The organism is Micromonospora lutea (genome assembly GCF_016863535.1).
In the GTDB taxonomy this organism is placed as follows: domain Bacteria; phylum Actinomycetota; class Actinomycetes; order Mycobacteriales; family Micromonosporaceae; genus Micromonospora; species Micromonospora lutea.
The window spans coordinates 57672-115342 of the sequence record NZ_BOPB01000014.1 but is presented as its reverse complement, the minus strand read 5'-3'; the positions used below and the strand labels follow the sequence as shown (position 1 = coordinate 115342).

Annotated in this window: 45 protein-coding genes, 3 pseudogenes and 1 riboswitch (2 of these 49 cut by a window edge); of the genes and pseudogenes, 24 read left to right on the top strand and 24 right to left on the bottom strand. The window is 70.9% G+C overall.

Annotated elements, in window-relative coordinates:
• Positions 1-1756: the 5' portion of a DUF6077 domain-containing protein gene (locus Vlu01_RS15635; protein WP_203999657.1), read on the bottom strand. It extends 680 nt beyond the left edge of the window; 1756 of the gene's 2436 nt are visible here — the first part of the coding sequence; it begins with the start codon at positions 1754-1756; its stop codon lies off the left edge, out of view.
• A 230-nt stretch (positions 1757-1986) separates the two neighbouring features.
• Positions 1987-2586, bottom strand: coding sequence for a TetR/AcrR family transcriptional regulator (locus Vlu01_RS15630; protein ID WP_204000043.1), 600 nt, complete (start codon positions 2584-2586; stop codon positions 1987-1989).
• Between the two features lie 219 nt (positions 2587-2805).
• Here Vlu01_RS15630 and Vlu01_RS15625 point away from each other — a divergent pair, with 219 nt between their 5' ends.
• From Vlu01_RS15625 to Vlu01_RS15610, 4 genes are all read left to right on the top strand, one after another.
• A complete protein-coding gene (locus Vlu01_RS15625; RefSeq protein WP_203999655.1) occupies positions 2806-3702 on the top strand; it encodes an ABC transporter permease in 897 nt (298 codons plus the stop codon).
• 7 nt (positions 3703-3709) lie between these two features.
• Positions 3710-4510, top strand: a complete 801-nt coding sequence (locus Vlu01_RS15620) for an ABC transporter ATP-binding protein (protein WP_204000040.1) — start codon at positions 3710-3712, stop codon at positions 4508-4510.
• Between the two features lie 148 nt (positions 4511-4658).
• Positions 4659-6164 (top strand): bifunctional cytidylyltransferase/SDR family oxidoreductase, encoded by a 1506-nt coding sequence (locus tag Vlu01_RS15615; RefSeq protein ID WP_203999652.1) that lies wholly within the window; start codon positions 4659-4661, stop codon positions 6162-6164.
• Between the two features lie 38 nt (positions 6165-6202).
• A complete protein-coding gene (locus tag Vlu01_RS15610; protein WP_203999649.1) occupies positions 6203-7900 on the top strand; it encodes a CDP-glycerol glycerophosphotransferase family protein in 1698 nt (565 codons plus the stop codon).
• A gap of 97 nt (positions 7901-7997) precedes the next feature.
• Here Vlu01_RS15610 and Vlu01_RS15605 read toward each other — a convergent pair whose 3' ends face one another.
• From Vlu01_RS15605 to Vlu01_RS15585, 5 genes are all read right to left on the bottom strand, one after another.
• Complete coding sequence (locus Vlu01_RS15605; RefSeq protein ID WP_203999646.1) at positions 7998-8807, bottom strand: class I SAM-dependent methyltransferase; 810 nt, start codon at positions 8805-8807, stop codon at positions 7998-8000.
• 406 nt (positions 8808-9213) lie between these two features.
• The gene (locus Vlu01_RS15600; RefSeq protein WP_203999644.1) at positions 9214-10095 is read right to left on the bottom strand and encodes a C39 family peptidase; all 882 of its coding nucleotides are present in this window, start codon (positions 10093-10095) and stop codon (positions 9214-9216) included.
• Positions 10096-10318: 223 nt separating this feature from the next.
• A riboswitch (cyclic di-AMP (ydaO/yuaA leader) is annotated at positions 10319-10459 on the bottom strand.
• Positions 10460-10736: 277 nt separating this feature from the next.
• Positions 10737-11495: a hypothetical protein gene (locus Vlu01_RS15595; protein WP_203999641.1), complete on the bottom strand. Its 759-nt coding sequence runs from the start codon at positions 11493-11495 to the stop codon at positions 10737-10739.
• Positions 11496-11650: 155 nt separating this feature from the next.
• Entirely contained in the window at positions 11651-12142 is a 492-nt protein-coding gene (locus Vlu01_RS15590; RefSeq protein WP_203999638.1) for a hypothetical protein, read from the bottom strand.
• Positions 12143-12251: 109 nt separating this feature from the next.
• On the bottom strand, positions 12252-13553 hold the full coding sequence (locus Vlu01_RS15585) for an acyltransferase family protein (protein ID WP_203999635.1): 1302 nt from the start codon (positions 13551-13553) through the stop codon (positions 12252-12254).
• A 244-nt stretch (positions 13554-13797) separates the two neighbouring features.
• On the opposite strand from Vlu01_RS15585, the gene Vlu01_RS15580 reads away from it, so the two are divergent.
• Together Vlu01_RS15580 and Vlu01_RS15575 are read left to right on the top strand one after the other, a co-directional pair.
• On the top strand, positions 13798-15120 hold the full coding sequence (locus Vlu01_RS15580; protein WP_203999633.1) for a polysaccharide pyruvyl transferase family protein: 1323 nt from the start codon (positions 13798-13800) through the stop codon (positions 15118-15120).
• Positions 15121-15423: 303 nt separating this feature from the next.
• Complete coding sequence (locus Vlu01_RS15575) at positions 15424-16059, top strand: alpha-ketoglutarate-dependent dioxygenase AlkB (RefSeq protein WP_203999631.1); 636 nt, start codon at positions 15424-15426, stop codon at positions 16057-16059.
• A gap of 49 nt (positions 16060-16108) precedes the next feature.
• Here the strand turns inward: Vlu01_RS15575 and Vlu01_RS15570 are convergent, their stop codons facing one another.
• The 5 genes and pseudogenes from Vlu01_RS15570 to Vlu01_RS27835 all read right to left on the bottom strand — a co-directional run.
• A complete protein-coding gene (locus Vlu01_RS15570) occupies positions 16109-17494 on the bottom strand; it encodes an RICIN domain-containing protein (protein WP_203999629.1) in 1386 nt (461 codons plus the stop codon).
• A gap of 174 nt (positions 17495-17668) precedes the next feature.
• Entirely contained in the window at positions 17669-20152 is a 2484-nt protein-coding gene (locus Vlu01_RS15565; protein ID WP_203999627.1) for a DNA gyrase/topoisomerase IV subunit A, read from the bottom strand.
• A gap of 31 nt (positions 20153-20183) precedes the next feature.
• Positions 20184-20822: pseudogene (locus Vlu01_RS27845) on the bottom strand (toprim domain-containing protein); the annotation flags it as partial.
• 6 nt (positions 20823-20828) lie between these two features.
• Positions 20829-22280, bottom strand: a pseudogene (locus Vlu01_RS27840) (Hint domain-containing protein); the annotation flags it as partial.
• A pseudogene (locus Vlu01_RS27835) lies at positions 22275-23693 on the bottom strand (ATP-binding protein); the annotation flags it as partial. The pseudogenes Vlu01_RS27840 and Vlu01_RS27835, both read right to left, overlap by 6 nt.
• Positions 23694-24042: 349 nt before the next feature.
• Between Vlu01_RS27835 and Vlu01_RS15555 the strand changes: the two are divergent.
• From Vlu01_RS15555 to Vlu01_RS15545, 3 genes are all read left to right on the top strand, one after another.
• Positions 24043-25302, top strand: coding sequence for an SGNH/GDSL hydrolase family protein (locus Vlu01_RS15555; RefSeq protein WP_204000035.1), 1260 nt, complete (start codon positions 24043-24045; stop codon positions 25300-25302).
• A 192-nt stretch (positions 25303-25494) separates the two neighbouring features.
• Positions 25495-26760 (top strand): globin domain-containing protein, encoded by a 1266-nt coding sequence (locus Vlu01_RS15550; RefSeq protein WP_203999625.1) that lies wholly within the window; start codon positions 25495-25497, stop codon positions 26758-26760.
• Between the two features lie 88 nt (positions 26761-26848).
• The gene (locus Vlu01_RS15545) at positions 26849-27694 is read left to right on the top strand and encodes an alpha/beta hydrolase family protein (RefSeq protein ID WP_204000033.1); all 846 of its coding nucleotides are present in this window, start codon (positions 26849-26851) and stop codon (positions 27692-27694) included.
• Between the two features lie 6 nt (positions 27695-27700).
• Here the strand turns inward: Vlu01_RS15545 and Vlu01_RS15540 are convergent, their stop codons facing one another.
• Positions 27701-27958 (bottom strand): hypothetical protein, encoded by a 258-nt coding sequence (locus Vlu01_RS15540; protein WP_203999623.1) that lies wholly within the window; start codon positions 27956-27958, stop codon positions 27701-27703.
• A gap of 197 nt (positions 27959-28155) precedes the next feature.
• Here Vlu01_RS15540 and Vlu01_RS15535 point away from each other — a divergent pair, with 197 nt between their 5' ends.
• The 4 genes from Vlu01_RS15535 (at position 28156) to Vlu01_RS15520 (ending at position 31543) form a co-directional block, all read left to right on the top strand.
• Positions 28156-29355 carry an NAD(P)/FAD-dependent oxidoreductase gene (locus Vlu01_RS15535; RefSeq protein WP_203999621.1) on the top strand — a complete coding sequence of 400 codons (1200 nt, stop codon included), beginning with the start codon at positions 28156-28158 and terminating at the stop codon, positions 29353-29355.
• A gap of 80 nt (positions 29356-29435) precedes the next feature.
• On the top strand, positions 29436-30332 hold the full coding sequence (locus tag Vlu01_RS15530) for an RNA polymerase sigma-70 factor (RefSeq protein WP_203999619.1): 897 nt from the start codon (positions 29436-29438) through the stop codon (positions 30330-30332).
• A gap of 97 nt (positions 30333-30429) precedes the next feature.
• Positions 30430-31068 (top strand): hypothetical protein, encoded by a 639-nt coding sequence (locus Vlu01_RS15525; RefSeq protein ID WP_203999617.1) that lies wholly within the window; start codon positions 30430-30432, stop codon positions 31066-31068.
• A 91-nt stretch (positions 31069-31159) separates the two neighbouring features.
• A complete protein-coding gene (locus Vlu01_RS15520) occupies positions 31160-31543 on the top strand; it encodes a hypothetical protein (protein ID WP_203999615.1) in 384 nt (127 codons plus the stop codon).
• A 16-nt stretch (positions 31544-31559) separates the two neighbouring features.
• Here the strand turns inward: Vlu01_RS15520 and Vlu01_RS15515 are convergent, their stop codons facing one another.
• Positions 31560-32453, bottom strand: a complete 894-nt coding sequence (locus tag Vlu01_RS15515) for a DUF72 domain-containing protein (protein WP_203999613.1) — start codon at positions 32451-32453, stop codon at positions 31560-31562.
• A gap of 64 nt (positions 32454-32517) precedes the next feature.
• Here Vlu01_RS15515 and Vlu01_RS15510 point away from each other — a divergent pair, with 64 nt between their 5' ends.
• Positions 32518-33033 (top strand): 2'-5' RNA ligase family protein, encoded by a 516-nt coding sequence (locus tag Vlu01_RS15510; RefSeq protein WP_203999610.1) that lies wholly within the window; start codon positions 32518-32520, stop codon positions 33031-33033.
• A 46-nt stretch (positions 33034-33079) separates the two neighbouring features.
• On the opposite strand, the gene Vlu01_RS15505 is transcribed toward Vlu01_RS15510, so the two are convergent.
• From Vlu01_RS15505 to Vlu01_RS15490, 4 genes are read right to left on the bottom strand one after another with little or no spacing between them, the layout of a single operon-like run.
• Positions 33080-33997, bottom strand: coding sequence for a siderophore-interacting protein (locus Vlu01_RS15505; RefSeq protein WP_203999607.1), 918 nt, complete (start codon positions 33995-33997; stop codon positions 33080-33082).
• A gap of 27 nt (positions 33998-34024) precedes the next feature.
• Positions 34025-36121, bottom strand: a complete 2097-nt coding sequence (locus Vlu01_RS15500) for an iron ABC transporter permease (protein WP_204000031.1) — start codon at positions 36119-36121, stop codon at positions 34025-34027.
• A 5-nt stretch (positions 36122-36126) separates the two neighbouring features.
• A complete protein-coding gene (locus tag Vlu01_RS15495; RefSeq protein WP_203999604.1) occupies positions 36127-37110 on the bottom strand; it encodes an ABC transporter substrate-binding protein in 984 nt (327 codons plus the stop codon).
• 39 nt (positions 37111-37149) lie between these two features.
• Positions 37150-37983, bottom strand: a complete 834-nt coding sequence (locus tag Vlu01_RS15490) for an ABC transporter ATP-binding protein (protein WP_203999600.1) — start codon at positions 37981-37983, stop codon at positions 37150-37152.
• A gap of 310 nt (positions 37984-38293) precedes the next feature.
• On the opposite strand from Vlu01_RS15490, the gene Vlu01_RS15485 reads away from it, so the two are divergent.
• Positions 38294-40009: a coiled-coil domain-containing protein gene (locus Vlu01_RS15485; protein WP_203999597.1), complete on the top strand. Its 1716-nt coding sequence runs from the start codon at positions 38294-38296 to the stop codon at positions 40007-40009.
• A 162-nt stretch (positions 40010-40171) separates the two neighbouring features.
• Here the strand turns inward: Vlu01_RS15485 and Vlu01_RS27590 are convergent, their stop codons facing one another.
• Positions 40172-40726, bottom strand: a complete 555-nt coding sequence (locus tag Vlu01_RS27590; protein WP_239095917.1) for a hypothetical protein — start codon at positions 40724-40726, stop codon at positions 40172-40174.
• A gap of 434 nt (positions 40727-41160) precedes the next feature.
• Here Vlu01_RS27590 and Vlu01_RS15475 point away from each other — a divergent pair, with 434 nt between their 5' ends.
• The 4 genes from Vlu01_RS15475 to Vlu01_RS15460 all read left to right on the top strand — a co-directional run bounded on the left by Vlu01_RS15475 (position 41161) and on the right by Vlu01_RS15460 (position 46201).
• Positions 41161-42129: an AraC family transcriptional regulator gene (locus Vlu01_RS15475; RefSeq protein ID WP_203999592.1), complete on the top strand. Its 969-nt coding sequence runs from the start codon at positions 41161-41163 to the stop codon at positions 42127-42129.
• An 84-nt stretch (positions 42130-42213) separates the two neighbouring features.
• The gene (locus tag Vlu01_RS15470) at positions 42214-45018 is read left to right on the top strand and encodes an AAA family ATPase (protein ID WP_203999590.1); all 2805 of its coding nucleotides are present in this window, start codon (positions 42214-42216) and stop codon (positions 45016-45018) included.
• A 120-nt stretch (positions 45019-45138) separates the two neighbouring features.
• Positions 45139-45657: a P-loop NTPase family protein gene (locus tag Vlu01_RS15465; protein WP_239095916.1), complete on the top strand. Its 519-nt coding sequence runs from the start codon at positions 45139-45141 to the stop codon at positions 45655-45657.
• Positions 45658-45682: 25 nt separating this feature from the next.
• Positions 45683-46201, top strand: coding sequence for a hypothetical protein (locus Vlu01_RS15460; RefSeq protein ID WP_203999588.1), 519 nt, complete (start codon positions 45683-45685; stop codon positions 46199-46201).
• Positions 46202-46211: 10 nt separating this feature from the next.
• On the opposite strand, the gene Vlu01_RS15455 is transcribed toward Vlu01_RS15460, so the two are convergent.
• A complete protein-coding gene (locus Vlu01_RS15455; protein WP_203999586.1) occupies positions 46212-47399 on the bottom strand; it encodes an FUSC family protein in 1188 nt (395 codons plus the stop codon).
• 322 nt (positions 47400-47721) lie between these two features.
• On the opposite strand from Vlu01_RS15455, the gene Vlu01_RS15450 reads away from it, so the two are divergent.
• From Vlu01_RS15450 to Vlu01_RS15440, 3 genes are all read left to right on the top strand, one after another.
• Positions 47722-49839, top strand: coding sequence for a cellulase family glycosylhydrolase (locus Vlu01_RS15450; RefSeq protein WP_203999584.1), 2118 nt, complete (start codon positions 47722-47724; stop codon positions 49837-49839).
• Positions 49840-49904: 65 nt separating this feature from the next.
• Entirely contained in the window at positions 49905-50285 is a 381-nt protein-coding gene (locus tag Vlu01_RS15445; RefSeq protein ID WP_203999582.1) for a YccF domain-containing protein, read from the top strand.
• A 128-nt stretch (positions 50286-50413) separates the two neighbouring features.
• On the top strand, positions 50414-51241 hold the full coding sequence (locus Vlu01_RS15440; protein ID WP_203999580.1) for an SDR family NAD(P)-dependent oxidoreductase: 828 nt from the start codon (positions 50414-50416) through the stop codon (positions 51239-51241).
• Positions 51242-51244: 3 nt separating this feature from the next.
• Here the strand turns inward: Vlu01_RS15440 and Vlu01_RS15435 are convergent, their stop codons facing one another.
• From Vlu01_RS15435 to Vlu01_RS15420, 4 genes are all read right to left on the bottom strand, one after another.
• Entirely contained in the window at positions 51245-52159 is a 915-nt protein-coding gene (locus tag Vlu01_RS15435) for a cation diffusion facilitator family transporter (protein WP_204000025.1), read from the bottom strand.
• Positions 52160-52374: 215 nt separating this feature from the next.
• Positions 52375-53751: an FAD-dependent oxidoreductase gene (locus tag Vlu01_RS15430; protein WP_203999578.1), complete on the bottom strand. Its 1377-nt coding sequence runs from the start codon at positions 53749-53751 to the stop codon at positions 52375-52377.
• A gap of 181 nt (positions 53752-53932) precedes the next feature.
• Positions 53933-54829, bottom strand: coding sequence for a bile acid:sodium symporter family protein (locus Vlu01_RS15425; RefSeq protein ID WP_203999576.1), 897 nt, complete (start codon positions 54827-54829; stop codon positions 53933-53935).
• 71 nt (positions 54830-54900) lie between these two features.
• On the bottom strand, positions 54901-55968 hold the full coding sequence (locus tag Vlu01_RS15420; protein ID WP_203999573.1) for a DUF2855 family protein: 1068 nt from the start codon (positions 55966-55968) through the stop codon (positions 54901-54903).
• A gap of 145 nt (positions 55969-56113) precedes the next feature.
• Here Vlu01_RS15420 and Vlu01_RS15415 point away from each other — a divergent pair, with 145 nt between their 5' ends.
• Together Vlu01_RS15415 and Vlu01_RS15410 are read left to right on the top strand one after the other, a co-directional pair.
• Positions 56114-56698, top strand: a complete 585-nt coding sequence (locus Vlu01_RS15415) for a SigE family RNA polymerase sigma factor (RefSeq protein WP_239095915.1) — start codon at positions 56114-56116, stop codon at positions 56696-56698.
• Positions 56688-57671, top strand: the 5' portion of a protein-coding gene (locus Vlu01_RS15410; protein ID WP_203999567.1) for a hypothetical protein. It continues 369 nt past the right edge of the window; the window shows 984 of its 1353 coding nt (coding positions 1-984); it begins with the start codon at positions 56688-56690; its stop codon lies beyond the right edge, outside the window. Before Vlu01_RS15415 ends, Vlu01_RS15410 begins: the two co-directional genes overlap by 11 nt.

The following is a 57671-nucleotide window of genomic DNA, read 5'->3' as shown; positions in this document are numbered from 1 at the left end:
GCGTGAAAGCACCGCCGGCCGCGAGCAGGGCCGGGGTGCGGCGGCGGGCCAGCAACGGGCCGCACCACAGGGCCAGGCCACCGATCACGCCCACGATGCCGACCTCGAACGTGCGCCGGTAGGTCTGCTGGGCGTCCCAGACGTTGACATCCGCTGCGGCCTCGCTGGCGGATCCGACGAGCAACTGGGCGACGGCGACCACCCCGACCGGGTACGCGAGGGCGGCGACGCCCGCCACCAGCGCCGACTTCCACCGCCCCACCAGCAGCATCATCAGGGCGGCCCCGCCGACCAGCAGTGGCAGGATGATCGCGGCGGTGGTGGTCAGCCCGATCGCGGTGATCGACAGCGCGACGATCAGCACCAGGGCACGCCGGGAGCGGTCGTCGAACCAGCGGGTCAGGTAGAGCCACATCAGCGGGACGACCGCGGAGACGAACATCCCCTTGCCCTGGTAGAGCCGGGGCAGGTGGAAGGTGCCCAGGGCGGCGTCCGGCCCACAGACCAGGGCGAGGAACGCCACGGCCACGGTGAAGGCGAGCACCGGACGCCGGGGTGCCCAGCGCTGCACCAACCGCCACAGCGCCAGCACGGCGAGCACGGCCATGATCGGCAACAGCACGTACCAGGTCGCCGAGGCCGCCGGCAGGGAGAGGAACCGGGCGAGCGCACCAGCGAACACCTCGATGCTGGCGACCGGGGGCTGCGAGGCCATCGGCGGCAGCACATTCTCGCTGAACAGGAAGTCGTTGAGCGGTACGACGTCCCGTTCCGCCACCCACACCGACCGTCCCACGTAGTAGATGTCGTCGGGGGTGTTGCGGGCGAGGTAGAGCGAGGCCACCGCGGCCACCCCGGCGATCAGCAGCGCGTACGCCGACTGCCAGGCACCCGGCGACGGTGCCGCCGGGGTGCTCGGCGGGGTGACCCGCCACATCCGCCAGGTGAGCAGCACCGCCCCCACGGCCGCCACCGCACCGGCGGAGGCCGGCAGCCACCAGGACAGGCCGGCCCCGGCCGGGGTGCCCGCCACCCCTGCGGTGATCGCCGCACCGGTGCCGATCAGCAGGACCAGCGCGGTCAGCCAGCGCTGCGCCACCGACATTCGTCCGGCGCGGGCCGCCGGTGCGCTGTCGCCGGCTGCCGCCGACGCGTCCGGGTCGCGCTGCGCGGCGTCCGATGTCCGGGCCGCATCGGCGCCGCTCGCCGGAGCATCGCCCCGCTGCGCCGTCGCGACGTCGGCGTCCGGCTGGTCCGCCGCCGCGTCGACAGGTGCCGTGCCGGCGGTGTCGGTCGCCGTGCCGGCGGTGTCCCGGTCCGGTCTGCCGTCGTCAGCCGCGGTGCCGCTGCCGTCGATGTCCCGGCCCGGCGTGCCGTCGTCAGCCGCGGTGTCGTCGACGGTGTCGGTCGCTGGAGAGCTGAGGACGCTCGGCCGGGCGGCGCGACGGTGTCGACGCCAGCGCAGGGCGAGTCGGGCCGCCACGGCCAGCAGGGCCAGTGCCGGGCCGGTCACCAGCCAGATCCGCAGCGTCAGCGACGGAGCGAGATCCAACGGCAACGCGAGGTGGTAGAGCAACGTCCAGAGCGCGAACGCGAGTACCGCACCGTCGGTCAGGACGGCGGGTATCGCGGCGAAGCCGGTCCGGACCCGGCCCGCCACCGCTCGTGCCCGGCTGGGGCGGGCGGGCGCGGGGACGGTCGGCTCGTCGGCCGGCGCCGGCTCGGGGGCGGCGACGGCGACGGTCTGGTCGGTCATCGACACGGGCGTCCTTGTCGTCGTACGGGCTGGATACGGCGGGACTGCGCAGCGGCGACTCTCACTCCGGCACAGCCGTCGAGCCCACGCACTTCTCATGCGCGGCGGCGCCCTGCGGCACGATCCACACCGAGAGTAGTAGTCGTCCCGGGGTCGCCGAGTCGAGCCGACGCGCGGTGCGGCGACCGGCCGGGGCCGGTCCGATCAGCCGTACCCACGGCGACCGGTGTTCAACCAGGGCCCGGCACTGACCGCTGTCGGGGCACCGTGTCCTGGGCACCGAGCGCCAGCGCCACCGACTCGACCAGGGTTTCCAGGTAGCTGTCGGAGATCGAGGTGCGGGCGATCGCGATCCGCCAGTACAGCGGCCCGACGATCAGGTCGACCGCCGCGTCGGGGTCGGTGTCGGCGGGAAGTTCGCCGCGCCGCACCGCCCGAGCGATCAACTCGCCGGCGACCTCCTGCTGCCGAGCCCGCAGCACCCGTTGGAGGGTTTCGTCGATGGTCGGGTTACGGGCCGCCTCGGCCAGCAGATCGGGGATGATCTGCGAGGCCAACGGGTGGCCCAGCGCGTGCGCCACCACCTGGAACAGCAGTGACAGGTCACCACGCAGGCTGCCGGTGTCCAGCGCGGGCAGCCGACCGCCCGCGGCGGCGGCCACCACCTCCAGCACGAGGTCGAGCTTGGAGTTCCACCGACGGTAGACCGCGGTCTTGCTGACCCCGGCCCGGCGGGCCACCGCCTCGATGGAGAGCCGGCCGTAACCGACCGCGGCGAGTTCCTGCATGAGGGCACGACGGATGGCCGTGGTGATCTCACCACGGAGCACCGCCGCCCCGGCTGGTGTGCGCCTCTTCTCGGCCGTCACCTGGGACTCTTCTCGACTGTCACGGGGAACAGCGTAGCGCAACGACGGTACGGTTGCGTCCCGACGTAATTCGGACTACTGTCCAGCCAGCGACCGGGGGCGGCGCTCCCGCACTGGCCACGCTAGATTCTCTCGTCGCGACACATAACGCCGGCACGACAGATCGGAGCGCCCATCCCCATGGCCAACCTGCTGGCCGACCCCGACTCCGGCCTGACCCCAGCCCAGCTGGCTGCCCGACACGGGCTGCGGGTGGCCGGCGAGCGGCCCTCGATCGGCCGCTACAGCGGCCAACTGTGGCGCTACCGGCACTTCATCTCCGCGTACGCCCACGCCAAGCTGACCGCGTCGTTCAGCAACGCCCGGCTCGGGCAGCTGTGGCAGGTGCTCACCCCGCTGACCAACGCGGCGGTCTACTACCTGATCTTCGGCCTGGTGCTCGAACAGAGCCGCGGCATCCCCAACTTCATCGCCTACCTGACCACCGGGCTGTTCATCTTCAACTTCACCCAGGTCAGCGTGCAGCAGGGCACCCAGGCAATCAGCGGCAACCTCGGGCTGATCCGCGCCCTGCACTTCCCCCGGGCCTGCCTGCCGCTGGCCATCACCGCCACCCAGTTCCAGCAACTGGTCGGCTCGCTCGTGGTGCTGCTGGCGATCGTGGTGGTCAGCGGTGAGCCGATCACCCTGATGTGGCTGATGCTGGTGCCGGCGGTGCTGCTCCAGACGGTCTTCAACGCCGGGCTGACCATGGCGGTGGCCCGACTGGGTGCGAAGGCCACCGACCTCAAGCAGGTCATGCCCTTCGTGCTGCGGGCCTGGATGTACGGCTCCGGGGTGCTCTACAGCGTCCACCTCTTCGCCGAGAACCTGCCGAGCTGGGCGACCGCTGTGGTGCAGTACAACCCGATGCTGATCTACATCGAGCTGGCCCGCATGTCGCTGCTGGAGGACACTCACCTGCTCAACGACTCGCTGCCGCTGACCTGGCTGATCGCGCTCGGCTGGGCGGCCCTCGCAGGGGTGGGCGGCTACCTTTACTTCTGGCGCGGCGAACAGGAGTACGGCCGTGGTTGACCTGGAAATGTCCAATGATGTGACGGTGACCCTCCCCCGGATCCAGGAGCGGATCCCCACCGTGGTGGTCGACGACGCACACGTCGTCTACCGGGTGCACAAGGGCGCCGCCGGCAACAGCAGCCCGGTGGCCGCCTTCAAGCGGATGGTCACCCGCACCTCCGCGCCGAACGTGCGGGTGGTGAACGCGGTCCGTGGGGTCACCTTCACCGCGTACCGGGGCGAGGCCATCGGACTGATCGGCACCAACGGCTCCGGTAAGTCGACCCTGCTGCGGGCCATCGCCGGGCTGCTGCCGGTGGAGCGGGGCGCGGTCTACACCCAGGGGCAGCCCTCGCTGCTGGGGGTGAACGCCGCCCTGCTCAACGACCTACCGGGTGAGCGCAACGTCACGCTCGGCTGTCTGGCCATGGGCATGTCACCGGCCGAGGTACGCCGCAAGCTCCCGGAGATCATCGAATTCTCCGGCATCAACCAGCGGGGTGACTTCGCCTCGCTGCCGATGCGCACCTACTCCTCCGGCATGTCGGCCCGACTGCGCTTCTCCATCGCCGCGGCGAAGCAGCACGACGTGCTGCTGATCGACGAGGCCCTCGCCACCGGGGACAAGGCGTTCCGCAAGCGCAGTGAGCAGCGGGTGCGGGAGTTGCGGGAGAGTGCCGGCACGGTGTTCCTGGTCAGCCACCAGCTCTCCTCCGTACGCGACACCTGCGAACGGACCATCTGGCTGGAGTCCGGTGAAATCCGGATGGACGGGCCGACTGCCGAGGTATTGGCGGCTTACGAGGCATTTACGAACGGCAAGTAGAGTTGGGCGAACGTGCGGCGTCCCGGGCCGCGTTGTCCCGTTGGGGCGGCGCGGCCCGCGCAGTATCGTTCACTCCGTCGCCGTGTCGGCGGAACCTTCCCTTCACGTACTCACCACAGTCATGCACCCCCGAGAGCGAGGACCCGCAATGACGCAGGACCAGACCACCGATCCGGGCACTACGCCGGCGGAGCGAGCGCCGTGGCGACCCTCACGGACGGTGGCGGTGGTGCTGGCCGGTGGCACCGGCACCCGGCTGGGCCTGGGCATTCCCAAGCAGCTGCTCAAGATCGCCGGCAAGCCGATCATCGAGCACACGCTGGCCGTCTTCGAGGCCGCGCCCGAGATCGACGAGATCATCGTGCTGATGGCGACCGGGCACGTCGCCGAAGCGCAGAAGATCGTGGACAAGGCCGGCTTCCGCAAGGTCACCAAGGTGATCGAGGGTGGTGACACCCGCAACGCCACCACCCGCGTCGCCCTGGACGCGGTCGGCGAGGGCGACTGCAACATCCTCTTCCACGACGCGGTGCGCCCGCTGCTCAGCGGTCGTATCGTCCGCGAGTGCGTGAACGCCCTGTGGACCTACGCCGCCGTCGACGTGGCCATCCCCTCGGCCGACACGATCGTGCAGGTCGACGAGAACGACTGCATCACCGACATCCCCGTGCGGGCCACGCTGCGCCGGGGTCAGACCCCGCAGGCGTTCCGCTCCGGCACCATCCGCGAGGCGTACCGCCGGGCCGAGGGTGACCCCAACTTCGCCGCCACCGACGACTGTGGGGTGGTGCTGCGCTACCTCCCCGAAACCCCGATCAAGGTGATCGACGGCTCGGACGAGAACATCAAGGTCACCCACCCGGTCGACGTGCACCTGGCCGACAAGCTGTTCCAGTTGGCCGCCGCCAAGGTGCCCCGGCTGACCGACCACCGCGCCTACAGCGAGGAGGTCTCCGGCCGCACGATCGTCGTCTTCGGCGGAAGCTACGGCATCGGTCACGACCTGACGGAACTGGCCCGCAGCTACGGCGCCCAGGTCTTCCCGTTCAGCCGCTCCAGCACCGGCACCCACGTGGAACGCCCGGAGGACGTCGAGGCCGCGTTGCGGACCGCCTTCGAGGCCACCGGCCGCATCGACCACGTCGTGGTCACCGCCGGGATCCTGGAGAAGGGCGCGCTGGCCGAGATGGACCAGGAAACCATCGACCGGGTGTTGCAGGTCAACTTCGTCGGGCCGGTCACCGTCGCCCGGCAGGCCCTGCCCTACCTGCAGCAGACCAAGGGCCAGCTACTGCTCTACACCTCCAGCTCGTACACCCGCGGGCGGGCCGACTACGCGCTCTACTCGGCCACCAAGGCCGCCCTGGTCAATCTCACCCAGGCGCTCGCGGACGAGTGGGCGGAGTCCGGCGTACGCGTCAACATCATCAACCCGGAGCGGACCGCCACCCCGATGCGGACGAAAGCCTTCGGCGCGGAACCCGAGCACACGCTGCTCGCCGCCGAGACTGTCGCCCAGTCGTCGCTGGACGTGCTGATCTCGGACCTCACCGGCCAGGTGATCGACGTCCGGCGGCCACCGGGTGAGGCACCGGTCGCCGTCGCCGTACCCACCCAGACCGACCGATCTGCCAGCGCCGCTCCGGTCGGCTGAGACGTCCCACCGACACGACCCGCGAAAGCGACACCGAGATGCGTGGTGAGCTGGTCCACAAGTTGACCGCCCGGGGCCTGACCACCGGGGGCGCGGTCCTGGCGTTCCTGGTGGTCGCCCTTACCGGCGCGACCACCTGGGGGCTCTGCCTGGCCGTGGCCGCGCTTGCCGCCACCGTCTGGGAACGCCGGGTGCGACCGGGCGCCGACAACATCGCGGAGACCACCCTCATCGCGGCCGGGGTGCTGATCGGCTACGCCCGGCAACTCGACACCGGCTTCGACCCGGCCCTGGCCCTCACCGCCCTGGTGCTGCTGGGCCTGGTCCTGGTCACCGGCCCGCTACGCCAGGCCGGAGACTTGGAGATCCGCGCCGCCAACCTGCCGGTACGCACCTGGGTGCCGCAGGTCACGACGCTTCTCGGCGACGCTGTGGCCGTACTGCTCGCTCTGCTGGCGCTGGCCGCCCTGGCGGGCCTGCCGGCGGCACTGGCCCTGGCGGCGACGCTGGTGGTCGGCGTGGCCGGCGGAACGGCCGCCCTCGACCTGGCCCGGCGGCGGTTCCGGCCCTCCCCCACCGGATCGGCCGTGGCCCGGGCACTGCGCCGACTCCAGCCCGAGTTCGTCCTGCACTTCTCCGCCCCGCCCGGCTCCGAGTACCAGGTCACCATGTGGCTGCCGTACCTGGAACGGATCGGTCGACCCTTCGTGGTGATGGTGCGGGAGCCAGGGTTCCTGGCCCCCGTCGCGGCGGCCACCTCCGCTCCGGTGGTCTACTGCGCCACCACGCGGAGCATGGACGAGGTGCTGGTGCCGAGCCTGCGGGTGGCGTTCTACGTCAACCACGGTGCGAAGAACAGTCACTGCATCAGGTTCACGCAGCTCACCCACGTGCAGTTGCATCACGGCGACAGCGACAAGGCGCCCAGCGCCAACCCCGTCTCGGCGATCTTCGACCGGATCTTCGTCGCCGGTGACGCGGCCATCGAGCGGTACGCCCGGGCCGGGATCCACATCCCCGCCGAGAAGTTCGTGGTGGTCGGCCGCCCCCAGGTCGAGGCGATCGAGGTACGCCCGCGGCCGGCACTGGGCCTGGCCAACCCGACGGTGCTCTACACCCCCACCTGGACCGGGCACAACGCCGACGCCGACTACTGCTCGCTGCCGGTGGCGGAGACGCTGCTGCGGCGGCTGCTGGACCGGGGCGCCACGGTCATCCTGCGAGCCCACCCCTACACCGCGCAGAACCCGGCCTCGGCGCGGCAACTGGCTCGGCTGCACGACCTGCTCGCCGCCGACCGCGCCCGCACCGGCCGGGCGCACCTCTACGGTGCCCCGGCGAGCCGGCTCACCCTGACCGACTCGGTCAACCGTGCCGACGCGTTGGTCTCCGACGTTTCCGGCGTGGTCTCCGACTGGCTCTACTCGGGCAAGCCCTACGCGGTGACCGACATGGGCACCGACGGGGACCGCTTCGTCGAGCGGTTCCCGCTGGCCGCCGCCGGCTACGTGCTGCGTCGGGACATGGCCAACCTGGACGACGTGCTGACCCGGCTGCTCGACACCGATCCGCTCGCCGAGGCCCGTTGGGCCACCCGCCGTCGCTACCTGGGCGACTTCCCCACCGCCTCGTACGCCGAGGGGTTCCTGGCCGCCGCCCGGCGGGAACTGGATCCGGCCTGGAACGCACCGACGCCACGGGCCGCGGCCGACGCACCCCTGACCCGGACCACCTGAGGTCGTCAGGGCACGGCGATCCCGCGGTGATCCGCCTTGACGATGGCGAAGGTGTAGCCGGCCGGGGCATGCCATCGGTGGCTGATGCTCAGAGCCGTCAGTCGAGGCGTACCGCGATCTGAAGGGTGTTCAGGTAGTGCTTGCGTACCGTCGCGGTCGGGCGTGCGGCGATCATCTCCCGGATCCCGTCGAACAGCGTCCGCCGCTGCCAGGGCGCGGCGGCGATGTGATTGGAGTACGTGGAGAGCAGGTTCAGGTACTCCTCGGTCGTGTAGTCGCGGCTCCAGACGTAACGGTGCACGGTCGGGCGGGCGAAAAACCCACAGCCCGCCATCGCCACCACGTCGGGGGCCGCGATCGTCTCGGGCGGCTTCGGCCCGCCCTGCCCGTCGCCCAGGCCGACCTCGTCGTAGATCCGCTCGACCTGCCGGAAGAAGTCGTCGCCGTCGGGTGGCGAGACGTGCTCGGTGGCGACGATCGCCAGGTGCCCGCCGGGGCGCAGCAGTTCGGCGGCCCGGCGGTAGGCGACAGCCGGATCCAGCCAGTGCCACGACGTCGCGGCGAAGACGACGTCGAACGGCGCCAGGTCGCCCGGCTCCCACCGTTCGAAGGGTGACACCACGACGCGGACGTCACCACGGCCGGCGAGTACGCGACGCGCCACAGTGGCCAGTTCCCGTCCCGGCTCCAGGCTGACCACCTGCCAGCCGCGCGCCAGCAGGCCACGGGTGGCCTGGCCGGTGCCGGTGCCGATCTCCAGCACGCTGGCCGGCCCGCTCGTCAGGCCGGTCGTCGCGGCCAGGTCGGCGAACAACCGCTCCGGATAGCCCGGTCGGGCCTGCTCGTACAGCTCCGCGGCCGTGTCGAACGTCGTGGCCAGCCCCGCGTACGGTTCCCGGTCCCCCATGATGTCCCCTCGCACACGTGTCAGACGTCGCGCTCGATGTCACAGGTGATCGTCGCACCACCCGACCCGCCACCCCACTCACCACACCCACCCATACCCACTCGCCGCCCACGCTTGGCCGCTCCCACCATCACGCCAGACCGCCACCCATCGCCCCAGCCCTCACCGATCCCTCCGCATCCGGCCGATTCTCCTAGATCTTGGACAGTTTCCGTTCGGTGCGAACGGAAACTGTCCAAGATCTCGCGTCTCGTCTGCTCATGCCGGGCGGCGGGCGGGACGCTGGTGTGGTGGGGCGGCGCGTCCAGGCTGTGCAGTGGGGTGAAGAGCGCACGCCTGACGTACCCGACACGGAAGCCCTCGGCCTGCTGGCCGAGGGCTTCCGTTCGCCGTGGGACCGGCGTGATCAGGCCGAGTAGCCGCGGGTGGCGGCCCAGTTGGCGAGGTCGATGGTGCTGAGCCAGTACGAGGGGTACGAGGCGTCGGCCGAGTCGGCGATCTTCACCATTCGGCCGGAGTCCTTGTAGCCGACCACGGCGACGTAGTGTCCGCCGGGGAAGGAGTGCCAGCGTCCGTTGGTGTCAGTGGCGCTGCCGGCGACGTTCACCACGACACCTCGGCCGTCGCTGACGGCGGTGACGACATCCGCCTGGAGCTGGTCCATCTGAGCCGGGGTGGCCGCACCGCCACGGATCATCGTGGTCTCGTACGGGTCGCCCTTGACGACGGCGTTGAGGACGCGGGTGGTGTCCTCGGCCGAGTTGGTGCCGGCGAACGTGGTGCCGAGCTGGCTGGCCAGGGCGTCCTGGCTGCGGGCCAGGCCGGCGGCGCTGAGCGCGTTGCGTACCGCGGCGGGACCGCAGTAGTAGCCGTTGATCTGGGCCTGGTGGTCGTACGCGAGAATCTTCGACGCCGGTGGCTTCGGTGCCGCCTTCTTGACGGTCTGGTCCGGGTCCGGGGCGGCCGAGCTGGGCTTCGGTGACGGCGACGGCGACGGGGTGGTGCGGGCCGGTGCGGCACTGCTCGGTGCCGCGCTGCTCGGCGCGGCGGTCGACGGCGCTACCTCGATCCGGTCCTGGCTCGGCGTCACCGTGGGTTCACCGAGCAGCTCCACGGCGGCGGTCGTGGTCTGCGTGGGGGCCGGGGTGTTCCCGGTGCCGGCGAGAGCGACGCCGGTGCCGGTGGCCAGCACGAGCGCGGCGGCGGAGCCGGCGACGATCTGGTACGGACGTTCGGTGGTCAGCCGGCGGAGCCGGCGAGAGAGGGTGTGCTTCACGGATTCCTCCACGGACTGAGGGGAGAACGGCACACCGCTCTGGCGGCCAGGCCGGCGTCAGGACGCCGACGACCGCCCGGGGTGAGCGGGACAGACCGTTCAGGGGTACGCCCGGAAACCCGGGCGGTGGCGGTGACCGGGGTCAGCTCGCAGCGGCAGGACCGGCGAGCACGGGCACCGCGATGCCGTGGAGGCGGGGAGAAGGGGGGATCATGTCGAACCGCACGAGGGTTGGAACTCCTTCCATCACCGCCGACCGGGTTAGCTGACGGATTCGGGCGGGAAGACGCCCTACCGCGGGCCGAGGCTCGCGGATTCACCCCAGTGGTGCAGTGGGTCCCCGGTTCGTGAGTTCACGATTGAGCGGGTCGGTACGGCGTCGCCTCTTGCGATCGGTTACCGCACCGGACGCGCTGACACTACTGGCCGGTCAACTTAAAACCAACCCGACCTGACCTGCGTAAACATGATCCAGTGAAGCAATTTTCGGGTGTCGGGGAACTGGCGTCGCTCAATGGGACCGACGGAATTCCCGTCGCCTTCGGGTCACAACCGGACGGTCGTCCACAATGCCGGCGGGGTTTGCTGCGGCAATCGGCTCAACTACGAAGAGTGACCGAATTTTCGACGGATGTGAGCCAGCTCACGGAATTTCAGCCCAGTCGAGCCGGCCGCCAGCGCACCACCGGCCCGGGTCGCCCGACGGCAACCCGGCCGGGAGCGGGCAGCCGGTCCGGTCGGAGGCGCTCGGCGGCCGCGTACGCCTCGGCAGAGAGGGCGCGGGCCGCCTCGGTGGCCAATTCCGCGGCCCGCCACAGGTCACGCTCCCGGGCGGCGGCCGACCGGTAGGCAGCCAGGCGGTTGTCGCGTACCACCCGGGCGAGGACCACCTCCTGCTCGGCCGGATGGCGGCGGGGATCCCAGCCGGACCGGCCCGCCAGCACGTCGCTGAGCTGCCGGGCGGTCAGGTCACCACGCCAGTGCGCCGCCATCGCGGCACGGCGCAGCCAGCGCTCCCGGGCCGCGTACTCGGCCGGGGTGCGGCCAGTGCGCGGGGTCGGTAGTCCGGCGACGCCGGCCAGCCGACGGGCGGCGGACTCCGCCTCGTCGTACGCGGCCCAGACCCGGTCGAGATCCGTCTGGGCGGTCCGCCACGCGGCCCGCCGTCGCTCGGCGTTCTGCGCCGCGCCGGCTGCTGCGACCGCCACCTCCCCGGCGTACCGGCGCAGGTCGGCCTCCTCGTTCGCGGCGCGGGCCGCATCCTGGTCGGCGGGTTTCTCCACCGGCCCGGTCGGCTCGGGGCGCGCGACCAGCACGGTGAGTACGCCCAGGGCGAGCACCAGCAGGACCGACCAGATGGCGGCGGCGCGCGGCACCTCGATCAGGAACTGGTACAGAACGGTCTTCTCCATGTCGGCACCTCGGGGAGATCGGTACGACGCCGGTGTCGTACCGGCAGCGGATCGTCATGGCGAGCCTCGACGCCGCAGCGAGCGGCGGCGGGTTGGCAGGGTGCTCGGCGCGGATGCGGCGCCAAGCGTGCGGACGCGACGGAAGGTCGCCCGGGTCAGGCGTGCGGTGGGGCGCGGGCGACCCGGACGTCCGAGATCCCGGCGGACGGCCCCGGAGTGACATCTGCGGCGACGCTGCCCAGCGCCGCCAACCCGGACCGGGCGGCGGAGGTGACCGGCTGCGCTGCGGACGCCCCGCCCGGGTCGGCGGCGGGGTCACCGGCGTCGCGCACGGTCGGCGTCGCGGAACCAACCAGGTCGGGGCCGGCCGCGTCGACGGAGGCGGCCAGGTCGAGGCCGGTGCCCTGGCCGAGGAGGGCGGCCAGGTCGGAGGAACCGGCCGGCTTCCAGTCAGCGGTTGCCGGTGGCGAGGCAGCCTGGACCAGCGAGGTCGGTGCCGCAGCGGCGAGCCGATCGGCCGGGCCCGCCTCGCCGGGCAGGGCCCAGGCGCCGAGGGTGAAGGCGGCAGCGACCACGAGCCCGGTCAGCAGCCGCGCGGCCCAGCGCGCCAACCACCACAGGGGACGGGTGGGCGCGACGGCAAGCACATCGTCACGCTACCGCCACGACCGCCGGGACGCACCAGTCATCGGGCGTGTCGTGCTGCCCGGCGCGTCGCCACAAATGCCGATAACCGCAGGTCAGGACACCCTTGGTTCACTGTCCTGGTTGGATGGACCGGTTCGGCTCCGCGACCTCGTCGGAATCCGTGCCACCACCCGGGGTCCGTTGACGGGGCAGCCCGCCGGCGGCAGTTTTCCCGGATTCATCCGCACGCGTCACGCCGCCCGGCTCGGCCGACTGCGCCGCGCCGGCCGACACCTCCGATCGCGACGGTCTCGACGGTCTCGACGGTCTCGATGGGGCCAGGAGACGCATCATCGGCTGTTCCACGTACCGGCGCAACAGAGCGGCCAGCCCCAGCGTGAGCAGCAAGAACCCGATCACTGCGAGCGGGCCCCACCAACCGGGCAGACCTGTCCCCCAGTCACCGGTCAACCGCAGGATCGTCATGATCACAAAGACGTGCACCAGGTAGAAGGCGAACGAGACCTCGCCGAGCCAGACCATCGCGCGGGAACGCAGCGGCGAGCGCCGCCCGTGCACGTCCGCGTCGGCCGCCGCGGTGATCACCAGGACGTACGCCGCCGACAACAGCGCCGCCCAGAGCTCGGCCCGGATCCACTGGGAGGCCGCCACCCAGGTCACCACGAAGATGACGCTGGCCAGCGGCAGCCGTGGCCCCCGCCAGTGGCCGCGCAGCATGAGCTCGGCCGCGGCCACACCCATCCAGAACTCCAGCGAGCGGACCAGCGGGAAGACCTGGGCGAACCACCACCGATCCTGCTCCGGCACCAGCACCTGCCCGGGCCAGAGCGCCAGGATCAGCAGCGGTACCGCGACCACCACGGCCCACAGCATCCACGGCCGGGCCCGCCGCACCGCCGGCAGCACCAGCGGCAGACACAGGTAGAAGAACATCTCGCAGGAGAGCGACCAACTGACGTTGTTGATGCTGTAGAAGTGGCCGGGCCGGGGATCCCAGGCCTGCACCAGGAAGAGGTTCTCCAGCGCGGCCACCGGATTGATCGGGTCGGCGAACCAGAGCATCGCCAGCATGGCCAGCGCCCACAGCACCACGTGGTTGGGGTAGATCTTGGCGAACCGGCGTCGCCAGAACCGGCGTCGGGAGGCACCGGGACGCGCGGACCAGACCAGCACGAAGCCGCTGAGGATGAAGAAGAACTGCACCCCGGACAGGCCCAGAGTGAAGATCTCGCCCACCACCGCCTGCGGGCCGGGGTCGGCGACGATGCGCATGGTGCCGGCGTGGAAACCGAAGACCAGCATCGCGGCGACCCACCGCAGGCCGGTCAGCGACGGCAGGAGACTGGCCTGCCCCCGGCCGGCCCCAGGGGTAGGCCGCTCGACGGCGGTGGCGGTGGTGGTGCTGGTCATCCGGGCACTTTATCGATTGGCCCGTTTCCACCTGGAACGCGATGGGTGTCACACCCGAACGGCCGCCCGGAAGGGGTCTTCACGGCACTTCACCCTGAACCAGGTCAGATCTCTCGGAACCACCACCATGTGTCAGCCGTCGGCCTCGTGGCCTACTATTCCCAGACCCGTGCGGGATCCCCACCCCGGTACCTGGCCGGCTGGCGGGCGTGGGCTGACGTACCGATGAGAGGCAGAGCCAGCGATGCACCAGCGGATCCTGATGCGAGCCCGCAAGGAGCCCTTCGAGGTCAACTCCCCGGAGGAGACGTTCGAGCGCAACCTGATCGGTGACAACGTCGGCAACCTCGTGTTCAGTCACGCCGCGCACAAGCTGCTGGGCGCACGGGGCGTCGAGATCACCTCCAACCGGTTCGTGGTCAACCCGCGCGCCGCAGACCGGATCAACGAGCAGTACGACGTCTTCGTCGTACCACTGGCCAACGCGTTCCGACGCAGCTACGCACACCGGGTCGACGCGATGACCAATCTCATCGAGCGGTTGAAGATCCCCGTGGTGGTGCTCGGCGTCGGGGTGCAGACCAACGTCGACGGCGACCGGGAATACCTGCGGCCGATCGACGAGGCGGTCACCCGCTTCTGCCGCGCCGTACTCGACCGCTCGCACAGCATCGGGGTACGCGGCGAAATCACCGCGAGCTACCTGCGTACGCTCGGGTTCTCCGCCGTCGACGAGATCGGTTGCCCGTCGATGTTCCTGCACGGCGACACCCTGCCGGTGGAGAAGCGCAAGCCCTCGCTCGGGACGGACGACCGGATCGCGTTGACCGTCTCGCCGTACGTGAAGTCGATGGCGAAGATCATCCAGTCGCACCAGCAGCGTTACCCCAACCTGCGCTACCTCCCCCAGGACCTCAAGACCCTGGGCACGCTGCTCTACGGCGACGCACCGGAGGAGCGGGGCAAGACCAGTCCGATCCCGCTGCACACCTCGCATCCGCTGTTCACCGAGGACAAGGTGCGGATGTTCGTCGATCCGTGGACGTGGATCGACTACCTCACCGGCTTCGACTTCAACTTCGGTACCCGCATCCACGGCACCATCGTCTCGTTGCTGGCCGGCACCCCCGGCTTTCTCTTCGCCCACGACTCCCGCACCCTGGAACTGGCCCGGTACTTCGACATCCCGCACCGGGTCATGCGGGACGTGCCGAAGGACATCGACGCCGCCCAGTTGTATGACGAGGCCGACTACTCCGGCATGATCAACGGGCACAAGGCCCGGTTCGAGACCATGATTGGCTTCCTCGCCAAGCACAACCTGGCCAATGCCTTCGCCGACGGGGACAGCCCGGCGGCGTTCGACGCCCAGGTCCGCGCGACGACGTTCCCGCCGGCCGTGCGGCCGACGCTGGCGACCGCGCCGGAGGTGCTGCTGCAACGGATCCAGTGGCTCTACGACCGGGAGGTCGAACTCCGCGAGCAGCTCCAGCAGCGCCCCGACCGGTTCCGGACCAGGATCAAGAAGGCCGTGCCCGCACCGGTACGCCGCATCCTCAACCGGTGAGCCGCGTGCTGCACCATTGATCTGATCCGGGCCGGCTGTTCGATTACTGAACCGTCGCCTGTCACGTCAGGTTTCAGGTCCGTCCACCCGGGTGGCGGGGCACGCCGGGCGGCGCTCTCCGCCCGTGCCTGGGCCGCGGTGGACGGGCGTGGACGGGAGCGGGGTGGTCGACGCGGTGCTGGCGGCGCTACGACACGTCGCCGCGGAGCGCACCCCGGTGCAGTGACAGGCCCCGCGCGGCCCGGTCGGTGTTGCCGGCGAGGCGATAGAACAGGTGTGCTAACACCCTGTTAGCCTGGGGCCATGTCGCAGCTCACGTATCAGCCGTCGATGCTGGAGGTCACCGACGCGGCGCCCACGCTCGGCCCGCTGGTCGGGCAGCCGCGCCGGCACATGCTGAGCCGGGGCGCCTGGGTCGACCACCTGCCCGGCTGGGTGCACGGCTCCGACCAGGTGCTCGACGTGCTGCTGCGCGAGGTGCCGTGGCAGGCCGAACGCCGCACCATGTACGACGCCGAGGTCGACGTGCCCCGACTGCTCAGTTGGTACGGCGCCGGCCGACCGCTACCGCATCCGATACTGGCCGCCGCTCGCACGGCGCTGACCCGCCACTACGCCGACGAACTGGGCGAACCCTTCGTCACCGCCGGCATGTGCCTCTACCGCGACGGCCGGGACAGCGTCGCCTGGCACGGCGACACCCAGGGCCGCTCCGCCCACACCGACACCATGGTCGCCATCGTCTCCTTCGGCTCACCCCGTCAGCTACTGCTGCGGCCACGCGGTGGCGGGGCCAGCCTGCGTTTTCCGCTGGGCCACGGTGACCTGGTGGTGATGGGCGGCTCCTGCCAGCGCACCTGGGAACACGCGGTCCCCAAGACCGCCCGCGCCGTCGGCCCCCGGGTCAGCGTCCAGTTCCGCCCAGCCGGCGTCGCCTGAGCACACGCGTCGGAGTCCCCGGCCTCGACCGGGGACTCCGACCATCGACTCAGAACTGGGCGAAGAACCGCCAGACCTCGCCCTTGGTCCAGGTCCTGGCGCCACTGTCGCCGCCGCCGTCAACCGGACCAGGGGTGTGGCCACCGTCGAACGCGCCCCACTGCACCGGATAGCCGGCGCGGCATCCCGAGTAGACGGTGGTGACATGCGTTCGGCTGCCGGCAGCCGGCTCCGGCGGGTTCTGCGGCGTGCAGCCGTTGTTGCGGACGAACCGGTCGCGCAGCGACCGTCCGCTGGTGATGTTGTCCGAGATGCCGTGGATGCCGAAGTACGCGACCGGCTGCGTACCGCCGCTGCATCCGCTGAGCTCCCGGGGAGCACCGTAGACCGCGACCGCCCGGAAGACGTTCGCGCGGGCGCAGGCGAGCGCATAGCTCATGGCCCCGCCGTAGCTGAACCCGAGAGCGAAGCGCTGTGCCGTGTTCACGCAGAGGTCGCTCTCGATCCGACGGATCATGTCGTCGACGAAGGTGACATCCTCGCCACCGGAATTGGCCCAACCGTTGCCGATCCCCTGGGGCGCGACCAGGATGGCGCTGTTGTTCGACTGTTCCTGCTGGCCGTAGTAGGCCCAGGCGGCTCCGTCGGCTCCGCCGTAGGCGACATCGCCGGCGGTGCCCCCCAACCAGTGGAACGCGAACATCAACCGGTAGCGGGTGTTGTTGTTGTAGTTGGCCGGCAACCGCAGGATGAACTGCCGGCTCTTGCCGTTGCTCTGGATCGTGTGCGAACCGTTGCCCAGCGTCGGCGTCCGCCCGCACCCCGCCCCCGGCTCACCGGTCGGTGGCGGCGACGTGGGGCCGCCTCCTCCGTCGACCCGGGCCAGTTGCCACTGCTGATTGGCGCCGTTCCAGTCGGCGTACTGCACGACGTTCGCACCATCAGCGGTCGACGCGCCCTGCACCTCCACGACCTTACTGCTGTGCCGGCTGATCAACCGAACATGACCACCATCCGAGTCAGCCAACCGGAACTGCTGATTCGCACCATTGTGATCAGACCACTGCACGACCGCCGCACCATCAGCCGTCGACGCGTTCGACACATCCAGCACCTTGCCCGAATGCCGAGACCTCAACCGGTAAAAACCACCACCGGAATCCACAAACTGCCACTGCTGATTCGCACCATCGTTACGCGTCCACTGACTGATCCGCCCACCATCATTGGTCGCCAGACCGTACACATCCAACGCCTTACCACTGTTGCGATTGACCAACACATACCAAGCGTTGGTGTCCACCGTCGCCGCCGCTGCGGGTGCCGCGTTGACCGCGACGAGGCTGCCGGCCACCAGGGCCGCCGCACCGACCGCCGCCACGACCGACCGCCGTCGACGTCTGGGAGGAGAGGCGGGACGAACCTCACCATTCATTGATCCACTCCTTCGACTAGGACCACACGCGATCGGGAAGGACGCGCGTTGTCGCAGGCACCGACGTTGTGGATGGTGGTGTCGACACGTCGGGCCATCAGCGAGCAAGGCTCAACGTATCGTCGTAATACGTCATACGTCAATGACGGTTGTCGATGGAATGTCGTGTGTTACCTACTCGCGGTCGATCTGGTGACCCACCACGGCCGGACCGAGCATGACGGCGAAGCCGGAACCGTCCCGGCGCGGATCGGCCGCCGGCAGCTCCACCGCCTCGCCGTTCGCCGTCGAACCCACCGGCCGGGGACCGACCCAGCCGACCATCACGTCGGTCTCACCCTTGAGGAAGCGGTGGGCCCGCACCCCGCCGGTCGCCCGCCCCTTCACCGGGTACGCCGACAGCGGCGTCACCTTGACCGTCGCCCCGGTCGACGTGACCACCATCGGCTCACCGTGCTCCGGATCGTCGGTGCGGACCGCGCCGAAGAACACCACCCGCGCCCCGGACGACAGGGCGATCCCCGCCATCCCGCCACCCTTGAGCCCCTGCGGACGGATCGTCCCGGCGGGGAACCGCAGCAGCGAGGCCGCGCTGGTCAGAAAGGCGAGAGTCTCGGCACCGTCGATCAGCCAGGTCGCACCGACCACCTCGTCGCCGTCGCGCAGCCCGATCACCTCGAACTCGTCGGATCGCACCGGCCAGTCCGGTGCACACACCTTCACCACGCCCTGCCGGGTGCCGAGCGCCAGACCCGGTGAGCCCTCGGCGGAGGCGCCCAGCGGCGCCAAGCCGACCACGGTCTCCCCCGGCTCCAGCGGCACCAACTCGGCGGCCGACATCCCGCCGCGCAACGACACCGTGCCGGCCTGCTCCGGCAGCACCGGCAGCGGCAGCACCTCCACCTTGAACGCCCGACCGGCACTGGTCACCAGCAACACCCGCCCCCGGGCGGTGGAGTGCACCACGGCGCGTACCGCGTCGTGCTTGACCCGGCCGTGCCGGCGACGCCCCTCGGCGGCCTCCTCCGACTCGGCCGCAGTACGCGCCACCAGCCCGGTCGCCGACAGGATCACCTGGCACGGGTCGTCGGCCACCTCCAGCGGCCCGGCCGGCGCGGAGGCCGCCAGCACCTCCTTGAGGTCGCCGTCGACCAACGTCGTACGCCGGGGCTCGGCGAACTGTTTCACCACCGCGGCCAACTCGTCCGAGACGACCTTCTTCAGCACGTTCTCGTCGTCCAGGATGGTCGACAGCTCGGCGATCTCAGCGCGCAGCTTCTGCTGCTCGGCCTCCAACTCCAGCCGGTCGTACTTCGTCAACCGGCGCAGCGGAGTGTCCAGGATGTAGTTCGCCTGGATCTCGGAGAGCTTGAACTGGCGCATCAGGCCGCTCCGGGCCGCCTGGGCGTCCTCGCTGCCCCGGATCAGCTTCACCACCTTGTCGATGTCGAGCAGGGCGATCAGCAGACCGTCGACCAGGTGCAGCCGCTCCTCCCGCTTACGCCTGCGGTACGCGCTGCGCCGGGTCACCACCTCGTAGCGGTGGGCCAGGAACACCTCCAGCAGCTCCTTGAGCCCCAGAGTGCGCGGCTGCCCGTCGACGAGGACCAGGTTGTTGACGCCGAAGGACTGCTCCAACGGGGTCAGCCGGTAGAGGTCGGCGAGCAGCGCCTGCGGGTTCACACCGACCTTGCACTCGACGACCAGCCGGGTGCCGCTCTCGCGGTCGGTCAGGTCCTTCACGTCGGCGATCCCGGTGAGCCGCTTGGTCTTCGTCACCTCGTTGGTGATGGCGGCGATGACCTTCTCGGCACCGACGCCGTACGGCAGCTCGACCACCGTGATGGCCTGCCGTCCCCGGCTGCCCTCCAGCGGCCCGATCTCCACCTTGCCACGCATCCGCACCACGCCACGGCCCGTCTCGTACGCCCGGCGTACCTCGTCGAGGCCGAGCAGCATGCCGCCGGTGGGCAGGTCGGGGCCGGGCACGAACTCCATCAGCTTGTCGAGGGTGGCGTTCGGGTGCCGGATCAGCCAGCGGGCCGCCGAGACGACCTCGCCCAGGTTGTGCGGGATCATGTTGGTCGCCATTCCGACCGCGATCCCGGCGGCACCGTTGACCAGCAGGTTCGGGAAGGCCGCCGGCAGCACGGTGGGCTGGGTCAGTGAGCCGTCGTAGTTGGGCTCGACGTCGACGGTGTCCTCGCCCAGCTCACCGACGAGCAGCATCGCCTCCCGCGACATCCGAGCCTCGGTGTAACGCGCCGCAGCCGGTCCATCGTCTTGAGACCCAAAATTTCCATGCCCGTCGATGAGTGGGACGTTCAGCGAGAAGTCCTGCGCCATCCGGACCATCGCGTCGTAGATCGCGGTGTCACCGTGCGGGTGGTAGCGACCCATCACGTCGCCGACCACCCGAGCCGACTTGACGTACGCCCGGTCCGGCCGGAACCCCGCCTCGTGCATCGAGTAGAGGATGCGCCGGTGCACCGGCTTGAGGCCGTCGCGGGCGTCGGGCAGCGCCCGGGAGTGGATGACGGAGAAGGCGTACTCCAGGTAGGAGTCGGACACCTCGGTGGTCAGCGGGTTGTCGATGATCCGCGCGCCGGCCCGGTCGAACGCGGAATGGTCGACCTTCGTCTCCTTGCGGCGTGCCATGGCTCAGCTTTCCTTCCGAAAGACCCGTGGGTCAGGCGTCGATGGCGTCACGGTCGACCCGGTCGGCGGAGTCGATCAGCCACTTCCGGCGCGGCTCGACCTTCTCCCCCATCAGCAGTTCGAGGATCCGCTCGGCGGCGTCGACGTCCTCCAGGGTGATCCGGCGTACCGCGCGGGTGGCCGGGTTCATGGTGGTCTCCCACAGCTCCTCGGCGTCCATCTCACCGAGACCCTTGAACCGGGGCACCGGGGTGACGATCTGCTTGCCGGCCTTCTCAAACCGGCGCACCGTCGACTCCATCTCCGCCTGGGTGTAGGTGTAGACGGTCTCCGGGTTGCGCCCCTTCGTGGTGATCTTGTGTAGCGGCGGCATGGCGGCGTAGAGCCGGCCGGCCTCGATCAACGGTCGCATGTAGCGGGCGAAGAGCGTGATCAGCAGCGTACGGATGTGCGCCCCGTCGACGTCGGCGTCGGCCATGATGAGCACCCGGCCGTAGCGCAGCGCCGACAGGTCGAACGTGCGCCCGGAGCCGGCCCCGAGCACCTGCACGATCGCCGCGCACTCGGCGTTGTCGAGCACCTGCTGAAGGTTGGCCTTCTGCACGTTGAGGATCTTGCCGCGAATCGGAAGAAGCGCCTGATACTCGGAGGTACGGGCGACTCGGGCGCTGTTGTGCACGAAGACGCCGGCTTCCAATGCGAAGTTGTGGTAGCCCTCGACCGTCAAGTCATAGACGTCTGCCGTCTCGTCGAGCGGCTCGACGGAAGCCACCCGGTGATTAACCAGAGCAGCAGCCTCCCGAAGCCGGGCGTAGTCGCCGTCATAGAGATTGAGGAGCCGGTCGAAGCGCAGCCCGGTTCGAGCGGACTTCAAGCGCTCAGCCTCGTAGGCCGCCGCGAGTTCGTCATCGTGCAGCACGAGCATCGGCGCGAGTCGGCGCAGCGCCGCCAACCGCCTCCCTTCCTGCTGACGGCGCACCCGATCCACCCGCGGCACGTTCGCCACGTAGCGCATCCGTCCGGCCTGCACCTTGGAGAGGTGATCGTTCTTTGGATCGGACATCCGCTGCCTCATCCGGCGAGAGTGGCGCTCGCCGAACTCCGGATTGTCCTCATGCCAGGTCAGGACCGCGTTGCGTTGCCGATCGCGTTCGGCTGGATCGGAGAACTGCTCAACCGTCTTTCGCGAACGCCACGCGCGCAGCTCGGAGTCCTGCCATTGCTGAACGGAACGCTGCCGCCACTGCTCACGTCGAGCTGGATCGGTGAAGTACCGCCGAGCCCGCTCCGCAGCGGCCGCCCGGTGCGCCGGATCCGACCAGTAACCCGCCTGCCGCTCTCGCATCCGGTCGGCGTAGGCACGCCGTTCTTCATCACTGAGCGCGGCGTACCAGTCCTGGAAGCCCTGCTCGAACCTGGCCCGGAAGGCGGGTGACTCATTGAGTGCGAAAAGCCGGGCCAGGCACGCTTCTCGGAAGGCCGGGTCGCGCCACTGCGCGGTGAGCATCGCCGATTTGAACTCCCGGCCGCCGTTCTCGAACCACTCACGCCACCCGGCTTGGACGTGCTCGCCCATCATCGCGGCATGCAACGCGGAATGGTCAGCCCAGGTCATCCGCTTGATGTTGCGCGGATCGTTGTTCCGCTTGTCGATGTCGATGTGGTGCCGGACCTTGCCGTTGGCGGCGCTGTCCCTGCCGTTTCTGAGATTCCAGGCATCGGCGAGGTAGTGGGTGTAAACCCACTCATCCTTGTCGTTCATCCAAACCCGCTCGTACCCGTGCAGCTTCTGCCCGGCGGTCTTGCTGGACAGGCTGCGGTAGAGCGGCATGAGGGAGTCACCGGGCATGAGGGCGTCAGCCCGACGGTAGGAGCCGTCACGTAGCCGGAAGAGGTGGTCCGGGGTGCATCTGACCGACTCGCCGTTGTCCAGAGTCACCCGCACCAGCGGCGCATTCCGCTTGGTCAGCCGCGGCTCGACAAGTGGCGCGACAACGACCCGGCCAGCCTTGTTGGTCGTGTAGCCAAAGTGGGTGACGCCCTGCTGCCAGTCATCGGCGAGTTCCGCGAATGATCGGCTCCGGCCCGAAGCGAGCGCGACCTTCGTGTCGCCCGTAAAGCATCCCAGGGCGCTGTCGCCCTCGACGATGAACAGCTCGCTGCGGTCCACCCCGGTGGCGCGGCAGTCGACGAGTTTGGCGGGCATGGCCGCGCCTTCGAGAGCGGTCTTGCGGCGGGCCGCGTCCTTTTGCTGCTTCTGGGTGAGGCGGACCCGGGAGGCGTCGACGATCTTCTGCAGGACGGTCCGCGCCTCGGTGCGTGTCTTGCGGTCGTCCAACCAGGACTTGACGTGCTGTTCCACCAGGCCCTGCACCACCTTGGTGATGCCGGCGGTGGAGAGTTCGTCCTTGGTCTGTGAGGTGAACTGTGGCTCGGGCACCCGGACGTGCACCACCGCCGTCATGCCCTCCAGGACGTCGTCGAGAGTGGGCGCGTCCTCCTTGGCCTTGAGCAGGCCCCGGGTGTTGCGCACGGCGTCGGCGAGGGTACGCGCCAACGCCCGTTCGAAGCCCTTGCGATGGGTGCCGCCGTGAGCGTTACGGATGGTGTTGGTGAAGCACTCGACGGTGCGCTCGTAGCCGGTGCCCCACCGAAAGGCGATCTCGACCTCGGCTCGACGCTGCACGTTGGACTGCATGACGCCGTTGGCGTCGGCGGCGTTCTCCCGGTACGTCCCCTCGCCGGTGACCAGGAGAGTGCCGGAGACGGGCCGATCGCCGGCCGGGGCGAGGAACTCCACCATGTCGGTGAGGCCGTTGGGGTAGTGGAAGCGCTCTTCGGTGGGCTGTTCCGCGGTGCGGTCGTGCAACGTGTAGCCGACGCCAGGCACCAGGAAGGCGGTGTGGCGCAGCTTGGCCCGCACGGCGTCGTGGTCGAGCGTGGCGCCGGTCTCGAAGTAGCGGGGGTCGTGCCAGTAGCGGATCGAGGTGCCGGTGCGGTGGCCACGCTTCATGGCTCCGACGACCTGGAGTCCGGGGCCGGGGGTGAACGGCGCGTCCGGGCCCTCGCCGTCGAAGATGCCCGGCACACCGTGCCGGAACGACATGGCGTGCACCTTGCCGCCCCGGCGCACGGTGACGTCGAAGCGGCGGGACAGGGCGTTGACCGCCGAGGCACCGACGCCGTGCAGACCGCCGGAGGTCTTGTAGCCGGAGCCGCCGAACTTGCCTCCGGCGTGCAGGCGGGTGAGCACCAGCTCGACTCCCGAGATGCCGGAGCGGGCGTGCACGTCGGTGGGGATGCCCCGGCCGTTGTCGTCGACCTGCACCGACCCGTCGGCGTGCAGGAAGACCTCGACGTTGGTGGCGTGGCCGGCGACACCCTCGTCGGTGGAGTTGTCGAGGATCTCGTTGACGAGGTGACCCACGCCACGGCTGTCGGTGGAGCCGATGTACATGCCGGGCCGCTTGCGGACGGCGTCCAGCCCCTCAAGGTGCGTGAGGTCGTCGGCCCCATACAGGGTGTCAGGCTCTGCGGTCAACTGGTCGTACTCCCCGGTCTTGGCGATGTGCTCCCCCGCGCCGTCGGCGTTCTGCCCGGCGCGGGCACGCCGCAGCGAGCGTAGCCGTACGCCCCGACAACCTGTGCAGGACACCCGCCGGCACGCCGAGTCCGCTGCTGGCGGACTTGCTGCGGGTCAACGTCCCGGTCGGCGGCCTTATGCCCCGGGCGGCGGTGGGAGCTGGAGCGATGGGTGACCACGAGCCTCCGCGACCTCGCGGGTCACGCCTGCCACGGGTGTTTCCCACTGTTGACGTTCGTCACACCTGCGTGATCTCATCACCGCACCAGAAGATCTTTCATATTTCCATGAACGGATGGAGATGCCGATGTCCGCGTTGCGTCGTACCGCCGCCGCGATGGCCCTGGCCGTCGCCGCGACGACCCTCTCCACCGCCTTCGCGGCCCCCGCCGCCTCGGCCGCACCACCCACCGCAGCGGTGGCCCTCGGTGACAGCTTCATCAGCGGCGAGGGCGCCGGCGCCTACCAGCCGGTGGTCGACGCGACCGGCGTCGCCCGCGGATTCCCGGGATGGACAGCGCCCAACAGCGATGCCTTCTTCTGCCACCGCTCGGCCAACGCCTCGCTGCACAAGGCGACGCTGCCCGGCATCCAGGACCGGTTCAATCTGGCCTGCTCCGGCGGTCAGCCACGCGACATCGCCGCCGCCTCGTCGGCCCGGGCGAACGGCCGGCAGGTCGCCGCCCAACTCGACCAGGTCCGCGCGGTCGCCCAGACCCACGACATCGACCTGGTGCTGATCGGTCTCGGCTCGAACAACAGCTCGTTCACCTTCGGCGGGGTCGCCGAGAAGTGCGCCAACCGGTTCATCGCCGACGCCTGGACCGGCTGGTGGGAGTTCTGGGCCTACCTGAACGGGCCGGTGGAGCAGAAGCCGTGCAGCGATGCCGACCTGGCCACCGCCGCCCAGATCAGCGCCGCGACGGCGGAGACCACGGCGGCCGTACGCCAGATCCTGACCACCCTGCGCGAGGTGGACGCCGACGGCCAGCACCGGGTGGTGTTGCAGGACTACACCAACCCGCTGCCGCTGGACCTGGCGCCGACCTACCACTCCGAGGACAGCCGGGACGACACCCGGGACAAGTTCCGCGCGCTGGGTGCCGAGCGGTACGCCGCCGGTTGCCCGATCCACCGGGCGAGTCTCGCTCCCGGTCACCGGTTCTCGCAGGGCCTCGGGAACATCGTGCGCTCCGCCCGGGACACGCTGGCCGCCGAGTTCCCCGGCACCGATCTGGTCTACCTCAACGTGCAGCGGGCCTTCGACGGCGCCCGGCTCTGTGAGAACGCGAACAGCCCGACCGGCACGCTGGCCACCCCGATCCGGCTGATGGACAACCCGCCGAACGGAACCTTCGTGACCAGCCTCTCCGGCAAGGACAAGATCGCCATCCAGCGGATCGCCAACACCTGTGTGAGCTACTTCCAGACCTGCCAGGAGTCGTGGCACCCGAACGCCGCCGGGCACCAGGTGCTGGGCCAGTGCCTCTCCGGCGCGGCCACCGCCGCAGCCCGCTCGTCGGTCGCCTGCGTACGCGCCTCGAACGGCTCGATCAGCGTTTCCTGACCGATTCGCCGGCCGCCCGGACCGCACCGGTCCGGGCGGCATCTGGCGTTTCCCGGGGATGCGACCTGACGTCTCGACCCTGGTTCGCAGCGGGCCGGTGAGCCCGCGAGGCCGGGATGCCGGTGTGAAGTTTGCGACCGGTCATCCGGGACTTTCGACCCTGAAACAGCCATCTGTGATTCCTGTTTCGTGATGGTGCCCGAGCGGTCGAAAGGTCGAACCAGAAGGAGAACGATCGTGCTCACGCAGTCCTCAGCAGCGGTGGTGACGGCGACCCTGCCCGCCGTACGCGCGCACGGCGAGGCCATCACGCGGCGGTTCTACCAGCGGATGTTCGAGGCTCATCCCGAGCTGCTCGACCTGTTCAACCGGGGCAACCAGGCCAACGGCGCGCAGCAGGCCGCGCTGGCCGCCGCCGTGGTCGCGTACGCCGAGCACCTGACCGGTGCCAGTGCCGTGCCCTGGGGACCGGTGCTGGACCGGATCGCCCACAAGCACGCGTCGCTGGGCATCACCCCGGCCCAGTACACGATCGTGGGTCGGAACCTGCTCGCCGCCGTCGGTGAGGTGCTCGGCGACGCGGTCACCCCGCCGGTCGTCGCCGCCTGGGACGAGGTCTACTGGCTGCTCGCCTGCGAGCTGGTCGCCCGGGAGGCGCGGCTGTACGCGGCCGCCGGGTTGGCGGAGGGCGAGCAGGTGTGGCGGCCGTGGCGCGTGACGGCCCGCCGGCAGGAGACCAGCGAGGTGGTGTCGTTCACCCTCGCGCCGGCCGACGGCACCCCTGCGCCCACCTTCGTGCCCGGCCAGTACACCTCCGTCGCCGTGGATCTCGACGGCGGTCTCGGCCAGCAGATCCGGCAGTACAGCCTCACCGGCCGCCCCGGCGCGGCCGACTGGCGGATCGCCGTCAAGCGGCTACGCGGCATCGACGGCGCGCCCGACGGCCTGGTCTCCACCTTCCTGCACGAGCGGGTGGCCGTCGGTGACACGCTGCGGCTCAGCCCGGCCTTCGGTGAGGTCAGCGCGGTCGCCGGAGACGGACCGCTGCTGCTGGTGAGCGCCGGCATCGGACTGACCCCGGCGATGGCCGCGCTGGAGCATCTGGCGGTCGCCGCGCCCCGCCGGCCGGTGGTCCTGGTGCACGCCGACCGGGCCGGCGCGACCCATGCCCTGCGCGGTGACCTGCCGCGACTGCACGCCGCGCTGCCCAACCTGCACACCACGTTGTGGTACGAGGACACCAGCGACGCCGCACCGCCGGTTCAGACCGCCACGGTGAGCGGTGGTTGGGTCGATCCGGAGCTGATCCCCCTCTCCCCCGACGCCCACGTGCACCTGTGCGGACCGTTGCCGTTCATGAACGCGGTCCGGGGTGGCCTGCTGCGCCGAGGAGTGCCGGTCGAACGGATCGCCTACGAGGTGTTCGGTCCCGGCATGCTGCGCGGCGAGCCGGCCTGAGTCGTCGCCGCCCCGGCGGGCCGGTGATCGCCGGGGCGGCACCCCAGCATTACTTACCGACCGGTAACCTGGTCGGGTGGTTGCGACGGTGGAGTACCAGCAGGAGTTCGTCCAGGTCGACGGTGCCAGTCTCGGCGTCCAGATCTACCCGGAACCCCACGGCGTGACGGACGCCCCGGTGGTGCTGGTCACGCCGGCGATGGGTGTTCCGGCCCGCTACTACCGGCCGTTCGCCGCCGCGCTACGCGACGCCGGGCTCGCCGTGGTCGTGACGGACCTGCGGGGCACCGGCCAGAGCACCCCCCGGCCGAGCCGGACCTGCCGGTACGGCTACGCGGAACTGGCCGCCGACATCGGCGCGGTACGCACGGCGCTGAAGCCACGACTGGACGGCCGGCGCACCGTGGTGCTGGGGCACTCCCTCGGCGGGCAGGCCGCCGTGCTGCACCTGGCCCTGCACGGCGAGCACGAGGTGGACGGGTTGGCCCTGATCGCGGTCGGCATCCCCTACTGGCGCGACTTCACCGGTCTGCGGCGGTACGGCGTGCTGCCGTACACCCAGGGCATCGCCGCCACGGCCCGACTGCTCGGGGTCTGGCCCGGATGGGGCTTCGGGGGCCGGCAGGCGCGCGGGGTGATCCGCGACTGGGCACACACCGCCCGCACCGGACGCTTTCCCGAGCTGGACGGCGTGGACACCGAGGCGGCGGTGCGACGGATCAGCACGCCGGTGCTGGCGATCAGCGTCGACGGCGACCAGTACACCCCGCATTCCACACTGGACCGCCTCTGCGCGAAGCTGACCGCGGCCCCCGTCGAGCGCGAGCGTTACGGCGCGCCGGGCACCACCCTGGACCACTTCACCTGGGTACGCGCCGCCGGGCCGCTGGCCGCGCGGGTGGCCGACTTCGTCACTACCCTGCCGGTACGCTGACTCCGCTCAGGCGGATGGTTCGGCCGAACGGCGTCGGCGACGCCGGAACACCAGCCGGGCCACCGCCATCGGTAGCAGGTGCAGCACCACCACCAGTACCGCCGCCAGGGTGGCGATCCGACCGCCGGAGAGCCCGGCCAGCGCCAGCACCAACGCCGCGCTCGCCACGGTGACCGACGCGTGGCCCGCGATCCGCAGCGCGAGCCGCCGGGGTGACGGGTCCGCCGCCGGTTCGACGGGTCGCCGCAGCGCCGCGCTGACCATCGCCGTGACCGCGATCAGTCGGGTGTGACATGCGGCGAGCCTGGGAGGGTCGGTCGATGCGACCGGGCCCGAACCGCGCGGCTTGTCACGCCCCGCAGCCGGCAATCCACCCCTGGTGACGTGACCTGCCTCACGTCGCATCACAAAAATCGACTCACCGGTGTCCTGATGCCGAATCCTCACGCGAAGGAGACACCATGACTGAGCACACGAACGTGGTCGTCATCGGCGGTGGGTACGCCGGTGTCATGGCCGCCAACCGCCTGACCCGGCGCGCCGACGTGCGGGTGACTCTGGTCAACCCACGCCGACGCTTCGTCCAGCGGCTGCGCCTGCACCAGGTCGTCGGCGGTTCCAGCGATGCGGTCGTCGACTACCGGAGCGTCCTGGCCGACCGCGTCCGGCTCGTGGTCGATGCCGCGACCGGGATCGACGCCTCGGGGCGACACATCACGACGGCGTCCGGCCGGACCATCCACTACGACTATCTGATCTATGCGGTGGGCAGTGACAGCGGTGCCCCGCAGGTGCCCGGCGCGGCGGAACACGCCCACCCGGTCGCCACCCTGGAGGAGGCGGAGCGACTGGGTAAGGTCATCGCCGCCGCGTCCTCGACGGCCCCGGTGACGGTGGTCGGCGCCGGTGCGACAGGTATCGAGACCGCCGCTGAGCTGGCGGAGGCGGGCCGTACGGTGACCCTCGTCTGTGGTGGCGCGCTCGGGCCGTACCTGCATCCCCGGGGCCGACGGTCGGTCGCCAAGCGGCTGACCGAACTCGGGGTGACGGTGCTCGACGGCCCCGGCACCCGGGTGACCGCGGTGACCCCCGACGCCGTGCGACTCGCCGACGGCCGCGACATCGCCAGCACGGTGACCATCTGGGCGGCCGGGCTCGGTGTTCCGGACCTGGCCGCGCGCAGCGGGCTAAGCATCGACGCACTGGGTCGCCTGCTCACCGACGAGACGCTGACCAGCGTGGACGACACGCACATCGTTGCGGCCGGTGACGCGGTGGCACCGTCGGGCCGGCCGTTGCGGATGAGCTGCCAGTCCGCCCGTCCGCTCGGCGCCCACGCCGCCGATACGGTGCTCCGCCGGATCGCCGGTGCCCAACCCGAGCCGATCGACATCGGGTTCTTCGGCCAGTGCATCGGGCTGGGCCGTCGGACCGCCACCGCGCAGCTCGCCGGCCGGGACGACACCGCGAACCGGTTCTACCTCGGCGGCCGGCTCGCCGGCACCATCAAGGAGTACGCCATCAGATCAATGGTGAAGGAGTTGGCGCGCGAGGCACGCCGACCCGGCTCGTTCAGCTGGCCGTTCACCGACGACACGCGCCGGCAACTGCTGCGGGCCGGGGGCAGCGAGTCACCGACCACAGCGGAGCGAACTGTCTGACCAGCCGCCCTCCACGGCACGGTCGGGTCCGACCGTGCCGTGGACCGGACCGGCGCCCGCACGGAGGAGAGGCCGAGACAGTGAGTGATCGTGCCACCGACGCGGCGACCGCAACCTTCGTCGCCCATCGCAACCTGCTGTTCACCGTCGCGTACGAGATGCTCGGCTCGGCTGCCGACGCCGAGGATGTCCTTCAGGAGACCTGGCTGCGCTGGGTCGACGTCGACCTGGGACGGGTGCGCGACGAGCGTTCCTACCTGGTCCGGATCACCACCCGGCAGGCACTCAACCGGCTGCGCACGTTGCGTCGCCGCAAGGAGGCGTACGTGGGATCGTGGTTGCCCGAGCCGCTGCTCACCGCGCCGGACGTCGCCGAGGACGTCGAACTCGCCGAAAGCGTCTCGATGGCGCTGATGTTCGTCCTTGAGACGTTGTCGCCGACCGAACGTGCCGTGTTCGTCCTGCGCGACGCGTTCGACGTCAGCTACGACGAGATCGCAGCCGCGGTCGGCCGCAGCCCGGCGGCGGTGCGCCAGATCGCGCACCGGGCCCGTCAGCACGTCAGCGCCCGTCGTCCCCGTGAGGTGGTCGCACCGGGCGAGATTCGGGCGGCGCTGGAGTCGTTCCGGCGCGCGGTCGAGACCGGCGACCTTCAGGCCCTCCTTGACGTGCTCGCCCCGGAGGTCGTCCTGGTCGCCGACGGCGGCGGCATGCGGCAGGCCGTGCCGCGTCCGGTCGTCGGCGCCGACAAGGTGGCCCGCATGATCCTCGGTGGTCTCCGCAAGGTGCCGGGCCGGCTGACCGCCGCCGCCACGGTGCTCAACGGCAGCCCGGCCCTGGTCGTCCACCTGGACGGTGAACTCGACGGCGTGATGGCGGTACAGGTCGGCACGGCGGGCATCGCCGACATCTACTACGTCCGCAACCCGGAGAAACTGACCCGGGTCGGGTCCGAGACCCGGCTCGCCCGGCGCTGAGCGCCGGACCGGGGGCGGGTCCGCTGCCCGGGCCGCGGCGATTAGAGCGACCGCGGGTGGGTAAGCCGCTGCGCCCAACACGGTGGAAGGGGACCAGATGTCTGACAGCCACACCGCCCTACGCTCGATGCACGACCTTGGCCTGGCGGCCTGGTTCGGTGGCTCCCTGATGGGTGCCTTCGGCGTCAACGGTGCCGCGGCCCGGATCGGCGACTCGACCGAACGACTTCCGGTGGCGTCGACCGGTTGGAACCGGTGGACGCCGGTCAATGCGGCGGCCATCGGCACCCACCTCGCTGGCGCGGTCGGCGAACTGGTGACGGAGAGCCCCCGCATGGCCGCACAGGCCGGGGTCGGTCGGGCCAGCACGATCAAGACCGCGTTGACCGTCGGCGCGCTGGCGGTGACCGGGTACAGCCGCCTGCTCGGGATGCGGCTGGCCAAGGCCGGCAAGCCGTCGGTCGAGGGGGTCACCGAACCCAACCAGCAGACACCGGCGCACGTGGCGTCCTGCCAGCGTCAGCTGAAGATGCTGCAATGGGCGATTCCGGCACTGACCGGCGCCCTGATCGTGGTCACCGCCTACATGGGTGAGCAGCAGAAACCCGGGCAGGTGCTGCGCGGCATGCTCGGCCGCGTCGGTGGTCTGGGCTCCATGTCGAAGACGATGGGCAAGGGCGCCGGCGGAATGGCGGCGGCCAAGGCGTTCCGGCAGATGGCGATGTCCGACCGCTGACGGCGGAGAGCTGCACCACCGCCGGCGCACCCATGTGCCGGGCGTCGGTCTCGCGTGGACCGACGCCCGCGCACCGATCAGCGAGGTGGCCATGAGGGACCGGAACAGACCTGACCAGGCACCCGAAGATGCCGCGCCCTGGGGGACCACGGACGGCTTCGACGCGGACCCCCCGTGGGGTGCCGGCGAGGACTCCCCGATGGGCGAGGGCAGCGAGGAAACCGCTGTGCCGGAGGGACGGCGCGGCGAACGACGCGCGGCCGGCACCCTCGCCGGTGACCCGGACCGGCCCGCCGGGCGGCACGGGTTCGGTTCGGTGGAGCCGACGCGTACGCCGGTGGCCGGACCCGGTGCGCCGCCGGACCCGGCACCGTCGCGGCGCAGCTTCCCCGACGACGAGGCTGGTGGGGACCTGCCGGACAACGCACTGGAGGGGGCCACCGGCATGCACCCGGAGGGGACCGGACGCGGCTGAGCAGCGCGGCGTCCGGTCAGGACCGTACGGTCCGCCGCGCCGCATCCTCGAACAGGCCGGCCAGCCGTTCCGCGTCACGTTGGGCCTGGCCGGCGCAGCAGTTGTTGAACAGCACGTGCAACTCGTCGACCTGCCCGCCGAGCTCGACCAGCAGTTCGGACCAGCGGCGTAGTTCCTCGTCGCCATAGGCGTATCGGAACCGGTCCTCCTTGTCACCGCTGGCCCAGGCGGTGCTGTGACCATGGAAGCGGATCATCGCCAGGTCGGCGGTGGCGACCGGGATCGGCGGCACCGAGTCCGGATGCCCCTGCGGCATGTCCACGCAGCAGAAGGTCAACCCCTGGTCACGCAGGAAGGCCACGGTCTCCAGCGCCGCCGTCTCCTCGAACCAGGAGGCGTGCCGCAGCTCGACGGCGACCCGCCACGGCCGGCACCGCGACGCCAGCTCCGCGATCCGTCGACGGGCCGCCTCACCGCGGGCCAGCCACGGCGGGAACTGCAACAGCACCGCACCGAGACGGTCGGCCGCCGCGATCGGTGCCAGCGCCGCCCGGAACCGGTTCCACAGCTCGTCGTACGCGTCCGTCGGCAGGTCACGCCGCCGGATCCGGGCTGGGCCACCGGTCGGACGGAGATCGGCGGGCAGGGTGGCCACCGGGGTCGGGTGCCCGGTGAAGAGGCTGAACGCCTTGACGTTGAAGGTGAACCCGTCGGGGGTGGCGTCGACCCAGCCCTGCGCGGTCTCCGGTGCGGGCACCGCGTAGTACGACGTGTCCACCTCGACCAGATCGAACCGATCGGAGTAGTAGCCCAGTCGGCCGGCCGGGTTGTTCACCTCGCGCGGGTACCAGCCGGAGCGCACCAGCGTCCGGTCCGCCCACGAGGACGTGCCCACCTTGATGACACCCATGTCATTCAGTGGACCGCCGAACGGGCTGATCGGCAACCGGTGGACACCACCCTAGAATGATCAAGTGGTCGCCGCGTTGGAGCTGTATCTGGACACCGTCGCCACCCGGCGGATCCGGGTGCTGTGGGAGGCCCTGGAGGCCGAGGGGGTGCAGAGTATGCGCTCCCTGCTGGAGCAGCGGCACCGACCACACGTCTCGCTCGCGGTCGCGCCGCGCTTCGAACCGGAGCAGGTCACGGCGGCGCTGGCCGGCACCACGGTGGCGGCGCCGCTGCGGTTGTCGTTCCAGCACGCCGGTCAGTTCGTCGGCCGGGTGCTCTGGTTGGGTCCGGTACCCACACCGGAATTGCTGGCCCACCATCGGCGGGTGTACGACCTGCTCGTCGCGGGCGGTGTGACGCTCATGGAGCACTACCGACCGGGTCGGTGGGTGCCGCACTGCACGCTGTCCATGCGGGTACCGAACGCGCTGATGTCCGCTGCGGTACGCCGCTGTCTGGAGATGCTGCCGTTGGAGGCGACGGTCGTCGCCGCCGCCCTGACCGACCACGCCCGCAACATCTCCCACCCGCTGCCCTGAGCGCCCCCTCCCCCGCGATCTCACACCTACGTCGCCGACAACGGCTTCAGGAGGGGTCGGCGCGGCCTTGACGCCAGTAGCCCATGAACGCCACCGCGCACCGGTCCAGGCCGCGTTCGGTGACCAGGTGCCGGCGAAGGGTACGGATGACACCGGCCTCTCCCGCCAGCCAGGCGTAGAGCGGTGCTGCCGGAGGCGCGTCGGGCACCTCCCAGAGGATCTCGTGGTCCACGTCCACCTCGTCGACCAACTGCGGAACCGGCGCGCTGCCATCGACCGACGCGCTGGCGAGCAGGTCGTCCGCCGCCGCGGCGACGGCGGCGACGAGCCGGCTGCCGTACCCACCGGCGCCCCGCGGCAGCCAGGTCACCTCGACACCGGGTGGGGTGATCAGCGACAGGGCGTCATCGGCCTGCGGCACCTCCAGCAGCACCCGGCCGCGCGCGTCCAGTGGTAGCCGCTCGCAGATGCCACTGATCGCCGGCACCGCCGTCTCGTCACCGGCCAGCAGCAGGCACCCGGTCGACGGGGGCCGGAACTCGACCCCGCCATGGTCACCTCCGTACGCCGAGTCCGGACCCACGATGGCGATCTCGTCGCCGGGGCGGACCCGCCGGGCCCACCGGGTCGCTGGCCCGCCGTCGCCGTGCAGCACCAGGTCGACGTCGACCTCACTCAGGTACGGCCGGACGGCGCGCACCGTGTACGTCCGGATCGGGTTGCGTTCGTGATCCGGCAGTGTCCGCCACCGCGCGTACCAGTCCGGCCCCTGTGGCAGGTGCACACCGACCTGACCCGGCAGCGGCAACGCCAGCTTGATCCGCTGGTCGTACCCGTTGTCGGCGAAGCGGTCCAGGTCCGGGCCGGTGAAGGTGACCCGGACGAAGGACGGGCTGAGCCGACGTACCGCGCGGACCTCGACGGCGAACAGCCGCCAGGGTGCGACGGGCAGGGTTTGAGTCATGGTGCCTCTCCGTGTCGGGTCGTGCGTTTACCGGGGCGGGGCGGCGGCGCGTGAACGCCACAGCAACCAGACGAAGTAAGGGGTGCCGATCATCGCGGTGACCAGCCCGGCGGGGATCTGGGCCGGGGCGATCACGGTGCGGCCGAGGGTGTCGGCGAGACTGACCAGGCCCGCGCCGAGCAGGGCGGCCACCGGGAGCACCCGGGTGTGCCGGCCACCGACGAGGGCCCGGGCCGCGTGCGGTGCGACCAGGCCGACGAAACCGATCACGCCGACGGCGGAGACCGCCGTGGAGGTCAGCAGGGCCGCCGCGCCCAGCGCGATCAGTCGGGTCCGTTCCAGACGGACGCCGAGCACCCGGGGGGTGTCGTCGTCGAGCGTCATCAGATCCAGCTCACGCCGGGCGGCCACCACCGCCGGGGTGAGCACCAGCAGGGCTATCGCCACCGGCAGCACCTGGGTCGCGGTCCGCCCGTAGGTGGAGCCGGAGAGCCAGGTGAGGGCCTTGCCGGTGTTCCACGGATCGAAGGCGACGATCATGAAGGTGATCATGGCCATGCCGCCCTGCCAGGCACCGAAACCGATCAGGACCAGCCGGTCGGAGCTCAGACCGCCACGCCAGGCCGCCCCGTACACCAGGGCGAAGACCAGCATGGCGCCGAGCCCGGCGACACCGGAGACGGCCCACACGCTGGCCAGCGGCACGAAGGTGAGCAGCGCCACCGCGCCCAGCCCGGCACCGGCGGTGATGCCGAGAATGCCGGGCTCGGCCAACGGATTACGGCAGACCGCCTGCACGGTGGTGCCGGCGACCGCCAGGGCCGCGCCGGCCAGCAAGGCCGCGGCGACGCGCGGCCACCGCTGGTCCAGCACGAAGGTGTACGCCGGTCCGGTGCTGCCGTTGAGCCAGTTGACGATGTCGCCGAGCAGCAGCCAGGTGTCCCCGGCGAGCATGCCGAGCAGCACCGCGCCGGCGGTGACCGTGGCGGCGACGGCCACCACGGTGCGGTGGAACCTCGCGGAGCGCACCGCCGCGTGACCGCCGGGCGGGCGGCGGGTGGGGCCGGCGTCGCGGTGTCGACGGGCCAGCCAGATCAGGATCCCGGCACCGAACAGGGTGGTCACCACGCCGGTGGGGATGTCCACTCCAGCCTGGCCACCCATGATCGCCCGCAGCAGCACATCGGAGCCGAGGACGATGACGACGCCGGCCATGCCGGACAGCGGCAGCAGAATCCGGTGCCGGTGGACTCCGGGTACCAGCGGGCCGAGCAGCCGGACGATCACCGGCGCGCAGAGCCCGACGAAGCCGACCGGGCCGGTAAGGGTGACCGCCGCGGCGGAGAGCAGCACGGCGAGCACGGTGACGATCAGCCGGGTACGGCGTACGTCGATGCCGAGCACGGTGGCCGTGTCGTCGCCGAGGGCGAGAATGTCGAGGCGATGGCCGAGCAGCATGAGCGCCGCGACGGCGATCACGATCACGGGCGCGAGTTGGGTGAGCGACTGCAGGTCGCTCTGCACCAGGGAACCGTTGCCCCAGGCGAACAGGCCGATGGTGGCCTGCTCGAAGAGCAGGAGCAGCAGCATGGTCACCGAGCTGAGCGCCAGGGCGGTGGCCGAGCCGGCGAGGATCAGCCGGGTGGTGCCGGCCTGGCCACCGGAGGACATCGCCATCACCAGTCCGGCGGCGGCCAGGCCACCGCAGAAGGCCAGGCCACCGGCGGGCAACGCGGGCAGCGCGATGCCGAACGCGGCGACCGCGACGATGGCCAGGTGGGCACCGGCGTTGACGGCGAGGGTGTCCGGGGAGGCGAGCGGGTTACGGGCGATCGACTGCAGTGCCGCGCCGGCGAAGCCGAGGGCGACGCCGATGGTCAGCCCGGCGAGCAACCGGGGCAGCCGGGAGGCGACGAACACCCGGGCGGTCTCGTCGTCCCCGCCGGTGAGCAGGCGGAGCAGGTCGAGCGCACCCACGGCCGAGGTGCCCTGGGTGAGGTGCACCGCCACCACGACCAGCAGCAGCACGGTGGCGACGACGAATGCCCCGACGACGCGGGGAGTCGAGGGGCGCTCGGCCGGAGCCGGCTGGACAGCCGGCTCCGGACGCGAGGGCGCGGACAGGGAAGTCACACCGCGTAGGTGTTGACGAACTGGTCGATGTACTGCTTGCCGGAGAGCGGCCCGCCGAAGGTCCAGATCCCGTCGGGCATCCGGTGCAGGTTGCCCTGCTTGACGAAGGGCAGCGACTTCCAGATGGCGTTGCTGTTCAGACCGTCGGCGAAGACGTCGACCCCGTCCGAGGCGTTGTAGAAGAAGTGCAGGTCCGGGCTGGAGAGGACGGTCATGCCCTCGACATCGGTCTGGCCCAGGCCCCATGCCGGGTCGGTCTCGCCTTTCCAGGCGTTGGTGAGGCCGAGCTGGATGCCGATCTGGGAGACCAGGGCGCCTTCGCCGAACATCCGGATGCTGACCGTGCTGCCTTCCTTCCAACCGTCGGCGATGGCGAACGGCTTGCCGGCGGCGCCGGCGTCGGCGATCTTCTTCTTGCCGTCGGCGATCGCGGCGTCGAAGTCCGCGAGCAGCTTCTCTGCCTCGGCGGTCTTGCCCACGGCGGCGGCGATCATGTTCAGGTCGGTCCGCATCCGGCCGAGATTGTCCGAGGCGTCGCTGCCCTTGGTGACGATGACCGGGACGTACTTCTCCAACTGGCTGATCACGTTGGCGCCGCGGTCGTCCTCCATGACCACGAGGTCGGGCTCCAGCGCCACGATGGCGTCGACGCTCGGCTCACCACGCGTGCCCACGTCCTTGACGCCCGGGTCGAGCTTGGCGGCGCTCACCCAGGTCGCGTACCCCTTGGGGTCGGCGACACCGACCGGCATGACGCCGAGGCTGACCAGCATCTCGACCTCGCCCCATTCGAGGCCGACCACCTTGGTCGCGGGCGCGTCGAGCTTGATCTCCTTGCCCCGGCTGTCGGTGACGGTGACCGGGCCGCTGGCAGCGGGAGTGGAGGCGGCGGGCTCGGTGGTGTTCTCGGTGGTGCCACAGGCGGCGAGCAGCACCGCGGTGGCGGCAGCCACCAGGGCGGTAACACGGGTACGGGACATGATGTTCTTTCTCGGGTGAGTGTCGTGACCGGTCTGTGCTCAGACCGGGATTCGGGCCAGGTGTCGGCCCACCGGACGGGTCGTCACCAGCCCGCTGAGCGGGTCGGTGCTGACCTCGATCCGAATGCCGTAGGTCTCGGTCAGGTCGTGCTCGGTGAAGACCTCGGCCGGGGTGCCGGTGGCGCGGACCCGCCCGCAGTGCAGCAGGACCACCTCGTCGGCGACCGCGGCGGCCTGGTTGAGGTCGTGCAGCACGACGCCGACCGCGACGCCGTGGTCGTCGGCGAGGTCCCGCATCAGATCGAGGATCCCGATCTGGTACCGCAGGTCGAGGAAGGTGGTGGGCTCGTCGAGCAACAGCACCGGGGTGTCCTGGGCCAGGCAGGTGGCCAGCCAGACCCGCTGTAGTTCGCCTCCGGAGAGTTCGTCCACCGGTCGGCCGGCCATCGCGCTGACGCCGGTGACCTCCATCGCGCGGGCGATGGCGGCCGGGCCGTCCGGGTCGTCCGCGCGCCACCGGCCCCGGTAGGGGTGGCGGCCGTAGCTGACGACGTCACGCACGGTGACGCCGTTCGGGATCGGCCGGCTCTGGGCGAGCAGCGTGACCCGGCGGGCGTACTCCTTGGCGGGCAGACCCGCGGCGGCGATACCGTCAGCGAAGAGGACACTGCCGTTGTCGAGCGGGTGCAGTCGGGCCAACGCCCGCAGCAGGGTGGACTTGCCACTGCCGTTGGGGCCGACGAGAGCGGTCACCGCACCGGGGCGCAGGGTGATCGCGGCGTCGTGCACCACAGTCGTGCCGTGGTAGCCCAGGCACAGGTCAACACCGCGTAGGCTCTGCTCGGCGTCGTTCAACGTCGGTACGCTCGACATGCGGTTAGGTTAACCTAACCTAAGTACCTGTCAAGACGCGGGGCGGTCTCACTTTTCCACCGTGCCGTCGCACACCACTCCCTTGTGACCAGGGTCTATCCCTCGCACCGCCGGCTGGCCGATTCCACCCGCGCACCACCCCGAGGAGCCCACACCCGATCGGCGGGACGTCGATGCGGAGCCACCCGCCAGGCGGGCCGAAAACCGTACCGGGGTGGGAGGACAGAGCAGCCGGAGCAGCGGTAACGTTGCGCGTCATCCGCCGCCGGCCGGCCGGCGTGGCGTTCACCGATCCGACGGAGGGTGCGGCATGTCCATCGGCGAGGAGCCGTTCGCAGTCCGCGACGACCTGGCCTCGCGGCCGAACTTCGAGGTCGCCCTGCGTGGATTCGACAAACGGCAGGTCGAGCGTTACGTCGAACAGGTCGATGGTCGGCTCGCCGCGATATCAGCGGAACGGGACCGGGCCGCGGCACACGCGCGGGAACTGACCGGAAAGCTCCAGGCGCTCCAGGGTGAGGTCGCCGAGCTGCGGCAACGACCGGCGCAAGTGGACAAGGCCACCTTCCAGGACGTGGGCCCGATGGTCGGCCAGATCCTGGACCTGGCCGAGAAGCAGGCCGCCTCGATCATCGAAACCCACACTCAGCGGGCCACGAAGCTCCAGGCGGAGGCGGAGAAGACGCTCGCCAACGCGCGGGATCGCACTGTCAAGGCGCTGGCCGACCTCGAGGAGGAGTTGGCCGGCCGGCGGGCCGAACACGAGAAGACGTACGAGGAACTGCGGGCGGCTGCTGACGCGGAGCTGGCCGAGGCCCGCGAGCGGGCCGACAAGCTGCGCGCCGATGGGGAGGCCGCGCACGAGCGTGCCCAGCAGGAGGCGCAGCGGGTCAGCGAGCAGTGCCGTCAGCAGGTCGAACAGGCCCGCTCGGCGGCAGAGGCGTTGACCAGTTCGGCGCGTACCCAGATTCACCAGGAAATCCAGGCGGCCCGGTCGAAGAGCCAGCAGGAGCTGGCGCAGTGGCGAGCCACGGTCGAGGAGGAGATGGCCGAACGGCGGGCCGCGGCCGAGGAGGACCTGGCCGAGCAGCGCGCCGCCGTCGAGCGTGAGCTGGCCGCGCAGCGGGCCGCCGCTGAGCAGCGGGTCAGCTCGATGATCGCCGACGCCCAGCAGTACTCCGCGGAGATCCGCAAGCGCGCCGACGAGCAGGCGGCCGAGGTCCGCAAGCTCAGCGACGAGCAGGCCGCGGCAGCCGACGAACAGCTGCACGCCGTCCAGTTGGAGGTCGGGGAGCAGCGTCAGGCACTGGCTCAGCTGCACGAACAGTTGGACGACGCCGAGCAGCAGCTGGACGAGGCCCGCGGCGCAAAGGACGCCACCGAGGCCGAGCTGACCCGGCTACGGCAGCTGCTGGAGGAGACCAGCCGCGAACTCGTGGCGGAGCGCCAGCGACTCGACGAGGCGCGCCGGGCGGCCGAGGCCGCCGAGCGGCACGCCAAGGAGACCCGGGCACGGGTGCAGCGCGAGGCCAAGCGGGTCGCGGATCTGGCGGCCGCGGCGGTGATGGCCGCGGCGGCCGGTGGCAGCGAGACCGCCGAGTACCCGATGGTGGCCGCCCGTGCCGGGATCACCCGGGCCGGTGGCGACCCGGCCCTGGTGGGCGGTGGCGAGGTGACCTCGACGGCGGGCGGTCAGACCGAGGAGGCGGCCACCAGCGGGGAGGGGGACGCTGACCGAGCCGGGTCGGAGACGGAGCGTACGGACGCCGCCGATCCGGCGGGCCGGGACCGCCAGACCGGGCGGCCAGGCCAGCCGGGCTCGGGCGAGACTGATGGCGCCCCGGAGCACGGCGCACGTCCCATGATGGACCCGGTGGCTCGCGCGGCGGCGGCGGTGGCAGCCGGTGGGCCGGGCGGCATCGACTGGTTCGCCGGCCAGGCGGCGAACCAGCAGCCCGACGAGGCTGACACGACGGCACCAACCCCGAACGACGCCGACCGTGCGCCGGAGCCCGCGGCGAACTGATCAGCCGTCTGCGTTGGATCCTGTTCCACCAGGCTCGCCGCTGCCCAGGCCGGGCGGCCGAGGAAGCCGGGCACGACAGTGCCCCGGCAGACCCGACCACGTCGGCATCAGGCGTGACCTGAGCCCGCCCGCCGGCCGACGGCCGGCGGCGGGCGGGTCTGCTCAGAACGGCCGGCGTGGCAGCCAGCCGAGGAAGCGGTTACGTGCCCGGGCCAGCGGCAGGCCAGGTAGGTCCCGGGTCGCGGCAAGCAGACAGGAGCCCAGGTAGACCGCGAGCGCGGCGCGGGCCCCGCCGAACTCCGCGAGCAGTTGACTCTGTTTGATCGCGCACGGCCATTCCTGCCCGCAGCCGGTGCACGTCCAGTTTGGCGGCGAGGGCAGATGCTCCGGTGGCTTGGTGGAGCGGTAACGAACGGCGGCGCTGTTGCGGCTGCCGACCCGGGCGGAGGCCCGGTGTGAGCCGCCCGGCGTCGGATGCGGTTGGGTGAACAGCTCCCGGCGTGCCAGACCGAGCGCGCCGCCCACCCGGACCAGGGCGTCCGGCCCCGGGCGATAGCCCACCAGCGCACCCAGCAGATGGTGACCCAGCAGGTCGAAGGCGTCGGGCCCGAGGGCCAGGTCGCGACAGAGCGCGATCAGTCGCGTCGGTGCCGCCACCCGCTGCGCCACCAGGGCGCAGCGGAGCACGTCCCGCAGACCGCCGCCCAGGGCGGACATGCGGGATCCCACGATGCCGTTCAGCATTCTCTCCCCGGCGATCCGCCGGAGTGCCTCAGCCGTCGCCAGTCGGACGATGTCAGTCGGATCCTTCGTGTCCAACAATTCACCCCTTCATCCGTTAGTCGATCAGCTACCCCTCGTTCGACACCCTTCGCATGATCATGGCTACGGACGGTCGTCGGCTAGCCCGGCGCGCGCACGGCGGAGCGTGCCGATTAGCCCGAAAACGAAGCTCCCCTGACTTCGGCAACGAGCGAGATCCCGCCGACGCGACGGATATGCCACGAAAAATTCATGGGAGTCCTTCCTTTGTGGATACCATCAATGGGAATCCTGGCTTCGCATGTCCTACCGCTCTCCGGATCCACAACGTCCCGTCGGGCCTCGCCCGGCGTAACGAAGCGCCCTCCGTCCAGGTCGATGGAGACGTATTGAAGACGAAGGTTCCGACCACCCACCGGTTCGACAGCTGCGACCCGGAGACGATCCACGACTTCCTGGCCGACGCCTACCGCACCGGGTTCACCGTCCGCGAGGCCGCCGACAACCGCTACCGGTTCCGACACCACCGGGTGGACGCGGGCTCGTTCTGGTTGGAGACGTTGGACCAGTCCACCCGTCTCGATATCGATGTCGGACCGCCGAGTGCCCTGGTGATCTGCGAGGTCGTCGACGGACATGTCAGCCGCTTCTGCGCCGAGGGGGACGGCCGATACGGGCCCGGTGAGATCTTCCTCGTCGCCCTTCCCGGCGTGCCCTGCTCGCTGCGCTGGCTGCCGGGCAAGGTCACCACATGTCTGCTCAACCTGTCCATCCTGGACCGAGTGACCGGCGGTGCCGCCGCCGACCCGGTGAAGGGCATCCAGTTCACCGGCATGGCTCCCGTCTCACCGGCGCTGGCCCGATTGTGGCGACACACCACCAGCTACCTCAACCATGTCGTGCTCAGCAACCCGTACGCGTACCGCGAGCCGCTGGTCATCGCCAGCGCCGCCCGGATGCTGGCCGCCTCGGCGCTGGCGGTCTTCCCCAACACCACCGCCAACTGGCCTTCCGTCACCGACCGGCGCGCCATGACCACCGCGACGCTGCGTCGGGCGACGGCGTTCATCGAGGAGTACGCCGATCGCGACATCGGTGCCGCCGACATCGCCGCCGCAGCCCAGGTCTCGCTGCGGACCCTGCAACTGGCGTTCCGCCGCCACCTCGACACCACCCCGATGGCCCACCTGCGCCGGGTCCGGCTCGACCGGGCCCACCGCGACCTGATGCAGGCCGACCCACGCCGGGAAACCGTCTCGGCGATCGCCTCACGGTGGGGGTTCCTCAGCCACAGTCGGTTCACCGCGCGCTACCACGCCACCTACGGATTTCCGCCCAGTCGCACCCTGCACGCCTGAGGACCGTCCTGACCGACCGCCGGTGGAACTGGTCCGCCGTCCGCAGGATGTCCGACGCCCCGTCACCGGTGCCAGAATTGCCCCATGCGGCGTACGCTCGTCGGCCGGGACGGGGTGTTCGACCAGGGCTGGCGCGCACTGCGCGAGCCGGGTTCGGTGCTGTTGGAGGGCCCCGCCGGCATCGGCAAGACGACGTTGCTCCGGGAACTGGTCGCCGAGGCGACGCGGGCCGGCTGGTCGGTGCTGACCTGCGCGCCGGCCGAGTGCGAGACCGAGCTGCCCTTCGCCGCCCTCGCCGACCTGCTCCGCCCACTGGCGGGCCTGGTGGTGGACCTGCCGCGCCCGCAGCGCGTCGCCGCCGAGGTGGTGCTGCTCACCCGGGACAGCGACGAGACCGTCGACGAGCGGGTGGTCGGTGCCGCCACCCGCTCGCTGCTGGAGGCGGCGCTCACCGCCGGCCGGCCGGTGCTCGTCGCCGTGGACGACTCGCCGTGGCTGGACCGACCGAGCGAACGGGCGCTGCGGTTCGCCCTACGCCGGGTCGGGCCCGAGCTGTCCACCCTGGTCAGCTGCCGCACCGACAACACGTCGACGCCGCGGGTCGCGCCGCTCGGACTCGACGCCGGTCCCGGCCAGCTGACCCGGCTGCCGTTGGCTCCGCTGGGAGTGGGTGCCCTGCACCACCTGCTGCGGGAACGGGTAGGTACCAGTTTGAGTCGATCTCTGCTGGCCCGGATCGCCCGCGAGGCCGCCGGTAACCCGTTGGTCGCCATCGAGGTGGCTCGCGCGGTACAGCGTCTACCGCAGCCACCGGAACCGGCGCAGGACCTGCCGGTCGCCTCGTCCATGCACCAGCTCCTCGGCGAGGTGCTCGCCGCGTTGCCGGCCCGCTGCCGCGACGCCGTGCGGCTGGCGGCCCTGCTCGGCGTACCTCTGCTGCGTGACCTGACCGCAGCGGGGATTTCCCCCGCCGCGTTCGACGCCGCCGAGGAGGCCGGCCTGCTCCTGGTCGGGGCGGCGCGCGTGGAGTTCACCCATCCGGTCTACGCGGCCGCGGTCCGCGCCGGCATCCCACCCGGCGTCCGGCGCGGCCTGCATCGTCGGCTGGCTGAGGTGGTCGCCGATCCGGACGAACGGGTTCGGCACCTGGCGCTGTGCACCACCACGGCGGATCCCGTGGTGGCCGATGCGCTCGCCGCGGCCGCCGCCCGACAGCACGCGCGGGGCGCGCCGGAGGCCGCCGCGAACCTGTACGAGTCGGCGGCGCGGCTCACGCCGTCCGATGATGAGGCCGGCCGTGGTCAGCGGATGCTGGCGGCGGCCCGCTGCCGGTTCGGTTGCGGGGACCATCCCGGGGCACGAGTCGCCGCCGAGGCGGTGGCCGCCGGGTTCGACGGCGAGGTACGCGCCGAGGCGTTGCTGCTGCGCGCCGTGGTCGCGTGGAGCGCCGACGAGTCGGGCGGCACCGCCGTCGAGGCGGCCGGCCGGGCGTTGGCGGCAACCCGACCGGATTCCCCTCTGGCCGGCCGGATCCACGCGCACCTGGCGCTCTTCGTCGACCTGCCGGACCCGGCGCGGGCGCACGCTGAGGCAGCCATCGCCCTGCTCACCGGTGCCGGTGGGGACCGCGCGCTGCTCGCCGCGGCGCTGCTGCACCTGTTCTACAACGAGGTACGCGCCGGCGAACCGCCCCGCGTCGAGTTGCTCGACCGGGCGCTGGAGATGGAGGGTGCGGAGCCGTCGTGGCTCGCCGGCACGATCCCGGCGATCTGGTGGAAGTCGATCGACGATCCGGCCCGGGCCCGGCGACGGCTGGGCAGGCTGCTGGACCTGGCAGCCAGTCGGTCAGACGAGCCCTCGCAGTACGAGCTACTCAAGCACCTCGGCGAGACCGAACTGCTCGCGGGGCGGTGGACGGTCGCCGAGCAGCACATCGCGGCGGCCCGGGAACTCGGCGAGTTGCTGGGTACCGAGGCGACCGCGGAGATCTGGTTGGCTGGGCTGCTCGACGCGCTGCGGGGCCGGCTCGATGTGGCACAGCGGGTGGCCGAGACGGGGCTGCGGCTCGGTGAGCGGCTCGACGACGACTGGTGTCGGCGTATCCACCTGCAACTGGGAGCGTTCGTGGCGCTCTGTGCCGGTCGCATGGCCGACGCCGCGGCCGGGTACGGCCGGCTCGCCGCGCTTGTCGACCGGGTGGGCCTGGTCGAGCCGCTGGCACAGCGCTTCGAACCCGACTGGATTGAGGGCTGCGTGGGCGCCGGTGACCTGGCGACGGCGCGCACCGCCCTGGCTCGGCTGACGGAGCGCAACCGGCGGTTCGCCCGTCCGTGGACGCTGCTGGGCCTGGCACGCAGCCGCGTCCTGCTGGACAGCGCCGGTGGCGTCGACCCGTCCGCCGCCCTGGGCGACCTCGCGGCCGCGCGTGCCGCCGTGCCGCCGGAGGTCCTCCCGCTGGAACGGGCCAGATGCCTGCTGATCGAGGGTGTGGTGCACCGCCGGTCCCGCCGTAAGCGCCCGGCCAGGGAAGCGTTGACCGCCGCTGCGGTCGAGTTCGACGCCCTGGGCGCGACGGTCTTCGCCGCTCGGGCACGGGCCGAGGCCGCCCGGCTCGGCGGACGGCCGCCCGCGTCGTCGGATCTCACCGCCACCGAGGAGCGGGTCGCCCGGCTCGCCGCGCAGGGGCGGACCAGTCGGGCCATCGCCGACGAGTTGTTCGTCAGCCCGAAGACCGTGGAGACCAATCTGTCCCGGGTCTACCGGAAGCTGGGCATCTCCCGCCGCGCGGAACTGAGTGCGGCGCTGGCCCGGGTCGGTGGACCCGACGAGCGGGTACCTCGCTTCCCGGCAGCGACGGTCGGTGCGCCAACCGGCGCGGTCAAAGGTTAGGGAAAAGCCGGATTCCTTCCCGGCGGTGCGGTCGTAGCGTCGAGACGTCACCCCGACGTACCGGCTCCGAAGTGCATCGGCCTGGCCTGTTCGAAGCCGGGAGCCAGAAGGGATCGAACCGTGCGTCGACTGATCCTGCCCACGGTGCTCGTGGCCGCGCTCGCGTTGACCGGCTGCGACAGTGGCGAACCCGCACCGCCGGAGCCCGGCCCCGCCGTGGACACTGAGGCTGACCTGGACCTGCCCGCCGACGGTGCCGGTGCGGAAGCTCCGGCCTGCCCGTTCAGCGCGACCCAGATCTCCGAGTTGGTCGGCCAGCCGATGGTCGACGACGGCAACTGCAGCTTCGGCGACGGGAAGGGAGTGGCGGTGCTTACCGTGACCACCGCCTCCCGGGTGGCCGGCGAGACGACCTACGACTACCAGCGCGAGCAGGCCGCGCAGACCTACCAGACGGTGACGGATCTCGACGACGGCGGGAAGGGCTACCTGGCGGTCAAGGACATCGGTGCCGAGGCGGTGCTGGTCGGGAACGTCGGCAGTTTCACCGTGACGCTGAGCAGCTTCGAGCGCCTCGGCGCCCAGCCAGACGGGTACGAGCAGGCGCTGCGCCGACTGCTCGACGCCCTGCCCCGATGACCACCCCGCCTTCGAGGAGACGGCCGTGAGGTACCTGAGGTTCGTCGCGACGGCCGCCGCTGTCGCCGTACTCTCCGCCTGCGGCGGCAGCGCCGACCCCGCGACCGCGCCACCACCACCGGTCGAGGTGGCGGAGCCGACGCCACCCACCCAGGAGACTGAGCCGTCGACCGAGGTGCCGCAGCTCGACGCCTGCGCGCTGGTGCCCAAGGCGGACGCCGAGAAGCTGGCGGACACTCCGCTGGAGGATCCGGTGCCGGTTCGCGACACCTGCACGTACTCCGGGCCGGCGTCGGGTCCGTTGGCCCAGGTGGAGATCTACGTCGGCGACGGGGCCAAGAAGATCCTCGACATCGACCGCGATCTCGATCACGAGTTCGAGACACTGGCGGGCGTGGGTGACGAGGCGTACCTGGAGGATGGCGCGGTCTTCGTCAACGCCGCCGGAGTCTGGGTGGCCATCCGACTGGTGCGGCTGGACGACCCGGCCAGATACCGCAAGCCACTGACCGAGTTGGCGCGGACGGTGGCCGGGCGGCTCTGACCCGCCCTGGTCACGCCGCCTGCCGCTCGGCCGGCGGCTGCCTCAACTCGTCGCGCCTCTGCTCGAAGCGTCGCCGGATCACGGCGACCGCCTCCTCGTCGTGACAGCCCAGGCTGCGCAGCAGGTCGGTGGCGACGGTGCGGATCTGGGCCACCACCACGCTGCCGGAGAAGCCGACCCCGTCGTGGTACGCCTCGGCGGCCCGGTCGACCGCTTTGAGGATCAACTGCTCGGAGCGGTCCGTGTGCTGCGCGCTCTCCACCTCGACCTGCAACAACGCGAGCGCGTCGCCGAAGTAGTGCACCGCCGACGCCAGCCCGCGCGGCATCGGCTCGCCGTCGTGCGCGGCGGTGGCCGCCCGGCGCACCATCTCCTGGCCGGCCCTGATAGCCGGGTCGAGATAGCGGATACCACGGCGGTAGTGCTCGAACTCGCGTCGCCGGTGCCAGCGGGCCGGTGAGATCGCCACCGCCTCCTGCGCGCCGGAGGCCGCGTCGTTGAGCAGCGCGAGTTGCGGACCGAGATCGTTCAGTCTGTCCCGGGCCCGGGCCACCGCCGCAGCGTCGCCGTCTGCCATTCCGTCCGCGGCGGCGTGCAGATGCTCGATCAGGGCGGCGAAGAGCGGACGGGCGGCCCGCTGGATGATGCGCGACGGGTTGGCCGGCAGCACGGCCACCACCACCACGGCGGAGATCGCGCCGATGACCGCGTCGATGATCCGCGGCAGCTCCAGTCCACGCTGAATCGGCGCGAGGGTGGCGATCAGCACCGCCGTACCCCCGGCCTGGGTGACGACCTGCCCACCCCGGCTCATGGTGAGCGCGAGCAGGATGGCAAGCGTGACCACGGTGGCGATCTGCCACGGACCGGTGCCGATCACCATGATCAGGGCGTCGCCCACCAAAAGCCCGGCGAGCACACCGACCAGCAGTTCCAGGGTGCGTCGGGTCCGCCGGCCGATCGCCGCGGCGATCGTGCCGACAGCGGCGCTGGGGGCGAAGACCGGTGACGCATGGCCCAGCAGTTCGTGCGCCAACGTCCAGGCGACCGCTGCGGCCACCCCGGCCTGCACGGCGAGGATCGCGTAAAGCTCCAGGCTCCGGCGTCGCTCCCGCCAGCCGATCCGCCGGCTGAAGCGTTGGACGACCGAGGCGAACCGGCTCTTGGCCCCCCCGAGGGCATGACTCGCCTGACCCACGTCGACCTTCCCCGCCGCCACGCCGCCGACTACCCCACCGAGGCGTGCTCATTCACCGCCCGGGGTGCCGGAGTCCCGGCGGCGGCGAGCGGGCCGCCGCCGATCCGCTCGATCCCACGTTTCCCACCGCCGCCGGTACGCCGGGTCAGCCACCTCTCTGCGAGACCACCCGCGCCACCTGGACAGAGACCATTCATATAGCGCCACGTCGATTGACAAAGTTGATGATCCCAACTTAAGGTGCGAGCCGGCCGGATGTTTCCGGTGGCCCGGCGACGCCCGGCCGGCCACCCGTCGACACCATCACCATGCGAGGAGCGTCATGGCTGGGCTGAAGGGCACACTACGCAGGACACGTTGGCGATTCGGCCTGGTCGCCAGCAGCATCGCCGCGCTACTGGCCGGGGCCGGTCTGATCAACGCCGGCACCGCTCACGCGGCGGCCGGCTGTCGGGTGACGTACTCCGCTGCCAGCCAGTGGCCGGGCGGGTTCACCGCCAACGTCGACCTGACCAACCTCGGCGACCCGCTCAACGGCTGGCGACTGACCTGGACGTTCCCCTCGGGGCAGCGGGTCACCCAGGCCTGGAACGCCACGGTCACCTCGTCCGGCAACGACGTCACCGCCAGCAACGTCGGTTACAACGCCGCGCTGGGCACCAACCAGACCGCGTCGTTCGGCTTCAACGGCTCCTGGTCCGGCAGCAACACCGCGCCGACCACGTTCGCGCTCAACGGCGTCACCTGCACCGGCAGCGTCGGCACCACCCCGCCGCCGGCCACCACCCCACCACCGCCGAGCACCCCGCCGCCCAGCACCCCGCCACCGACCACCCCGCCGCCGGCCGGTGACCCGATGGCGTACGTGGCGGCGATGCAGCCCGGGTGGAACCTCGGCAACACCTTCGACGCGGTCGGTGCCGACGAGACCGCGTGGGGCAATCCGCGCGTCACCGAAGCGCAGCTGGACGCCATCCGCGCCCAGGGCTTCAACAGCATCCGCATCCCGGTGACCTGGAGCAACCACCACGGACCCGCACCGTCGTACACCATCGACGCGGCGTGGCTGAACCGCGTCAAGGAGGTCGTCGGTTGGGCTCTGAACGACGGCTTCTACGTGATGATCAACCTGCATCACGACTCGTGGCAGTGGATCCACGAGATGCCGACGAACCGGACCACGGTGCTCAACCGCTACAACGCGCTCTGGACCCAGATCGCCGCCGCGTTCCGGGACCACTCACCGAAGCTGCACTTCGAGAGCGTCAACGAGCCGCAGTTCGCCAACAGCTCCGGCGACGCCCAGAACGCGCAGCTGCTCCACGAGTTGAACGTCAACTTCCACCGGATCGTGCGCGCCTCCGGCGGCAACAACGCCACCCGGATGCTGGTCCTGCCGACCCTGCACACCTCCTCCGACCAGGCCCGGATCAACGAGCTGAGCACGACGATCAACCAACTGAACGACCGCAACCTGATCGCCACCGTGCACTTCTACGGGTACTGGCCGTTCAGCGTGAACGTCGCCGGCGGCACCCGCTTCGACGCCACCACCCAGCAGGATCTGACCGACGCGTTCGACCGGGTCCACAACGCCTTCGTCACCCGCAACATCCCGGTCGTCATCGGTGAGTACGGGCTGCTCGGCTTCGACCGGCACACCGGCACCATCCAGCAGGGCGAGAAGCTGAAGTTCTTCGAGTTCCTCGGCCACTACGCGCGGACCAAGCGGATCACCACCCAGCTCTGGGACAACGGCCAGCACTTCGACCGGGTCGCCTTCCAGTGGAAGGATCCGGAGCTGTGGGCCCAGATCAGGTCGAGCTGGACGACCCGTTCCGGCACCGCGTCGTCCGACCAGGTGTACGTGCCACGTACCGGCTCGATCACCGCCAAGTCGCTGACCCTGAACCTGAACGGCACCACCTTCTCCGGGTTGCGCCAGGGCAGCACCAACCTGACCCAGGGCACCGACTACACGATCTCCGGCAACCAGCTCACCATCACCGCGAGCGCGCTGACCCGACTGGTCGGCAACCGGGCGTACGGGGTCAACGCCAGCCTCCAGGCCCGCTTCTCGGCCGGCGTGCCCTGGCGGATCGATGTGATCACCTACGACACCCCGGTCCTGTCCAACGCCACCGGGTCGACCGGCGCCTTCGCCATCCCGACCCAGTTCCGGGGTGACCAGCTCGCCACCATGGAGGCGAGGTACGCCGACGGCAGCAACGCCGGACCACACGACTGGACGTCGTACAAGGAGTTCGACGTGGCCTTCGCCCCCGACTACCCGGGTAACCGGATCACCTTGACCGACACCTTCTTCGGTGAGGTACGCGACGGCGCAGCGGTCACCCTCACCTTCCACTTCTGGAGCGGCGCGCAGGTGACCTACCGCGTCACCCGGTCCGGCAGCACCGTCACCGGGGTCACCGGCTGACCCGCCCGCGCCACCGGCCGCCTCCCGACAGGTGGCCGGTGGCGCGCAGCGGTCATCATGGGTTCATGATCCGATTCCTGCTGAACGTGCTCTGGCTCATCTTCGGCGGTGGCCTGGTGCTGGCGGTCGGCTACGGCATCGCCGCCCTGATCTGTTTCGTGCTCGTCGTCACCATTCCGTTCGGCGTCGCGTCGCTGCGCCTGGCGTCGTACTCGCTGTGGCCCTTCGGCCGGACCCTGGTGCCCAAGCCCGGCGCCGGGGTGGCCTCGGGTATCGCCAACGTCATCTGGGTGCTGCTGGCCGGCTGGTGGCTGGCGCTCACGCACATCGTCGCGGGGGTGAGCCTCTGCCTGACCATCATCGGCATCCCGTTCGGCGTGGCGAACTTCAAGCTCGTCCCGGCGGCGATCTGGCCTCTGGGGCAGGAGGTCGTGCCCGCCCCGTGACCCCGGTTCCGGCCGGCAGTTCACCGCTGCGCTGTCGGCCGGAAACTGCCGGGCGCCACGCTCACCCCTTCCGGTAGGGTCGCCATCCGACAAAACTGGTCCGGCGTGTCGAGCGGAGAGTCCACCAGGTGTTCCCCACAGCAGCTGCCGACGACCTGACCGGTCGGGTCGCCCTCGTCACCGGGGCCAACCACGGCATCGGCGCGGCCACCGCCGTCGCACTGGCCCGCCTCGGCGCTGCGGTGCTGGTCAGCTATCTGCGGTTGGCCGACCCAGCCGACCCCGGCATCCCCGACACGTACCGACGCAACCGGGCCGGCGACGCGACCGAGGTGGTCGAGCGGGTCCGTGCGGTCGGCGGTCGGGTGGTCCCGGTCGAGGCTGACCTGGCGGACCCGGCGGTCCCGGCCCGGCTGTTCGACATCGCCGAACGCGAGCTGGGCACTGTCGACATCCTGGTGAACAACGCCAGCGGCTGGTTGGCGGACACCTTCAAGCCCGCCGCCGTGGACCGGCACGGCCGCACGTTGCGCCCCGTGAGCGCCGAATCCTTCGACACCCAGTTCGCCGTGGACGCCCGCGCGGGCGCCCTGCTGATCGCCGAATTCGCCCGCCGCAACGTCGCCGCGCAGCGCGGCTGGGGACGCGTCGTCAGCCTCACCTCGGGTGGCGGCGACGGATTTCCCGAAGAGGTCTCCTACGGTGCCGCGAAGGCGGCCCTGGTCAACTACACCCTCTCCGCGGCACGCGAACTCGCGCCGTTCGGCATCACCGCCAACGCCGTGCACCCGCCGGTCACCGACACCGGCTGGGTCACCGAGGAGGTACGCGCCGCCGTCGACGACGACCCGCACCTGCTGCGGGTGGCCGAGCCCGAGGAGGTCGCCGAGGTGATCGTCTTCCTCGCCGGGGAGAGCGGGCGGCTGGTCACCGGCAACGTGGTCCAGCTGCGCTGAGGCTCACCAGTGGGCGCCGCCGCAGACACCTTCGGCGTCTCGTGGCTCGACCTGCAGCGTGGCGTGCTCGATGCTGAAGCGATCGTGCAGCAGGTGCCGGGCGGTCGCCAGCACCTGGGCCAGGTCCGCGCCGGCTGCCAGGGTGAGATGCGCCGAGGCCACCTCCATGCCCGAGGTCAGGGTCCACACGTGCAGGTCGTGCACGTCGGCGACACCGTCCAGCCCGCGCAGACCGTCGCGCACCTCGGTGACGTCCAGGTGCGGCGGCGCGGCCTGCACCAGGACCCGCAGCGCGGCGCGGGCAAGACGGTAGGTGCGGGGCAGGATGAACAGGGCCACTCCGACGGCGACGAGCGGGTCCGCGTACCACCAGTCGGTCAGCGCGATCACCCCGGCCGCGACGAGCACGCCGACCGAGGCGAACAGGTCTCCGAGGACCTCCAGGTAGGCGCCGCGCACGTTCAGGCTCTCCGTCGACCCGGCGCGCAGCAGCAGAAAGGCGACCACGTTGGCGACCAGCCCACCCACAGCCACCACCAGCATCGGGCCGACCAGCACCTCCGGCGGGTCGTCGAGCCGCCGCAGCGCCTCCACCAGCACGTAGACGGCGACCCCGGAGAGCAGCACCGCGTTGGCCAGCGCCGCCAGGACCTCCATCCGGTACAGGCCGAAGGTGCGTTGACCGTCGCGGGAGGCCCGGCTCGCCGCGGTGATCGCGGCGAGCGCCATGCCGATGCCCAGCACATCGGTGAACATGTGCCCGGCGTCCGACAGCAGAGCCAGGGAACCGGTCACCCACGCGCCGACCGCCTCGGCCAGCATGAAGACCGCCAGCAGGACGAACGCGGCCCACAGCCGCCCACGGTACTTCTCCCCCGCCCGAGCGACCTGCTGCCCGTGATCGTGCCCGGCACCCACCCCGCGCCCCTTCCGTCCGCCCTCACCACGAACATATGCTGACATTGCCATAAGTGCAATAGTCTTGCGGTGTCGTGCGGGGACGCCGTCCGCCTCGGCCCCGGGCACAGCGGCTGACCCGCCCGTCCCAGGGCAGGCCGGTTCAGGGGATGGTCAGCGCCCGCCGTCGGAGTTGAGCAAGACGACGCCGGCGATGACCAGGCCGACCCCGCCCGTCAGTGGGCGCGTCGGTTGGCGCGCAGGGCGTCGAGGATCACCTTCGGCGCGGCCAGCGAACTCGGGTGCTTCCGCATCGAGACCACCTCGTTGAACCGCCGTGCGGTGACCACGTCGGTGACGGTCGCCGCGACGATCTGCCGGCTCACCCAGCTGGAGAACCGGTAGCCACGCGGGTAAGGACCATTGACGTGCGGCAACGCCAGGTCCGCCGAGGTCGATATCGACCAGGCCGCGTCGACCACGACCTTCTGGAGGGCGAAGAAGTGGCGGGCCGGCAGATCCAGATCCGGGCCGGAGCGCAGATATCTGGCCAGGCAGGCCGCATGCAGGACGGCGGCGGTGATGCCCTGCCCGTAGACCGGATTGAACGAAGCGACCGCGTCACCGACGCTCACCAACCGGGCCGGCAACCTGGTCAACGCGGGGAAGTCCCGACGTCGGCTGTCGGCGTGCCGGTAGGTCTGCACGTCGCCGAGAAGCTCGCTGTCGGCGACCACGGCGAACTCCGGCGGGAACTGCTCCCGCAACCGACGGACGAAATCCTCGGCGGTACGGCCGGGACGGTTCTCCCCGTACCCGGCCATCATGGCCATCCACCGACCGTCCTCGATGGCGAAGAAGGCGGCACCGGCGACGTCCACCGACCTCGTGGGGCTGTGCAGCGCCATCACCACCGCGTGTTCAGGGTTCGCCTCGTGGCGTCGGAACAGGGCGGTCGCGTAGTTCAGGTTCACCGTCATCCGCCGCAGCGGTGGCCGTTCCCACCCGGTCTCCGCCAGCCAGTCGGACAGGCGGCTGGAACGCCCCATGGCATCCACCACCAGATCGGCGTGTTCGACACCGGTTGAACCGCCGACGTCGCATCGGACACCGGTGGTCACGGGACCGTCGAACACCAGCCCGGTCGTCCGCGCGGTGACGGTCTTGACGTTGGGCAGTCGGAGCACCTGCTGCCGGATCAACGACTCCAGCAGCGGCCGGCTACCGGCCAGGCTGTCGGCGTCGTCCGGCACGACGACCTTCGGCCGACCGTCCAGATAGTTCCGCCGGGCCGCGGGCGGAGCCTCGATCGCCCCCTGCGACAGGGCATGCTCCCGGAACCCGGGGAACAACTGCTCCAGTTGAAGGAAGCCGCCGGGCAGCAGCGCGTGCAGTTGGGTCCCCTGCGGTACGCCCGGCCGCCCGCCGGTCGTGTGCAGGTCGTCGCGGTCGATGACCACCACGCTCTCGGCGTGGTCGGACAGCACCCGGGCGGCCAGCATTCCGGCGATGCTGCCGCCGATCACCACCGCCTTGTCCATGACAGGGAACGCCTGGTCGGGCGGTCGCACCGCATTCAGCGCGGCGAAGACGCGAGCCGGAGAGAGGGACATCGTGCTCTCCAAAGGGGTACGAGGTGTGGCGCCTTCCCCCCTGCCTGCAGTGACCGGTGCACGCGCAGGCCCGCGGAGCCGGGCGGTCGGCATGACGCCCAACGATCGTTGCACAGCGAGGGAACGCTCATCGCGTTCCGCCCACCCCTTCGGGCACCCCCACGGTGCCGGTTCGGCCGGGTCAGGTCCGGACAGCGCCGTCCGGCGCCGGGGCGCTCCGGGTGCCCGCCCGGTTGACCAGGTACCCGAACGCGGCGGCCGTGAAGAACATGACGATGCCGTAGACCGCACCGGGGATCGCCATCTGGGTGCTGTTGAGCAGCGCCGGGCTGAGCGCGACGGTGATGGCCAGGGTGCTGTTGTGGATGCCGATCTCGAAACCGGCCGCCTTGGCGGCACTGCGCTCGACGCCGGCCAGCCGGGGCACCCCGTACCCGATACCGAGGCTGAGCAGGTTGAAGGCCAGCACGGCGAGGCCGACGGAGACGAAGTAGTCGGCGAGGTTGTCCCGCTCACCCAGCACCGCACCGGCGATCACCGCGACCAGTACCACCACGGACAGCACCCGGACCGGGCGATCCATCCGCTGCGCGACCCGGGTCGCCCGTGCCCGGACCAGCATCCCGACGACGACCGGGACCAGCACGATCGCGAACACCTGGAGCACCTTGTCGAACTGAAGCCCGATGCTCCGCGCGTCGCCAAGGAAGTACGCCGCCGACAGGTTCACCACGATCGGCAGGGTGAACACGGCCAGCACCGAATTGATCGCGGTGAGGGTGATGTTCAGGGCCACGTGCCCGCCGAAGAGGTGACTGTAGAGGTTGGCCGTGGTGCCGCCGGGCGAGGCGGCCAGCAGCATCATTCCGACGCCCAGTTCGGGCGGCAGGTCGAAGGCGAGGACCAGGCCGAAGCAGAGCGCCGGCAGCAGCAGCACCTGGCACACCAGCGCGATGACGGCGGCCTTCGGGTGACGGGCCACCCTGCGGAAATCATCGGTGGTCAGGCCGAGACCCAGACCGAGCATGATGATGCCGAGGGCGACGGGTAGTCCGATCAAGGTCAGGGCGGAGTCCATGACACGACATCGTTACCACCCGGTAACGCGCTCGCAATCCTCCGTGCGGCCGGGGTGCCCGCTCCTCGCGATCAGAACTGGACGACCCGCCCCACCTCGGGTGGCGTACGACCGGCGAGGACGTCGAGCCAGGCGTGCTCCAGAGCGGCCGGGCCGGCACCGACCTGGACGTCGAGCCACCCGCCCACCACATCCGTGAACCGCTGCCAGGCGTCGGCGAACCTGCCATCGAGCCCGTCCCGACCCCAGTCGATGCGGCGCTTGCGCATCTGCACCGGGGCGAAGAAGACCTCTCCGGCGGCGTCGGCGTTCGGGATCTGATTGGTCAGGCCGACCGCGATGTCGCGGACCAGCCGGTCGCCGAGGTGCTCCCGCAGGGCAGCCCGGGTCGCGGGCGCACCGGACAGGTCGAGGTAGACGGTCGGCACCCGGTCGAGCGCCCCGATTCCGTCGTACGGCAGCACCTCGTCGTAGCAGCCGAGCGAGCGGGTGAACCCGAGGTTGCCGGGCGAGGTCAGCCCGACCAGGCGGGGGCCGCGCCCGCGCAGTTCGACGGCGGCGGCGTACGCGGTCTTGCTCGACGCCGACGAGAACACCAGCGACTGCGCGCCGTACCAGTCGTTGTCGACGATCCGGTCGGCCAGCATGAAGGAGGTGAAGAAGAGCGGCCGGAACAGGATCAGCAGGTCCTCCTGGTCGGCCCGGTACGCCGGGTCACCGACGGTCGAGCGGTACCCGTTGTACGGCGAGGGCAACTCGGCCCGGTGCGCGCTCGCGTCCCGGAATCCGGTGTCGTCCATCCGAGACGGCCGCACCACCAGGTGACCGGCCGGCGGAAGATAGCCGTACACCCGCTGCCCCACCTCGACCTCGGCGACGGTCGAGGCGACCACCTCGGCGAAGCCCCACAGCGGTGGCAGTCCCCACCGCCCGTCGAGCCCGTGACGATCGGGCGGGAAGAACTCCCAGTACCGCATCGAGTCGCCGAGCACCGCGTAGGTGACGTTGTTGGCGGTGAGTCCGACCCGGTCCACGCGCAACAACGCCTCGCCGTCGGACAACTCCGGCAGCGCGCTCTCCACGCGGGTGGTGCGGCTCAGCTCGTCACGGGCGACGGCGAACGTCCAGGAGGCAGCCATACTGCGACGCTAAGCAGCGGGAGCCACCGAAACAAGATGCACTGCTAGTGCAAAATCCCACTCCTTGTCGTCACCACTCAACCTTTCCCGCCGGCCCGGGGTCTTCCGGTCATGAACGATGCCCAGACAGGGCTGGAGGTCGCAGGTGAGCGATGATGGCTTCCGCGAGTTCGTCGAGATCCGGTACACGGACCTGATCCGGACCGCGTACCTGCTGACCGGTTCCCGGCACGCGGCCGAGGACCTGGTGCAGATCGCGCTGATGCGGGCGATGCGCCGGTGGCGGCAGGTGGACGAACCGATGGCGTACGTCCGCCGGATCATGGTCAACGAGAGGACCAGGCTCTGGCGGCGGTTCGGTTCCCGGGAGTTCCTCGCCGGGGTCACCGGTGCGTGGCAAACCCCGACCGGGCCGAGCCGGGACCTGGCCGACGACATCGTGGCCCGCGACGAGGTGCTCGCCGCGCTGCATCGCCTGCCGCCCCGGATGCGCGCGGTGCTGGTGCTGCGCTACTGGGAGGACCTCACCGAGTCACAGATCGCCGACGCGCTCGGCTGCTCGGTCGGCACGGTGAAGAGCCAGGCATCGCGGGCGCTCGCCCGACTCCGGACGGTGCTGCCGGCAGTACCGCCCCAGTCGATGATCCCACCGCACCGGGATGTTGGAGAAGGTTCGCTGGCTGCGGTTCCAGCCGCGACGACAAGGAGAGATACGAGCGATGACCGATGAGATCAGGCAGGCGCTGGCCCTGCTCGCCGAACCGGTCGTGCCCCGACCCGATCCGTACCAGCGGTTGCTCCGTCGGGTACGGCGACGCCGACAACGACGCATGGCCGTGGCGGGCGTCGCCGCGCTGGCGCTGGCGGCGATGGCGCTACCGCCGATCGGTGCGACGAACCTGCTGACGACCGACGAGTCGGCGCTGGCCACGACGTACCAGCCGGCGAGTCCGATCGACGATCCGATGGTCCGACGGCTGCTCGACTCGCCCACCCGCGGCAACCTGGCCGGCGACACGGCGCTGATCGCCACCATCGAACGGGAGTACCGGGCCGCCCGCGCCGAACTCCTTGTCGATCCGTCATTGGACGACGTGCGGGTGCTGTTCGCCCACGACGCGCCGGGTACCCGCGTGGTGGTGGTGGCCTACCTGGACGACTCGCACGCACTGATTCGCCACGGCAGTGGCCCGGCGGGCGCTTCGGTGGCGGAGTTGGTCGACCAGACCGGAACGCCGGACGAGCCGCAACCATTGACTCCGTACGTGTTCCTCGGACGACACTCTCCCGTCCACGACGACCGCCTCGCGGTCGGCCTGGCACCGACCGGTTGCCGCGCCGAAACCTCCCACGACGGTCGGCTGCAGCCGGACGGATCCGTGGTCCGGTACTGGCGGCCGGTGAACACCGACGGTTACGTGGTCCGGGGGGCGGGTGAGACGGCCGGACGGTGGCAGTTCACCTGCGACGGGGCGATCCGGTACGCCGGCCCGGCGGTCGGGACCGGTCTGCACCGGACGACCGTGCCGATCGCCTCGGCCCTGCCGACCGAGCTCAGGTTCTCCGCCGTACGCGAACTTCAAGACCTGCTCGACGGCGACGGACTCACCGGCTCGGCGCCCCAGGTCCTCTGGTCCGGTCGGTTACCCGCCTGGGTACCCAACGCACCGGAAGCCGTCCTGGTCAGCTCCTGCTCGACCGAT

Excerpts from the sequence above, each read along its gene's own strand:
- Vlu01_RS15625 (WP_203999655.1), top strand. The coding sequence starts at position 2,806 with ATGGCCAACCTGCTGGCCGACCCCGACTCCGGCCTGACCCCAGCCCAG.
- Vlu01_RS15620 (WP_204000040.1), top strand. The coding sequence starts at position 3,710 with ATGTCCAATGATGTGACGGTGACCCTCCCCCGGATCCAGGAGCGGATC.
- Vlu01_RS15615 (WP_203999652.1), top strand. The coding sequence starts at position 4,659 with ATGACGCAGGACCAGACCACCGATCCGGGCACTACGCCGGCGGAGCGA.
- Vlu01_RS15610 (WP_203999649.1), top strand. The coding sequence starts at position 6,203 with ATGCGTGGTGAGCTGGTCCACAAGTTGACCGCCCGGGGCCTGACCACC.
- Vlu01_RS15605 (WP_203999646.1), bottom strand. The coding sequence starts at position 8,807 with ATGGGGGACCGGGAACCGTACGCGGGGCTGGCCACGACGTTCGACACG.
- Vlu01_RS15595 (WP_203999641.1), bottom strand. The coding sequence starts at position 11,495 with ATGGAGAAGACCGTTCTGTACCAGTTCCTGATCGAGGTGCCGCGCGCC.
- Vlu01_RS15585 (WP_203999635.1), bottom strand. The coding sequence starts at position 13,553 with ATGACCAGCACCACCACCGCCACCGCCGTCGAGCGGCCTACCCCTGGG.
- Vlu01_RS15580 (WP_203999633.1), top strand. The coding sequence starts at position 13,798 with ATGCACCAGCGGATCCTGATGCGAGCCCGCAAGGAGCCCTTCGAGGTC.
- Vlu01_RS15575 (WP_203999631.1), top strand. The coding sequence starts at position 15,424 with ATGTCGCAGCTCACGTATCAGCCGTCGATGCTGGAGGTCACCGACGCG.
- Vlu01_RS15570 (WP_203999629.1), bottom strand. The coding sequence starts at position 17,494 with ATGAATGGTGAGGTTCGTCCCGCCTCTCCTCCCAGACGTCGACGGCGG.
- Vlu01_RS15565 (WP_203999627.1), bottom strand. The coding sequence starts at position 20,152 with ATGGCACGCCGCAAGGAGACGAAGGTCGACCATTCCGCGTTCGACCGG.
- Vlu01_RS15555 (WP_204000035.1), top strand. The coding sequence starts at position 24,043 with ATGTCCGCGTTGCGTCGTACCGCCGCCGCGATGGCCCTGGCCGTCGCC.
- Vlu01_RS15550 (WP_203999625.1), top strand. The coding sequence starts at position 25,495 with ATGGTGCCCGAGCGGTCGAAAGGTCGAACCAGAAGGAGAACGATCGTG.
- Vlu01_RS15540 (WP_203999623.1), bottom strand. The coding sequence starts at position 27,958 with ATGGTCAGCGCGGCGCTGCGGCGACCCGTCGAACCGGCGGCGGACCCG.
- Vlu01_RS15535 (WP_203999621.1), top strand. The coding sequence starts at position 28,156 with ATGACTGAGCACACGAACGTGGTCGTCATCGGCGGTGGGTACGCCGGT.
- Vlu01_RS15525 (WP_203999617.1), top strand. The coding sequence starts at position 30,430 with ATGTCTGACAGCCACACCGCCCTACGCTCGATGCACGACCTTGGCCTG.
- Vlu01_RS15520 (WP_203999615.1), top strand. The coding sequence starts at position 31,160 with ATGAGGGACCGGAACAGACCTGACCAGGCACCCGAAGATGCCGCGCCC.
- Vlu01_RS15515 (WP_203999613.1), bottom strand. The coding sequence starts at position 32,453 with ATGGGTGTCATCAAGGTGGGCACGTCCTCGTGGGCGGACCGGACGCTG.
- Vlu01_RS15505 (WP_203999607.1), bottom strand. The coding sequence starts at position 33,997 with ATGACTCAAACCCTGCCCGTCGCACCCTGGCGGCTGTTCGCCGTCGAG.
- Vlu01_RS15495 (WP_203999604.1), bottom strand. The coding sequence starts at position 37,110 with ATGTCCCGTACCCGTGTTACCGCCCTGGTGGCTGCCGCCACCGCGGTG.
- Vlu01_RS15490 (WP_203999600.1), bottom strand. The coding sequence starts at position 37,983 with ATGTCGAGCGTACCGACGTTGAACGACGCCGAGCAGAGCCTACGCGGT.
- Vlu01_RS15485 (WP_203999597.1), top strand. The coding sequence starts at position 38,294 with ATGTCCATCGGCGAGGAGCCGTTCGCAGTCCGCGACGACCTGGCCTCG.
- Vlu01_RS27590 (WP_239095917.1), bottom strand. The coding sequence starts at position 40,726 with ATGTCCGCCCTGGGCGGCGGTCTGCGGGACGTGCTCCGCTGCGCCCTG.
- Vlu01_RS15470 (WP_203999590.1), top strand. The coding sequence starts at position 42,214 with ATGCGGCGTACGCTCGTCGGCCGGGACGGGGTGTTCGACCAGGGCTGG.
- Vlu01_RS15450 (WP_203999584.1), top strand. The coding sequence starts at position 47,722 with ATGGCTGGGCTGAAGGGCACACTACGCAGGACACGTTGGCGATTCGGC.
- Vlu01_RS15445 (WP_203999582.1), top strand. The coding sequence starts at position 49,905 with ATGATCCGATTCCTGCTGAACGTGCTCTGGCTCATCTTCGGCGGTGGC.
- Vlu01_RS15430 (WP_203999578.1), bottom strand. The coding sequence starts at position 53,751 with ATGTCCCTCTCTCCGGCTCGCGTCTTCGCCGCGCTGAATGCGGTGCGA.
- Vlu01_RS15425 (WP_203999576.1), bottom strand. The coding sequence starts at position 54,829 with ATGGACTCCGCCCTGACCTTGATCGGACTACCCGTCGCCCTCGGCATC.
- Vlu01_RS15420 (WP_203999573.1), bottom strand. The coding sequence starts at position 55,968 with ATGGCTGCCTCCTGGACGTTCGCCGTCGCCCGTGACGAGCTGAGCCGC.